The 55268-nt window shown below is 61.1% G+C and carries 61 protein-coding genes (2 of these 61 only partly in view); 38 read left to right on the top strand and 23 right to left on the bottom strand.

What is annotated here, in order from left to right; all coding sequences use genetic code 11:
- Positions 1–245 carry the start of a nicotinate-nucleotide adenylyltransferase gene (gene nadD / locus HX812_RS19310; RefSeq protein ID WP_033896435.1) on the bottom strand. It extends 400 nt beyond the left edge of the window, so 245 of the gene's 645 nt are visible here — the first part of the coding sequence; the start codon lies at positions 243–245; its stop codon lies beyond the left edge, outside the window.
- Complete coding sequence (locus HX812_RS19315; RefSeq protein WP_038847496.1) at positions 245–1510, bottom strand: glutamate-5-semialdehyde dehydrogenase; 1266 nt, start codon at positions 1508–1510, stop codon at positions 245–247. The genes nadD and HX812_RS19315 overlap by 1 nt, the downstream gene beginning before the upstream one ends.
- Positions 1511–1685: 175 nt before the next feature.
- Here HX812_RS19315 and HX812_RS19320 point away from each other — a divergent pair, with 175 nt between their 5' ends.
- Positions 1686–2369 carry a DNA-3-methyladenine glycosylase gene (locus tag HX812_RS19320; protein ID WP_038847494.1) on the top strand — a complete coding sequence of 228 codons (684 nt, stop codon included), beginning with the start codon at positions 1686–1688 and terminating at the stop codon, positions 2367–2369.
- Positions 2370–2385: 16 nt separating this feature from the next.
- Entirely contained in the window at positions 2386–3702 is a 1317-nt protein-coding gene (locus HX812_RS19325) for a bifunctional DedA family/phosphatase PAP2 family protein (protein WP_038847492.1), read from the top strand.
- Here the strand turns inward: HX812_RS19325 and HX812_RS19330 are convergent.
- The 3 genes from HX812_RS19330 to HX812_RS19340 are packed head-to-tail and all read right to left on the bottom strand — an operon-like array spanning position 3696 to position 5377.
- Positions 3696–4289: an LON peptidase substrate-binding domain-containing protein gene (locus tag HX812_RS19330; protein ID WP_038847489.1), complete on the bottom strand. Its 594-nt coding sequence runs from the start codon at positions 4287–4289 to the stop codon at positions 3696–3698. The genes HX812_RS19325 and HX812_RS19330 overlap by 7 nt on opposite strands.
- A gap of 21 nt (positions 4290–4310) precedes the next feature.
- Entirely contained in the window at positions 4311–5027 is a 717-nt protein-coding gene (locus HX812_RS19335) for an LrgB family protein (RefSeq protein WP_038847488.1), read from the bottom strand.
- A complete protein-coding gene (locus HX812_RS19340; RefSeq protein ID WP_016978575.1) occupies positions 5024–5377 on the bottom strand; it encodes a CidA/LrgA family protein in 354 nt (117 codons plus the stop codon). Before HX812_RS19340 ends, HX812_RS19335 begins: the two co-directional genes overlap by 4 nt.
- Positions 5378–5554: 177 nt before the next feature.
- Here HX812_RS19340 and HX812_RS19345 point away from each other — a divergent pair, with 177 nt between their 5' ends.
- From HX812_RS19345 to HX812_RS19355, 3 genes are all read left to right on the top strand, one after another.
- Positions 5555–6010, top strand: coding sequence for a MaoC family dehydratase (locus HX812_RS19345; protein ID WP_010206803.1), 456 nt, complete (start codon positions 5555–5557; stop codon positions 6008–6010).
- Between the two features lie 105 nt (positions 6011–6115).
- Positions 6116–7834, top strand: a complete 1719-nt coding sequence (locus HX812_RS19350; RefSeq protein WP_038847486.1) for a C13 family peptidase — start codon at positions 6116–6118, stop codon at positions 7832–7834.
- Positions 7835–7863: 29 nt separating this feature from the next.
- Positions 7864–8505 (top strand): oxidoreductase, encoded by a 642-nt coding sequence (locus tag HX812_RS19355; protein ID WP_033896428.1) that lies wholly within the window; start codon positions 7864–7866, stop codon positions 8503–8505.
- 137 nt (positions 8506–8642) lie between these two features.
- Here HX812_RS19355 and HX812_RS19360 read toward each other — a convergent pair whose 3' ends face one another.
- Genes HX812_RS19360 through HX812_RS19375 form a run of 4 tightly spaced genes read right to left on the bottom strand, consistent with a single transcriptional unit; the run spans position 8643 to position 12851 of the window.
- Positions 8643–8927 (bottom strand): YceK/YidQ family lipoprotein, encoded by a 285-nt coding sequence (locus tag HX812_RS19360; RefSeq protein ID WP_016978571.1) that lies wholly within the window; start codon positions 8925–8927, stop codon positions 8643–8645.
- A complete protein-coding gene (gene ubiX / locus HX812_RS19365; protein WP_017735613.1) occupies positions 8920–9549 on the bottom strand; it encodes a flavin prenyltransferase UbiX in 630 nt (209 codons plus the stop codon). Before ubiX ends, HX812_RS19360 begins: the two co-directional genes overlap by 8 nt.
- Complete coding sequence (mpl, locus tag HX812_RS19370) at positions 9546–10895, bottom strand: UDP-N-acetylmuramate:L-alanyl-gamma-D-glutamyl-meso-diaminopimelate ligase (protein ID WP_038850137.1); 1350 nt, start codon at positions 10893–10895, stop codon at positions 9546–9548. The genes ubiX and mpl overlap by 4 nt, the downstream gene beginning before the upstream one ends.
- Positions 10896–10952: 57 nt before the next feature.
- The gene (locus tag HX812_RS19375) at positions 10953–12851 is read right to left on the bottom strand and encodes a sigma-54-dependent Fis family transcriptional regulator (RefSeq protein WP_038850139.1); all 1899 of its coding nucleotides are present in this window, start codon (positions 12849–12851) and stop codon (positions 10953–10955) included.
- Between the two features lie 273 nt (positions 12852–13124).
- Between HX812_RS19375 and HX812_RS19380 the strand changes: the two genes are divergently transcribed.
- The 9 genes from HX812_RS19380 to HX812_RS19420 all read left to right on the top strand — a co-directional run bounded on the left by HX812_RS19380 (position 13125) and on the right by HX812_RS19420 (position 22368).
- Positions 13125–14645 carry an aldehyde dehydrogenase family protein gene (locus HX812_RS19380; protein ID WP_016978566.1) on the top strand — a complete coding sequence of 507 codons (1521 nt, stop codon included), beginning with the start codon at positions 13125–13127 and terminating at the stop codon, positions 14643–14645.
- A gap of 101 nt (positions 14646–14746) precedes the next feature.
- Positions 14747–16180, top strand: coding sequence for an ethanolamine permease (gene eat, locus HX812_RS19385; protein ID WP_038846323.1), 1434 nt, complete (start codon positions 14747–14749; stop codon positions 16178–16180).
- A 52-nt stretch (positions 16181–16232) separates the two neighbouring features.
- Positions 16233–17627 carry an ethanolamine ammonia-lyase subunit EutB gene (locus tag HX812_RS19390; RefSeq protein WP_028618091.1) on the top strand — a complete coding sequence of 465 codons (1395 nt, stop codon included), beginning with the start codon at positions 16233–16235 and terminating at the stop codon, positions 17625–17627.
- Complete coding sequence (gene eutC, locus HX812_RS19395; RefSeq protein ID WP_038846326.1) at positions 17624–18457, top strand: ethanolamine ammonia-lyase subunit EutC; 834 nt, start codon at positions 17624–17626, stop codon at positions 18455–18457. Before HX812_RS19390 ends, eutC begins: the two co-directional genes overlap by 4 nt.
- A gap of 92 nt (positions 18458–18549) precedes the next feature.
- Positions 18550–19008: an N-acetyltransferase gene (locus tag HX812_RS19400; protein WP_038846327.1), complete on the top strand. Its 459-nt coding sequence runs from the start codon at positions 18550–18552 to the stop codon at positions 19006–19008.
- A 254-nt stretch (positions 19009–19262) separates the two neighbouring features.
- Entirely contained in the window at positions 19263–19919 is a 657-nt protein-coding gene (locus tag HX812_RS19405; RefSeq protein WP_033898377.1) for a DedA family protein, read from the top strand.
- Between the two features lie 6 nt (positions 19920–19925).
- Positions 19926–20741 (top strand): zinc-dependent peptidase, encoded by an 816-nt coding sequence (locus tag HX812_RS19410; protein WP_038850068.1) that lies wholly within the window; start codon positions 19926–19928, stop codon positions 20739–20741.
- A 109-nt stretch (positions 20742–20850) separates the two neighbouring features.
- Positions 20851–21378, top strand: coding sequence for an inorganic diphosphatase (gene ppa, locus HX812_RS19415; protein ID WP_003219382.1), 528 nt, complete (start codon positions 20851–20853; stop codon positions 21376–21378).
- Between the two features lie 213 nt (positions 21379–21591).
- Positions 21592–22368, top strand: coding sequence for a S24 family peptidase (locus tag HX812_RS19420; RefSeq protein ID WP_038850071.1), 777 nt, complete (start codon positions 21592–21594; stop codon positions 22366–22368).
- Positions 22369–22641: 273 nt separating this feature from the next.
- On the opposite strand, the gene HX812_RS19425 is transcribed toward HX812_RS19420, so the two are convergent.
- Positions 22642–22878 (bottom strand): DUF6124 family protein, encoded by a 237-nt coding sequence (locus tag HX812_RS19425; protein ID WP_038850073.1) that lies wholly within the window; start codon positions 22876–22878, stop codon positions 22642–22644.
- Between the two features lie 493 nt (positions 22879–23371).
- On the opposite strand from HX812_RS19425, the gene HX812_RS19430 reads away from it, so the two are divergent.
- From HX812_RS19430 to HX812_RS19470, 9 genes are all read left to right on the top strand, one after another.
- Entirely contained in the window at positions 23372–24706 is a 1335-nt protein-coding gene (locus HX812_RS19430) for an amino acid permease (RefSeq protein ID WP_235165497.1), read from the top strand.
- Positions 24699–25961: an aspartate aminotransferase family protein gene (locus tag HX812_RS19435; protein ID WP_235165498.1), complete on the top strand. Its 1263-nt coding sequence runs from the start codon at positions 24699–24701 to the stop codon at positions 25959–25961. The genes HX812_RS19430 and HX812_RS19435 overlap by 8 nt, the downstream gene beginning before the upstream one ends.
- Before the next feature lie 74 nt (positions 25962–26035).
- A complete protein-coding gene (locus HX812_RS19440) occupies positions 26036–26764 on the top strand; it encodes a TetR/AcrR family transcriptional regulator C-terminal domain-containing protein (RefSeq protein ID WP_038850075.1) in 729 nt (242 codons plus the stop codon).
- A 118-nt stretch (positions 26765–26882) separates the two neighbouring features.
- Positions 26883–28880 carry an acetoacetate--CoA ligase gene (locus HX812_RS19445; RefSeq protein ID WP_177128141.1) on the top strand — a complete coding sequence of 666 codons (1998 nt, stop codon included), beginning with the start codon at positions 26883–26885 and terminating at the stop codon, positions 28878–28880.
- Positions 28877–30055 (top strand): thiolase domain-containing protein, encoded by a 1179-nt coding sequence (locus HX812_RS19450; RefSeq protein WP_038850078.1) that lies wholly within the window; start codon positions 28877–28879, stop codon positions 30053–30055. Before HX812_RS19445 ends, HX812_RS19450 begins: the two co-directional genes overlap by 4 nt.
- Before the next feature lies 1 nt (position 30056).
- On the top strand, positions 30057–30437 hold the full coding sequence (locus HX812_RS19455; protein ID WP_038850080.1) for a Zn-ribbon domain-containing OB-fold protein: 381 nt from the start codon (positions 30057–30059) through the stop codon (positions 30435–30437).
- Between the two features lie 110 nt (positions 30438–30547).
- The gene (gene ycaC / locus HX812_RS19460; protein WP_016978556.1) at positions 30548–31180 is read left to right on the top strand and encodes an isochorismate family cysteine hydrolase YcaC; all 633 of its coding nucleotides are present in this window, start codon (positions 30548–30550) and stop codon (positions 31178–31180) included.
- Positions 31181–31329: 149 nt separating this feature from the next.
- A complete protein-coding gene (locus tag HX812_RS19465) occupies positions 31330–31896 on the top strand; it encodes a hypothetical protein (protein WP_038850082.1) in 567 nt (188 codons plus the stop codon).
- A gap of 29 nt (positions 31897–31925) precedes the next feature.
- The gene (locus tag HX812_RS19470; RefSeq protein WP_038850084.1) at positions 31926–32360 is read left to right on the top strand and encodes a hypothetical protein; all 435 of its coding nucleotides are present in this window, start codon (positions 31926–31928) and stop codon (positions 32358–32360) included.
- Between the two features lie 15 nt (positions 32361–32375).
- On the opposite strand, the gene HX812_RS19475 is transcribed toward HX812_RS19470, so the two are convergent.
- Positions 32376–33407 (bottom strand): YhcG family protein, encoded by a 1032-nt coding sequence (locus HX812_RS19475; protein ID WP_038850086.1) that lies wholly within the window; start codon positions 33405–33407, stop codon positions 32376–32378.
- A 187-nt stretch (positions 33408–33594) separates the two neighbouring features.
- On the opposite strand from HX812_RS19475, the gene HX812_RS19480 reads away from it, so the two are divergent.
- The 6 genes from HX812_RS19480 (at position 33595) to HX812_RS19505 (ending at position 39790) form a co-directional block, all read left to right on the top strand.
- Positions 33595–34239, top strand: a complete 645-nt coding sequence (locus tag HX812_RS19480; RefSeq protein ID WP_038850088.1) for an NAD(P)H-dependent oxidoreductase — start codon at positions 33595–33597, stop codon at positions 34237–34239.
- On the top strand, positions 34178–34555 hold the full coding sequence (locus HX812_RS19485; RefSeq protein ID WP_038850090.1) for a MerR family transcriptional regulator: 378 nt from the start codon (positions 34178–34180) through the stop codon (positions 34553–34555). Before HX812_RS19480 ends, HX812_RS19485 begins: the two co-directional genes overlap by 62 nt.
- A 158-nt stretch (positions 34556–34713) precedes the next feature.
- Positions 34714–34956: an exodeoxyribonuclease VII small subunit gene (locus tag HX812_RS19490; RefSeq protein WP_003176346.1), complete on the top strand. Its 243-nt coding sequence runs from the start codon at positions 34714–34716 to the stop codon at positions 34954–34956.
- Positions 34953–35840, top strand: coding sequence for a (2E,6E)-farnesyl diphosphate synthase (gene ispA, locus HX812_RS19495; RefSeq protein WP_038850092.1), 888 nt, complete (start codon positions 34953–34955; stop codon positions 35838–35840). The genes HX812_RS19490 and ispA overlap by 4 nt, the downstream gene beginning before the upstream one ends.
- A 110-nt stretch (positions 35841–35950) precedes the next feature.
- A complete protein-coding gene (gene dxs / locus HX812_RS19500; RefSeq protein ID WP_038850094.1) occupies positions 35951–37849 on the top strand; it encodes a 1-deoxy-D-xylulose-5-phosphate synthase in 1899 nt (632 codons plus the stop codon).
- Positions 37850–37894: 45 nt separating this feature from the next.
- Positions 37895–39790 carry a TonB-dependent receptor domain-containing protein gene (locus tag HX812_RS19505; protein ID WP_038850095.1) on the top strand — a complete coding sequence of 632 codons (1896 nt, stop codon included), beginning with the start codon at positions 37895–37897 and terminating at the stop codon, positions 39788–39790.
- Here the strand turns inward: HX812_RS19505 and HX812_RS19510 are convergent.
- From HX812_RS19510 to nrdR, 11 genes are all read right to left on the bottom strand, one after another.
- A complete protein-coding gene (locus HX812_RS19510; RefSeq protein ID WP_038850096.1) occupies positions 39787–40572 on the bottom strand; it encodes a cobalamin-binding protein in 786 nt (261 codons plus the stop codon). The genes HX812_RS19505 and HX812_RS19510 overlap by 4 nt on opposite strands.
- Complete coding sequence (locus HX812_RS19515; protein WP_038850098.1) at positions 40569–40988, bottom strand: nuclear FMR1 interacting 1 family protein; 420 nt, start codon at positions 40986–40988, stop codon at positions 40569–40571. The genes HX812_RS19510 and HX812_RS19515 overlap by 4 nt, the downstream gene beginning before the upstream one ends.
- Positions 40985–41602, bottom strand: a complete 618-nt coding sequence (gene ribA, locus HX812_RS19520) for a GTP cyclohydrolase II (RefSeq protein WP_016978544.1) — start codon at positions 41600–41602, stop codon at positions 40985–40987. Before ribA ends, HX812_RS19515 begins: the two co-directional genes overlap by 4 nt.
- Before the next feature lie 129 nt (positions 41603–41731).
- Positions 41732–42451, bottom strand: coding sequence for an ABC transporter substrate-binding protein (locus HX812_RS19525; protein WP_038850099.1), 720 nt, complete (start codon positions 42449–42451; stop codon positions 41732–41734).
- A gap of 66 nt (positions 42452–42517) precedes the next feature.
- Entirely contained in the window at positions 42518–43483 is a 966-nt protein-coding gene (thiL, locus tag HX812_RS19530) for a thiamine-phosphate kinase (RefSeq protein WP_038850100.1), read from the bottom strand.
- Between the two features lie 18 nt (positions 43484–43501).
- Positions 43502–44002 carry a transcription antitermination factor NusB gene (gene nusB / locus HX812_RS19535; RefSeq protein ID WP_010206836.1) on the bottom strand — a complete coding sequence of 167 codons (501 nt, stop codon included), beginning with the start codon at positions 44000–44002 and terminating at the stop codon, positions 43502–43504.
- Positions 43999–44475 (bottom strand): 6,7-dimethyl-8-ribityllumazine synthase, encoded by a 477-nt coding sequence (ribE, locus tag HX812_RS19540; RefSeq protein WP_003176356.1) that lies wholly within the window; start codon positions 44473–44475, stop codon positions 43999–44001. The genes nusB and ribE overlap by 4 nt, the downstream gene beginning before the upstream one ends.
- A gap of 90 nt (positions 44476–44565) precedes the next feature.
- Complete coding sequence (gene ribBA, locus HX812_RS19545) at positions 44566–45657, bottom strand: bifunctional 3,4-dihydroxy-2-butanone-4-phosphate synthase/GTP cyclohydrolase II (RefSeq protein WP_033897960.1); 1092 nt, start codon at positions 45655–45657, stop codon at positions 44566–44568.
- A 15-nt stretch (positions 45658–45672) separates the two neighbouring features.
- Positions 45673–46335, bottom strand: a complete 663-nt coding sequence (locus HX812_RS19550; protein ID WP_038850102.1) for a riboflavin synthase — start codon at positions 46333–46335, stop codon at positions 45673–45675.
- Between the two features lie 48 nt (positions 46336–46383).
- The gene (gene ribD, locus HX812_RS19555) at positions 46384–47520 is read right to left on the bottom strand and encodes a bifunctional diaminohydroxyphosphoribosylaminopyrimidine deaminase/5-amino-6-(5-phosphoribosylamino)uracil reductase RibD (RefSeq protein ID WP_038850105.1); all 1137 of its coding nucleotides are present in this window, start codon (positions 47518–47520) and stop codon (positions 46384–46386) included.
- Complete coding sequence (gene nrdR / locus HX812_RS19560) at positions 47517–47981, bottom strand: transcriptional regulator NrdR (protein WP_010206843.1); 465 nt, start codon at positions 47979–47981, stop codon at positions 47517–47519. The genes ribD and nrdR overlap by 4 nt, the downstream gene beginning before the upstream one ends.
- Before the next feature lie 140 nt (positions 47982–48121).
- On the opposite strand from nrdR, the gene HX812_RS19565 reads away from it, so the two are divergent.
- The 4 genes from HX812_RS19565 to trxA all read left to right on the top strand — a co-directional run bounded on the left by HX812_RS19565 (position 48122) and on the right by trxA (position 51435).
- Positions 48122–48577 carry a YbaY family lipoprotein gene (locus HX812_RS19565; protein WP_038850107.1) on the top strand — a complete coding sequence of 152 codons (456 nt, stop codon included), beginning with the start codon at positions 48122–48124 and terminating at the stop codon, positions 48575–48577.
- Positions 48574–49227, top strand: a complete 654-nt coding sequence (locus tag HX812_RS19570) for a methyltransferase (protein WP_038850109.1) — start codon at positions 48574–48576, stop codon at positions 49225–49227. Before HX812_RS19565 ends, HX812_RS19570 begins: the two co-directional genes overlap by 4 nt.
- A gap of 261 nt (positions 49228–49488) precedes the next feature.
- Complete coding sequence (locus HX812_RS19575; RefSeq protein WP_038850110.1) at positions 49489–50490, top strand: Abi family protein; 1002 nt, start codon at positions 49489–49491, stop codon at positions 50488–50490.
- Between the two features lie 72 nt (positions 50491–50562).
- Positions 50563–51435, top strand: a complete 873-nt coding sequence (gene trxA / locus HX812_RS19580; RefSeq protein WP_038850111.1) for a thioredoxin — start codon at positions 50563–50565, stop codon at positions 51433–51435.
- On the opposite strand, the gene HX812_RS19585 is transcribed toward trxA, so the two are convergent.
- A complete protein-coding gene (locus tag HX812_RS19585; protein ID WP_038850113.1) occupies positions 51432–51773 on the bottom strand; it encodes a hypothetical protein in 342 nt (113 codons plus the stop codon). The genes trxA and HX812_RS19585 overlap by 4 nt on opposite strands.
- Before the next feature lie 131 nt (positions 51774–51904).
- Here HX812_RS19585 and HX812_RS19590 point away from each other — a divergent pair, with 131 nt between their 5' ends.
- The 5 genes from HX812_RS19590 to HX812_RS19610 all read left to right on the top strand — a co-directional run.
- Positions 51905–52504: a DUF2796 domain-containing protein gene (locus tag HX812_RS19590; RefSeq protein ID WP_033897968.1), complete on the top strand. Its 600-nt coding sequence runs from the start codon at positions 51905–51907 to the stop codon at positions 52502–52504.
- A 6-nt stretch (positions 52505–52510) separates the two neighbouring features.
- Complete coding sequence (locus HX812_RS19595; RefSeq protein WP_038850114.1) at positions 52511–53221, top strand: ABC transporter ATP-binding protein; 711 nt, start codon at positions 52511–52513, stop codon at positions 53219–53221.
- Between the two features lies 1 nt (position 53222).
- A complete protein-coding gene (locus HX812_RS19600; protein WP_016978529.1) occupies positions 53223–54488 on the top strand; it encodes an ABC transporter permease in 1266 nt (421 codons plus the stop codon).
- Positions 54489–54499: 11 nt separating this feature from the next.
- Positions 54500–55012, top strand: a complete 513-nt coding sequence (locus HX812_RS19605; RefSeq protein WP_038850116.1) for a DUF3299 domain-containing protein — start codon at positions 54500–54502, stop codon at positions 55010–55012.
- Positions 55013–55106: 94 nt separating this feature from the next.
- A protein-coding gene (locus HX812_RS19610) for an OmpW family protein (protein ID WP_016978527.1) crosses the window boundary here: on the top strand, positions 55107–55268 show its 5' end (the start). It continues 537 nt past the right edge of the window; 162 of the gene's 699 nt are visible here — the first part of the coding sequence; the start codon lies at positions 55107–55109; its stop codon lies off the right edge, out of view.

The following is a 55268-nucleotide window of genomic DNA, read 5'->3' on the forward strand; positions in this document are numbered from 1 at the left end:
GGTTTGTCACGCTTGAGCTCGTGGTCGTCCACCACCAGCGGCGTTATGCCCTCCACCGCCAGGCGCACCATTTCCAGGCGCTGCTGCGGCGACACTTGCGGCGTATCGCGATGGGGCGGCCGAGCGTTGGGCATCACGCGCAACTCGTCCAGCGCGAGGGCATCCGCGACTTCCAGGGCGCTGCGCAAATGGCCGATGTGCACGGGGTCGAAAGTACCGCCGAGCAACCCGATGCGTTTACCCATCAAGTGCGCACATGACCATCGCCGAACACCACGTACTTCTCGCTGGTCAGGCCTTCCAGGCCAACCGGGCCACGGGCGTGGAGCTTGTCGGTGGAAATACCGATCTCCGCCCCCAGGCCATACTCGAAGCCGTCGGCAAACCGCGTCGAGGCGTTGATCATCACCGAAGCGGAGTCCACTTCGTTGAGGAAACGCCGGGCATCGCTGAAATGCTCGGAGACAATGGCGTCGGTGTGCTTGGAGCCGTAGGTGTTGATGTGTTCGATGGCTTCGTCCAGATCGTCGACCAGCTTGATCGACAGGATCGGCGCCGTGTATTCGGTGTACCAGTCCAGCTCGGTCGCCTCGATCACGTCCGCGCCCAATAGCGCACGGGTACGCTCACAACCGCGCAATTCCACACCTTTGTCCCGGTAGATGGCAGCCAGCGGCGGCAGCACGCGTTCGGCAATGCCTGCGTGCACCAGCAGGGTTTCCATGGTGTTGCACGGGGCGTAACGGTGGGTCTTGGCGTTGTCGGCGATGCGGATCGCCTTGTCGATGTCGGCGGCGATGTCGATATAGACATGGCACACGCCGTCCAGGTGCTTGATCACCGGCACCTTGGCATCACGGCTGACGCGTTCGATCAGGCTCTTGCCACCGCGCGGCACGATCACGTCGACGAACTCCGGCATGGTGATCAGCGCGCCCACGGCGGCACGGTCGGTGGTTTCCACCACTTGCACCACTTCGGCGGGCAACTCGGCCACGGCCAGACCCTGCTGGATGCACGCGGCGATGGCACGGTTGGAATTGATCGCCTCGGAACCGCCACGCAGGATGGTGGCATTGCCGGACTTGAGGCACAGGCTCGCGGCGTCGATGGTCACGTTCGGGCGCGACTCATAAATGATGCCGATCACACCCAGGGGCACGCGCATCTTGCCGACCTGGATGCCAGACGGCAGGTAACGCATATCACGGATTTCACCGATGGGGTCAGGCAGCTTGGCCACCTGACGCAGGCCTTCGATCATGTCGTCGATACGTGCCGGGGTCAGCGCCAGGCGGTCCAGCAGGGCCGGTTCCAGGCCATTGGCGCGGCCGTTGGCCAGGTCTTGCTCGTTGGCGGCGGTGAGCTCGGAGCGCGAAGCATCCAGAGCGTCGGCGGCGGCCAGCAGGGCGCGGTTCTTCTGCGCGGTGCTCGCACGGGCGATCAACCGCGAGGCCTGACGGGCAGCGCGACCCAGGCGGGTCATGTAGTCAAGAACGGACTCAGTCATGGTCAGGGAGTCTTGGCAGGGAGGAAAGCGGCAGATTATAGCTGTGACGCCGCCCGACTGACAGCGGTGAGGGGCGGATGGTCGAAATGAACTGTAAAAACCTGGGGTTCAGCGGTAATTAAGGTGGGAGTTGTTATGATTCCGTCACATTTAGCCGTATTTACCCCTGACTGCCATGCCCAGCCCATCGCCCCAACTCCCCGCCAGCGCCCTGCCCGACAGCTTCTTCGACCGTGACGCGCAAATTCTTGCGCAGGCATTGCTCGGAAAAATCATCCGTCATCGCGTGGGAAAAATCTGGCTTTCGGCGCGAATTATTGAAACCGAAGCCTATTACGTGGCCGAAAAAGGCAGCCACGCCTCATTGGGCTACACAGAAAAGCGTAAGGCTTTGTTTCTAGATGGTGGCCATATCTACATGTACTACGCCCGTGGCGGCGACTCGCTGAACTTCAGCGCCCATGGGCCGGGCAATGCCGTGTTGATCAAATCGGCCTATCCGTGGGTCGATGAATTATCCGGCCCGGCGAGCCTGGCGCAAATGCTGTTGAACAACCCGAATGCCGACGGCAGCCCACGCGCCTCGCAGAAACTCTGCGCCGGCCAGACCCTGTTGTGCAAAGCCTTGGGGCTGAAGGTGCCGTTGTGGGACGCCAAGCGTTTCGATCAGGAACGGCTCTACGTTGAAGACGTGAGCCAGGCCCCGACCCAGATCATCCAGACCACGCGCCTGGGCATTCCCAGCGGGCGTGATGAACACCTGATGTACCGCTTCGTCGATGCGGGCTACGCGCCTTATTGCACGCGGAACCCCTTGCGCCGGGGCCAGGTCGAAGGCCGCGATTATTTTTTGATTTGAGCAGGGAGTGGATTGTATGGGCCAATGGCTCGATAGCATTACCGGTTGGTTGACGCTGAACCCCGAATGGCTGGCAGTGGCGGTGTTTATCGTCGCCTGCGTGGAGTGCCTGGCCATCGCCGGGCTGATCGTGCCAGGCACGGTATTGTTGTTTGCCATTGCCGCCCTCGCCGGCAGCGGTGCGCTGTCACTCAGCGAAACGTTGTTGCTGGGCTTCCTCGGCGGGTTATTGGGTGACGCGGTTTCCTACTTCCTGGGCCGACATTTCCATCAGAACATCCGGCGCTTACCCGGCTTGCGCCACCACCCAGAATGGATGAACAGCGCCGAAACCTACTTCCACAAGTACGGCATCGCCAGCCTGTTGGTCGGCCGCTTCATCGGCCCGCTGCGCCCCATGCTGCCGATGGTGGCCGGGATGTGCGACATGCCCTTCCCACGCTTTGCGATTGTCAGCGTCGTCGCGGCGGCGGGTTGGTCGGTGGCGTATCTGCTGCCAGGCTGGGCAACCGGCGCCGCTTTCCGCCTGCCATTGCCCGAAGGTTTCTGGCCTGAAGCGGCAGTGGTTGCGGGATGCCTTGCGGTCGTGATCGGGCTGAGCTTGAACAGCAGCCTGCGCGGCCATCGTCGCGCCACCTTGTGGATCGGCTGCGCCAGCCTGACGGTATTGATCGCCTTGTTTATCGGCTACCCCCACCTCAATGACTTCGACCAGGGCCTGAGCGCCCTGGTGCAGGAACACCGCAGCCCGTGGCTGGACGAGGTGATGGTGCGCATCACCCAGTTGGGCGAATTCAAGAAGATGTTCTTCGCCAGCGCCGTGTTCACTGGCCTGCTGCTACTGGCGCGGCAATGGCGCCATGCCGTGTTTGTCGGCGCAACGCTGGCCGGGGCTGCGGTGATCAACACCGGGACCAAGTTGTTTTTCGCACGCGGCCGCCCGGAAATCCTGACAGACCCACTGACCAGTTTCAGCATGCCCAGCGGCCATGCGTCCGGTGCGTTCGCGTTTTTCCTGGCGCTGGCGATCCTGGCTGGTCGCGGGCAACCCGTGCGGTTGCGCCTGACCTGGATGCTGCTGGGCTGTATTCCTGCCGCGTTCATTGCGCTATCGCGGGTCTACCTCGGCGCCCATTGGCCCACGGACATCCTGGCCGGCACGCTGCTGGCAATGACAGTGTGCGCGTTCAGCCTGGGCATCACCCAGTACCGCAGCCCGCTACCGGCCATGTCGCAAAAAACCTGGTGGCTGTTGCTGCCGGCACTGGTCGCGGTGCTGAGTTTCATCGCGCTCACCGGCACGCCCCACGCCCTGCTGCGCTATGCCTACTGAGTGAACAGTTCGCCCTGCAACTCGTCGAGCAGCATCTGGATCGCGTCCAGGCGCTGTTGCGGGTCGTCGAGTTGCAGCAGGTCGATCTTGTCGGCCTCGGTAAAGGGCAGCAGATACGCCAACTGATTGCCCAAGGCTTGCTGGCCGTCGGCGTGGGCGTCCATGTCCAGCGAGGCCACCATGGGGTGCTCGGCCAATGCCTGGAGCAGCGCCAGCAGGTCGGCGTCTTCCTCTTCCAAGGGTTGGTCCGGCAGCTCTTCAAGCCACTGCACTTCAGCCACCAACAATTGGTCCTTTTGCACGCCAGCGTCCCGTACGCGGAAGCGGCGCCCGCCCTCGACGCGAATCCCCAGCAGGCCGTTGTCCTGTTGCTTGAAGTCGCGGATCAGCGCTTCACAGCCGATCAATGCGTAGCCATCCGGCGCCGTGCCCACCTCCTGGCCGTCAAGAATGCACACCACGCCGAAGCTTTCGCCTTTTTTCATGCAACGGGCGACCATGTCCAGGTAGCGCGCCTCGAACAGTTGCAGATCGAGGGTGCAGCCAGGGAACAGCACGGTATTGAGCGGGAACAGCGCCAGACTCATAAAGGTTTCCTTAAACCCGGTTTAAACGATCACCGACACGGCCAGCGGCAGGAATACCGCCGTGGCCACGCCCATCAGACTCATCGCCAGCGCTGCAAAGGCGCCGCATTCTTCGCTTTCCTGCAGGGCCACCGACGTGCCGACGGCGTGGGCCGTCATGCCCAGCGCCATGCCACGCGCCTCGGGGCTGTGCACACCCAGGCGCGACAAATAGGCCGGGCCGATCATCGCGCCGACCACCCCGGTGATCAACACAAACACCGCCGCCAGGGCCGCCACGCCACCGATCTGCTCGGCCACCAGCATGGCGATCGGCGAGGTCACCGACTTGGGCGCCATGGTCATCAACATCATGTGTTCGGCACCGAACCACCAACCCAGCAGCACACACAGGCCGGTGGCGAGGACCCCACCTATCACCAGCGTAGTAAAAATCGGCCAGAACAATTGGCGAATGCGCCGCAGGTTCAGGTAAAGCGGCACGGCCAGCGCTACGGTGGCCGGGCCGAGCAGGATGCCCATGATCTCGGTGCTCTTGCGGTACTCGGCGTAGCTCAGGCCGCAGGTGATCAGCACGCCGATCACCAGCAGCATGGACACCAGCACCGGCTGCAGGAAGATCCAGCGGGTTTTCTCGAACCCTGCCAGTACCAGTTGATAAGCGCCAAGGGTGATGCCGATGCCGAACAACGGGTGATGAATGACTGCCGTCCACGCGCCCTGCCAGTCGAAGATCATTGATCCTTCTCCTTGCGCTTGACCATCTGCTGCATCAGCACACCGACGAAGCCCATGGCAATCACCAGCGACAGCACCAGCGCGCCGACAATGGCCCAGAAATCCGCGGCAATGTCCTTGGCATACACCATCACCCCTACCGCTGGCGGCACCAGCAGCAACGGCAAGTAACGCAATAGGCTGCTGGCCGCCAGGCTCAAGGGCTCGCCGACCTCGCCCTTCCAGATCAGGAAACCCAGCATCAGCAGCAGGCCGATGATCGGCCCCGGCAGCACCGGCAACAGCAAATGATTGATCGCCGTGCCGATCAGTTGAAACAGCACCAGCCAGGTCAGGCCACGTAACAGCATCCGTTCTTCCCCCTCAAGACTCGCCCGCATTATAAGCACGCCCGCCCTATGCACCGGCATTCGCCAAAAGCATGGTGGGTTGACCGAGCCGATTGGCCATGATGATCTACATTGGTTCTCTGTAACCCATAAAAAACCAGACGTTGTACACAGCGTGATGAACCAAGGAGAGACGCAATGCCCTATGTACCCGTAGCGCAGCTCAAAGATTATGTCGGCAAGGAACTGGGACGTTCCGAATGGCTCACCATCGACCAGGCGCGTATCAACCTGTTCGCCGAGGCCACTGGCGATCATCAGTTCATCCACGTCGACCCGGTCAAGGCCGCGCAGACGCCGTTCGGCAGCACTATCGCCCACGGTTTCCTGTCGCTGTCGCTGATGCCCAAGCTGATGGAAGACCTGCTGATCGTGCCCGAAGGCCTGAAGATGGCGGTCAACTATGGGCTGGACAGCGTGCGTTTCATCCAGCCGGTCAAGGTCAACTCCAAGGTGCGCCTGAACGTGACGCTCAATGACGTCACCGAGAAAAAACCCGGCCAATGGCTGCTCAAGGCCACTGCCACCCTGGAAATCGAAGGCCAGGAAAAACCGGCTTACATTGCCGAGTCGTTGTCGCTCTACTTCGTGTAAGCCCGCGCCTGTGGTGGGGATATAAACCTCACCACAGTGTATGTAAATTTATGTATGAAACTCGCAGCTGCGGCATACTCGGCGCTCAATTATCCGGATCCCGCTATGCGCCCACTCGCCCCCCTCGCCCTTGCCCTGTTGCTCACCGCTTGCGGAGACGGCGAATCGCTGTTGCCGCCCGATGCGCGCCTGCCCGACGGCGGCCGTTACCGGGGCGACGTGGTCGATGGCTTGCTGCAAGGCCAGGGCCGCGTGGACTACCCCAACGGCAGCTGGTACGCCGGCCAGTTCGACAAAGGCCAGTGGCACGGTCAGGGCGAGTGGCATGGCAGCAACGGCGAAGTCTATAAAGGCCAGTTCCAACAGGGCCTGTTCGACGGCCAAGGCAGCTTGACCACGGCGGGCAGCCACTATGTCGGCGGCTTCAAAAATGGTCGACGCAATGGCGAAGGCACCCTCAAAGAGGGGCAGATGACCTATCGCGGCGAGTTCAAGGACGACCAGTATTCCGGCCTCGGCCGCCTGGAGCTGGCCGACGGCAGCCAATACCAGGGCCAGTTCGCCCACGGCAAGCCGAATGGCGAAGGCCAGCGCAACGACGACAGCGGCAACCAGTTCAGCGGTCATTTCGTTGATGGCCAGCTGGAAGGCAATGGCACGTTCAACAGCGCCGATGGCGACATCTATGTCGGCCAGTTCAAACAGAACCAACTGAACGGCAAGGGCCGCTACGAGAACGCCGACGGCGACGTGTGGATCGGCCAGTTCAAGGAAGGCGCGCTCACCGGCAAGGGCGAATTGATCGGCGTCGACGGCAGCCACTACGTCGGCCAGTTCAGCGATTGGCGTTTCACCGGCGAAGGCCGCCTGAACCTCACCGACGGCAGCTTCTATATCGGCGGTTTCGACAGCGACAGCTATCAAGGCAAAGGCACCCTGGTGCTCACCGACGGTACTGTACAGGCCGGCACCTGGGTCAACGGCATGCGTGTGCGGGACGCCGACGGCAAACTGCTGCCCGACCCGTTGGAAATCGGCGTGTTGGCTCAGGGTCGCCTGCTCGACGCCGCCCTCGCCGCCGTGCCCGCCTCCACCCCTGCCGTGGAGCTGTACACCCTGGCCGTGGCTGGCGATGGCAAGCAGAGCGTGTTCCTGCGCGAAGCCGATTACGTCAGCAACATGCTCGCCACCCGTTTCGGTGCACGCGGGCAGATTCGCCTGGTCAACCACCGCGACCACATTGCCGACCGCCCGCTGGCCACTCGCGAAAGCCTGCGCCGCGCCGTGCAGACCCTGGCCGACCGCACCGGCCCGGAAGACCTGGTGTTTATCTACATGACCAGCCACGGCACCCACGAACACGAACTGGTGCTCGACCAACCGCGCATGGAGCTGGCCGACCTGCCCGCCGATGAGCTGGCCGCCGTGCTGGCACCACTGAAGAACCGCGACAAGATCGTGGTGATCTCGGCCTGCTACTCCGGTGGTTTCATCCCGGCCCTGAAGGACGAGCGCACCCTGATCATGACCGCTTCCCGCGCCGATCGCGTGTCCTTCGGCTGCTCCGAAGAAGCCGACTTCACCTACTTCGGCGACGCCCTCTTCGCCCAAGCCTTCAACCAGACCGACGACTTGCAGCAAGCCTTCAAGCTGGCACAGCTGCATGTGGCCGAACGCGAGCAGGCGGACAACTTCGAAGCCTCCGAACCGCAGATCTGGGCCCCCAAGGGTGTGATCGCCCATTGGCAATTATTACGCAAACAGCAGGCACGAAAGGCGCTCGAAAGCGTCTCAATGAATAGCAAGGAAGCCAAAGGCAACTAAGCTGAACTGTGTAACAAGGGGGAAACACCATGTACCTGACGCCTCAGCATATCTTGCTCGCCGGAGCCACCGGCCTTACCGGCGAACACCTGCTCGATCGCCTGCTCAACGAACCCACCGTGACCCGCGTGCTCGCGCCCAGCCGCAAGCCACTGGCCGAACACCCGCACCTGGAAAACCCGGTGGGCGACCCGGCGGTGTTCCTGCCGCAGCTGAGTGGCCAGGTGGACCTGGCCTTCTGCTGCCTGGGCACCACCATCAAACAGGCGGGGTCCGAAGCGGCGTTTCGCGCCGTCGATCTGGACATGGTCGTGGCCTTCGCCAAGCGTGCGCGGGAAATGGGCGCACGCCACCTGATCGTGATCAGCGCGATTGGCGCCGATCCAAAATCCTCGATATTCTACAACCGCGTCAAAGGGGAAATGGAAGAAGCACTCAAAGCCCAAGGCTGGCCACAACTGACCATCGTGCGGCCGTCGTTGCTATTGGGGGAACGGCTGGAGCCGCGTTTGGCGGAGCAACTGGCCGGGCCGTTGTCGCGGCTGATTCCGGGCAAATACCACGGCATTGAAGTGTGCGAGCTGGCCCGGGCCATGTGGCGCCTGGCGCTGGAAGAGCAGGACGGGGTGCGGGTGGTGGAGTCGGATGAGCTGCGCAAACTCGGTAAATAACCCAATTTAGCGGCCTGACAGAGATCCAAATGTGGGAGCGGGCTTGCTCGCGAAAGCGGTGGATCAGTCAACCTATGCATCGATTGAAATAACGCCTTCGCGAGCAAGCCCGCTCCCACATTGGTTTTGTGTTGCGGTTAAAGACCGCCTGTGGCGTTGAATCCTACGCCCAACACCGTCAACACCGACAGCGGCAACAATAAGGTATCAAGCAAGGCACTCGCCGGCAGGTCTACCCCCGGATAAGCCGGCGCCTCGGCACCAAACCTGTCCTTGGCGCAGCAACCGCCATTCATTGCATACAAATCCAACCGCGTACCGGCATACACCACCGGCGCGCCAGGTTGCGCCGCGTCCAACGTGCGCGCGGTGGCGCAGCCTGTCAGTTGCAGCGCCAGCAGGATCAGCAGCGCCTTATTCATCGCTGCTCAGATGGTGCTCGCCCCAGCGCGGCAGCATGTCTTGGGGAATATTCAGCAGGTTGAGAATGCGCGCCACCACAAAATCCACCAGGTCATCGATGGTCTGCGGCTGGTGATAGAAACCCGGCGAGGCCGGCAAAATCGTCACGCCCATGTTCGACAGCTTGAGCATGTGTTCCAGATGAATGCTCGAATACGGCGCTTCACGGGGCACCAGGATCAACTGGCGACGCTCCTTCAGGGTCACGTCCGCTGCGCGCTCGATCAGGTTGTTGCAGGCTCCCGTAGCAATGGCCGACAGGGTGCCGGTGGAACACGGCACCACCACCATCGCCGCCGGCGCACCCGAACCAGACGCCACGGGCGACATCCAGTCCTCTTTGCCGTAGACCTTGATCTGCCCCGCCGCCGCACCGGTGTATTCGGTGAGGAAGGCCTGCATCATCTGCACCTTGGGCGGCAGCGCCACGTCGGTCTCGGTGGCCATCACCAGCTGCGCCGCCTTGGAGATCAGGAAGTGCACCTCACGGTCTTCGCGCACCAGGCAATCGAGCAGGCGCAAACCATAAGGCGCACCGGAGGCGCCCGTCATCGCCAGCGTGACGCGTTCCGGGCCACTCATTTCAGCGCCTCGGCCAGTTTGCCGTGCAGGCCGCCAAAGCCGCCGTTGCTCATGACCACCACGTGGGTGCCCGGCTTGGCCTGATGCTTGACGTGTTCGATGATGCCTTCGATGGAGTCACACACAGTTGAAGGCACGGTGCACAGCGCTGCGATTCCCGGCAGGTCCCAGCCGAGGTTGGCCGGTGCGTACCAGACCACCTGGTCGGCATCGTTGACGCTTTCCGGCAGGCCATCGCGGTGGGCACCCAGCTTCATGGAGTTGGAACGCGGCTCGACAATCGCAATGATCGGCGCATCGCCGACACGCTTGCGCAGGCCGTCCAACGTAGTCGCAATGGCCGTCGGGTGGTGGGCAAAGTCGTCGTAGATGGTAATCCCATTCACGTCGGCGACTTTTTCCATGCGGCGCTTCACGCTTTTGAAGGCGCTCAACGCGGCAATGCCCATGGACGGCACCACGCCTACATGCCGAGCAGCCGCCAGGGTGACCAAGGCGTTGGCGACGTTGTGCTGGCCGGTCATGTCCCACTCGACGACGCCCTGGGCCTCGCCTTCGAACAGCACTTCAAATCTGGAACCGTCTTCACTGAGCAGCTTGACCTGCCACTGCCCACCCACGCCGGTGGTTTGCACCGGGGTCCAGCAGCCCATCTCGATCACACGCTGCAAGGCGGGTTCGGTGGTCGGGTGGATCACCAGGCCTTCGCTTGGAATAGTGCGAACCAAGTGATGGAACTGACGCTCGATAGCCGGCAGATCAGGGAAGATGTCGGCGTGATCGAACTCCAGGTTGTTCAGGATCGCCGTGCGTGGGCGGTAGTGAACGAACTTGGAGCGTTTGTCGAAGAAGGCGCTGTCGTATTCATCCGCCTCGATCACGAAGAACGGCGTATCGCCGAGGCGCGCCGACACCGAGAAATTCTGCGGCACGCCGCCGATCAGGAAGCCCGGGCTCATGCCCGCATGTTCCAGCACCCAGGCCAGCATGCTGCTGGTGGTGGTCTTGCCATGAGTGCCAGCAACCGCGAGTACCCAACGGCCTTGCAGCACATGGTCGGCCAGCCATTGCGGGCCGGACACATAAGGCAAACCTTTATTGAGTACGTATTCGACCGCCGGGTTGCCACGGGACATGGCATTGCCGATCACCACCAGGTCCGGGACCGGGTCGAATTGCGACGGGTCGTAGCCTTGGGTCAGCTCGATGCCCTGGGCCTCGAGTTGCGTGCTCATGGGCGGATAGACGTTGGCGTCGGAGCCTGTCACGTGATGGCCCAGCTCTTTGGCCAGAACCGCCATCGAGCCCATGAACGTGCCGCAAATACCGAGAATATGAATGTGCATAGTCGACCTCGTAAAACATCGAGGCAGGTTAGCGCAGGGGGGCGAAAATCGCACCCTTTAGCTGAGGGTGTGACGTGCGATGCCGTGCCGGCGCAGCTTTCTATACAGCGTGTTGCGGCTGACGCCCAGTTGCTCTGCCGTGTGCGTCATGTGCCAGCGCTGCTGCTGCAACGCGGCGAGCAAGGCCAGGCGCTCGGCGTCTTCCAGCGGCGATTCCAACGGTTTGGCCTGCGCGACCGGCACGGGCCGGGCCTGACGGATCTGCGCGGGCAAATCCTCCAGGCCGACACGCCCTCCATCACACAGCGCCACCAGGGTGCGCAGTACCGTGCGCAACTGGCGGACGTTACCCGGCCAGGCAAACGCCAACAACGCCCCACGCGCCGATGGGTCGAGAGCCACCGACTCACCATTGGCCTCCTGGGCCAGCAGGAAATCCAATAACTGGGACTTATCGCTACGCTCGCGCAACGGCGGCAAGCCGACTTCCAGGCCATTGAGCCGGTAATACAAATCTTCGCGGAAGCTGCCGTCCTGCACGCGCTCCAGTAGATTGCGGTGGGTTGCGCTGATAATTCGCACATTCACCGCCTGGGGCTCGCCGCCGAGCGGCACCACCAGCCGATCCTCCAGTACCCTTAATAGTCGGGTTTGCAGCGCCAGGGGCATGTCGCCGATTTCATCGAGGAACAGGGTGCCGCCGTCGGCTTGCTGCAACTTGCCTTGCATGCCTTCTTTGCGCGCCCCGGTAAAGCTGCCGCCGCGATAGCCGAACAGCTCGCTCTCGATCAGGCTTTCCGGGATGGCGGCGCAGTTGAGCGCGACGAACGCCTTGTCGGCGCGCTGGCTGGCCAGGTGCACGGCCTTGGCGAAGGCCTCTTTGCCGGAACCGGTTTCGCCATTGATCAACAGCGGCACATCACGCTCGAATACCCGCAGCGCCTTGCGAAAGTCCTGTTGCAACGCGGGATCGCCCAGGCAGATGCCGGGCAACGGAGCCGGCTCGGGCTTGATGAACGGCGCCGGCGCGCTGCGCACTTGCCCACGCAATGCGGCAAACAGTTGTCGACCATCGCGGGTGCGCAGCGGCCAACTGGCCGTGGCATTGGCGCTGGCGCGGCCGAATAATTGATCCAGGGAACAGTCGAAAAACGCTTCCACCGGCTGCCCCAACAAGCCGCCGCGCACCTGGCCCAACAGGTTCAACGCGCTCTGGTTGACCGCACAGATGCGCCCTTCTCCGTCAAAGGCCAGCAACCCTTCGCTGAACAGCCCCACCGACTCGGCCTGCAAGTGAAAACGCAGCAGCCAGTGGTTCTCGAAATGACGCAGGAAGTAGCAACTCTCGATCATCTTCGCCGACAGGTTCACCAGCGCCATCGTGTGAAACTGGCTCTGGCGCGACACCGCTTCCCGCGCGGAGGACACATCCAGCACCGCCAGCAGATCCCCATGGGGATCGAACACCGGGCTCGCCGAGCAGGTCAGCCCGGTATGCCGGCCACGAAAGTGTTCATCACGATGAATGGTCAGGGATTGGCGTTCCACCAGGCAGGTACCGATGCCGTTGGTGCCCTCGCAGGCCTCGCTCCAATCCGCGCCCAGCCACAACCCGGCGCGCTCGAAGATCTTGCGCTCGGACGGCGCGGTGACACAGTTGAGGATCACGCCGCGTGCATCCGTGAGCAACACCGCATGGCCGGCGCCCGAGAGCTGCTGATGCAGGCTGTTCATCTCGTTGCCGGCGATGTGCAGCACTTGTTGCAGGCGCTCGCGGCTTTCCAGCAAGCGACCATGTTCAAGCACAGTCGGTGCAATGGTTTGCGCAGGGTCGAGGTGGTAGTCCTCCAGACAACGCAGCCAGGAGCGGGCGATGGACGGATCGCTGGACGGGTCGCGGCCATGCGCCACGGTGAGGACTTGCTGGGCATGCCGGCTGAAATGATCGTTGTGCATTTCTTATTATTCTCCCTGCGTGAGAACCACCAGCATCCCCCAGCCTTCCAGGCAATGCAATCCCGCTGCGACTCACCGGTCACAGGCTGTACCGTTTGTGGCACAAACTGTCACACCGGGTGTATCGAGCCTGCTACAGCAACGCCTTGCTACAAAGCCTAAGCCCTTGATTTGCCTGGCCAGCAAGGCGGTGGCCCAACCTTTGCTCTACGCTTTATCAAGCGCTTGCTGCGCTGCGCTCCCAATAAACATAAAAGCCAGGAGATACCCGCCATGCGTTACGCACACCCCGGTACTGAAGGCGCCATCGTTTCGTTCAAGGCCAAGTACGGCAACTACATCGGTGGCGAGTTCGTTGCGCCGGTCGATGGCAACTATTTCACCAACACCTCGCCGGTCAACGGCAAGGCAATTGCCGAATTCCCGCGCTCCACCGCCAAAGACATCGACAAGGCCCTGGACGCCGCCCATGCCGCCGCCGACGCCTGGGGCAAGACCTCGGCCCAGGATCGCTCGCTGGTCCTGCTGAAAATCGCCGACCGCATCGAACAGAACCTCGAACTGCTGGCCATCACCGAAACCTGGGACAACGGCAAGGCCGTGCGTGAAACCCTCAACGCCGACATCCCACTGGCCGCCGACCACTTCCGCTACTTCGCTGGCTGCATCCGCGCCCAGGAAGGCACCAGCGCCGAAATCAACGAACACACGGCGTCGTACCACTTCCATGAACCGCTGGGCGTGGTCGGCCAGATCATCCCGTGGAACTTCCCGATCCTGATGGCGGCGTGGAAACTCGCCCCGGCCCTGGCCGCCGGTAACTGCGTGGTACTCAAGCCCGCCGAGCAAACCCCGCTGGGCATCACCGTGTTGCTGGAGGTGATCGGTGACCTGTTGCCACCTGGCGTGTTGAACGTGGTTCAAGGCTTCGGCAAAGAAGCCGGCGAAGCCCTGGCCACCAGCAAGCGCATCGCCAAGATTGCCTTCACAGGCTCGACGCCCGTGGGCTCGCACATCATGCATGCGGCGGCCGAGAACATCATTCCGTCGACCGTGGAATTGGGCGGCAAGTCGCCGAACATCTTCTTCGCCGACATCATGAAAGCCGAGCCGTCCTTTATTGAGAAAGCCGCCGAAGGGTTGGTGCTGGCGTTCTTCAACCAAGGCGAAGTGTGCACCTGCCCTTCCCGTGCGCTGGTGGAAGAGTCGATCTACGACGACTTCATGAAAGTCGTGATGAAGAAAATCGAGTCGATCAAACGCGGCGACCCGCTGGACACCGACACCATGGTCGGCGCCCAGGCGTCCGAGCAGCAATTCGACAAGATCCTGTCCTACCTGGAAATCGCCAAGGGCGAAGGCGCGCAACTGCTGACCGGCGGCAAAGTCGAGAAGCTCACCGGTGACATGGCCGGCGGCTATTACATCCAGCCGACCCTGCTCAAGGGCACCAACGAAATGCGCGTATTCCAGGAAGAAATCTTCGGCCCGGTGGTGAGCATCACCACCTTCAAGGACGAAGCCGAAGCCCTGGCGATCGCTAACGACACCGAGTTCGGCCTGGGCGCCGGCGTGTGGACCCGCGACATCAACCGCGCCTACCGCATGGGCCGCGCGATCAAGGCGGGCCGCGTGTGGACCAACTGCTACCACCTGTACCCGGCGCACGCCGCGTTTGGTGGTTACAAAAAGTCCGGCGTGGGGCGTGAAACGCACAAGATGATGTTGGATCACTACCAGCAGACTAAAAACTTGCTGGTAAGTTACGACATTAATCCATTGGGCTTCTTCTAACTGACACCCCGCTCCCACATTTAGATCTTCATAAGTACTTGCGAATTGCATTCGGCACAAAGAGGCCGAGTTAAAACAATAACAACGGAAGGTACTTTCCCATGTCTAGCGAACCTACAAGTTCATCTGTCGACTTCGAAAAAGTCGACTCCCAATACTTCCAACAACGCGAATTGAAAAAAGGTGCCGCCGGCTGGGTACTGCTGGTCGGCCTTGGCGTTGCCTACGTGATCTCCGGCGACTACGCCGGTTGGAACTTCGGCCTGGCCCAGGGTGGCTGGGGCGGGATGTTCCTTGCCACCTTGTTGATGGCCACCATGTACCTGTGCATGTGTTTTTCCCTGGCCGAACTGTCTTCCATGATTCCTACCGCTGGCGGCGGCTACGGTTTTGCGCGCAGCGCCTTTGGCCCTTGGGGCGGGTTTCTCACGGGCACCGCCATCCTGATCGAATACGCCATCGCCCCTGCCGCCATCGCGGTGTTTATCGGCGCGTATTGCGAGTCGCTGTTCGGCATCGGCGGCTGGATGATTTACCTGGCGTTCTACATCATCTTTATTGGCATCCACATCTTTGGCGTGGGGGAAGCCCTGAAGTTGATGTTCGTTATTACCGCCGTGGCTGCAATCGCGCTGGGTGTGTTTCTGGTGGCGATGGTGCCGCACTTCAATGTCGCCAACCTGCTGGATATTCCGGTGACTGAAGCCATGGGCGCCAGCACCTTCCTGCCGTTCGGCTACGTGGGTGTGTGGGCCGCAATTCCTTATGCCATCTGGTTCTTCCTGGCCGTAGAGGGTGTGCCCCTGGCCGCCGAAGAAACCAAGAACCCGAAACGCGACCTGCCGCGTGGCCTGATCGGCGCCATTGTGGTGCTGACCAGTTTTGCCCTGTTGATCCTGGTGATCGCACCGGGCGGCGCCGGCACTTACGCATTGATCAAATCCGGCAACCCGCTGGTTGAAGCATTGGCGCTGTCCTACGGCGGTTCCACCTGGATGGGCAGCTTCGTAAACCTGGTGGGGCTTGCTGGCCTGATCGCGAGCTTTTTCTCGATCATATACGCCTATTCGCGGCAGATCTTCGCACTGTCCCGTGCTGGCTACCTGCCGCGCAAACTGTCCCAGACCAACAAGAGCAAGGCACCCGTGTTGGCCTTGGTGATCCCCGGCATCATCGGCTTCGGCTTGTCGCTGACCGGCCAGGGTGACCTGCTGATTCTGGTGGCGGTGTTTGGCGCAACCATTTCCTACGTGCTGATGATGGCCGCGCACATCACCCTGCGCATCCGTCGCCCCAAAATGGACCGTCCGTACCGCACGCCGGGCGGTATCTTCACCTCCGGCGTTGCGCTGGTGCTGGCCTGTGTGGCCGTGGTGGCGGGCTTTCTGGTGGATCCGCGGGTGGTGATTGGCGCCGCGATCATCTATGGAGTATTAATTGCTTACTTTGCTTTCTACAGCCGGCATCACTTGGTAGCAGGCACGCCCGAAGAGGAATTCGCGGCGATCCAGGCCGCAGAGGCCGCCCTGCACTAACTGCCGTAAACCTCGACGCGGGCAGTTGCTCGCGTCGCCAAGGAGACACTGTATGGCAAGCTTTTCCCACGCGGTGGGTGCACAAACCTACCGCTTCGACAGCCTCAAGGACGTGATGGCCAAGGCCAGCCCCGCACGCTCCGGGGACTTCCTCGCCGGCGTCGCCGCACAGAACGACGGTGAGCGCGTGGCGGCGCAGATGGCATTGGCAAATATCCCGTTGAAGCATTTCCTGCAAGAAGTGTTGATCCCCTACGAAAGCGACGAAGTCACCCGCCTGATCATCGACACCCACGATAAACAGGCGTTTGCCGCCGTCAGCCACCTGACCGTCGGCGGTCTGCGTGACTGGCTGCTCAGCGATGCGGCCGACGAACATTCCCTACGCGCCTTGGCGCCAGGTCTGACACCAGAGATGGCCGCCGCCGTGTCCAAGATCATGCGCGTGCAGGACCTGGTACTGGTGGCGCAGAAGATCCGCGTGGTTACGCAATTTCGCGGCACTATGGGCCTGCGCGGGCGTTTATCCACACGCCTGCAACCGAACCATCCGACAGACGAGCCGGCGGGTATCGCCGCGAGTATTTTGGATGGGCTGTTGTACGGCAATGGCGACGCGATGATCGGCATCAACCCGGCCACCGACAGCATCGCCTCGATCTGCGCCATGCTGGAGATGCTCGACGCGATCATCCAGCGCTACGAGATTCCGACCCAGGCCTGCGTGCTGACCCACGTCACCACCTCCATCGAGGCCATCAACCGTGGCGTGCCACTGGACCTGGTGTTCCAGTCGATCGCAGGCACCGAGGCGGCCAACGCCAGTTTCGGCATCAGCCTGAGCGTGCTGCAGGAAGGTTATGAAGCAGGGTTGAGCCTCAATCGCGGCACCTTGGGCCAGAATTTGATGTATTTCGAGACCGGCCAAGGCAGCGCCTTGTCGGCCAACGCGCACTTTGGCGTCGACCAACAAACCTGCGAGACCCGCGCCTACGCGGTAGCCCGACATTTCAAGCCGTTTCTGGTGAATACCGTCGTAGGATTTATCGGTCCGGAGTACCTGTACAACGGCAAGCAGATCATCCGCGCCGGCCTCGAAGACCACTTCTGCGGCAAGCTGCTCGGCGTGCCCATGGGTTGCGACATCTGCTACACCAACCACGCCGAAGCCGACCAGGACGACATGGACACCCTGCTGACCCTGCTGGGCGTGGCCGGGATCAACTTCATCATGGGCATCCCCGGTTCCGACGACATCATGCTCAATTACCAGACCACCTCGTTCCACGACGCGCTCTATGCCCGGCAAACATTGGGTTTAAAACCGGCGCCGGAATTCGAACAGTGGCTGGCAAAAATGGGCATCTTCACGCAAGCCGACGGCAAGGTGCACTTCGGCAACAGCCTGCCACCGGCCTTTCGCCAAGCCTTGGCGCAACTGGGATGAAGGAGCCGCCTGTGCAACTCGACCTGCCTGACAACCCCTGGCTGGAACTGCGCCGCCTGACCCCGGCGCGCATTGCCCTGGGCCGAACCGGCACCAGCATTCCCACCAACGCGCAGCTGGACTTTCAATTTGCCCACGCCCAGGCGCGCGACGCGGTGCATTTGCCCTTTGACCACGCGGGCCTCAGCAGCCAGCTGGCCGAACGCGGGCGTGACACACTGTTGCTGCACAGCGCGGCTGCCGACCGCCACAGCTACCTGCAACGCCCGGACCTGGGGCGGCGTCTGAGTGATGAATCCGCCCAAGCGCTGCGCGATCACGCATCGGCCAATCCCGGCGGCGTCGACTTGGCCGTGGTGGTGGCCGATGGCTTATCCGCGCTGGCCGTGCATAAACACACCTTGCCGTTTCTGACGCGCATGGAGGAACAGACCCACGCTGAAGGCTGGTCGTTGTCGCCGGTCATTCTGGTGGAACAAGGCCGCGTCGCTGTGGCGGATGAAATCGGGCAATTGCTCGGCGCCAAGATGGTGGTGATCCTGATCGGCGAACGGCCGGGGCTCAGTTCACCGGACAGCCTGGGGTTGTATTTCACCTACAACCCCAAGGTCGGCCTCACCGACGCCTATCGCAATTGCATCTCCAATGTGCGCCTGGAAGGCCTGAGCTATGGCATGGCGGCCCATCGTTTGCTGTACTTGATGCGAGAGGCGTGTCGTCGGCAGCTGTCGGGGGTCAATCTCAAGGACGAGGCGCAGGTTCAGACCATCGAATCGGATGATCCGGACCTGATGAAAGGCAATTTCCTGCTCAGTTCACCGGATGACTGATTGCTGCACGATTGCGCTTTTTCGCGCCATTAGGCAGCATCGAGTCACGGCCGCTTGTGTGGTCATCCCCCATTTGGAAGTTGAGGCCTGGCATGCGGATTACTCAAGCGACCCTGGAACACCTGGACCTGTTGACCCCGCTGTTCGTCAAATACCGCGAGTTCTACGGGGCCTTACCCTTCCCGGACTCATCGCGGGACTTCCTGGAAAAGCGCCTGCGCCGCAAGGAATCGGTGATTTACCTGGCCCTGGCGGATGATGACGACAAAAAACTGCTGGGCTTTTGCCAGCTGTACCCGAGCTTTTCATCGTTGTCGCTCAAGCGGGTGTGGATCCTCAATGACATCTATGTGGCTGAAGACGCACGTCGGCAACTGGTGGCGGATAACCTGATGCGCACGGCGAAGAAGATGGCCAAGGAGACCCACGCGGTACGGCTGCGGGTATCGACCAGCAGCGACAATGAAGTGGCGCAGAAGACCTACGAGTCGATTGGGTTTCGCGAAGACACGGAGTTCAAGAACTACACACTGCCCATCAGCGAAGACTGAGCCCCGACAACACCAAAAATCCCTTGTGGGAGCGGGCTTGCTCGCGAAGGCGAGCAAGCCCGCTCCCACATTTAGATCGTGTACGCCAGAGAAACCACGACATCCCCCGCTACAAAACCAACACGCTTTTCACCTCTCAATCCGTATAATGCGGACCTTTCAGGGTTGTAAGAAAAGCGGCATACACTTGTAGCCTTATTACCCGAGCTTCCGCACAGGCCTGCTGAGCCGGGCCATTCACACAGGTGCCATCCATGGATTTCAACCCGCTCGACCTTATCCTGCATCTCGACGTCTACCTCGACCTGCTGGTAACCAATTACGGTCCGTGGATCTACGCCATTCTGTTTCTGGTCATCTTTTGCGAAACCGGCCTGGTGGTCATGCCGTTTCTGCCGGGTGACTCGTTGCTGTTCATTGCCGGCGCCGTGGCCGCAGGCGGCGGCATGGACCCGGTGCTGCTCGGCGGCCTGTTGATGCTGGCGGCGATCCTGGGCGACAGCACCAACTACGTCATCGGGCGAACGGTCGGCGAACGCTTGTTCAACAACCCGAACTCGAAGATCTTCCGCCGCGACTACCTGCAAAAAACCCACGATTTCTACGACAAGCACGGCGGCAAAACCGTGACCCTGGCGCGCTTCCTGCCCATCCTGCGTACCTTCGCACCGTTCGTGGCGGGTATCGCCAAGATGCCTTACCCACGCTTCTTCGGCTTCAGCGTATTCGGCACCATCCTCTGGGTCGGCGGCCTGGTGACCCTGGGTTACTTCTTCGGCAACGTGCCCTTTATCAAGAAAAACCTGTCGCTGCTGGTGGTGTTCATCATCCTGCTGTCGCTGGTGCCGATGATCATTGGTGTGTTCCGCAGCCGCTTTGGCCGCGCGTCCTCCGAAGCCAAGCCGCAGTAACCGGATATGTGGTCCCTCAGCGCCTGGCGTCGCCGGCGCTTGCTGGCCAAGCACCCGATTGCCGATGAAACCTGGCAGCGGGTGCGCCATCACCTGACCTTCCTCGACGGCATCAGCGCCGAGCAGGACCAGTGGCTGCGCGAAGCCTGCGTGATGTTCCTCGCCGAAAAGCACCTGACCGCCCTGCCCGGCGTCGAGCTGCACCAGGAACAACGCCTGCTGCTCGCCGCGCAGGCGCAATTGCCGCTGATGAACCTGGGCGACCTCGACTGGTACCAAGGCTTCCATGAAATCGTGCTGTACCCCGACGACTTCGTCAGCCCGCAGCGCCATCGCGACAGCAGCGGCATCGAGCACGAATGGGACGGCGAACACAGCGGCGAAGCCTGGCAACAGGGCCCGGTGATCCTCGCCTGGCCCGGCGTGCTGGCCAGTGGCAATTGGGAGGGCTACAACCTAGTCATCCACGAACTGGCGCACAAGCTCGACATGCTCAACGGCGACGCCAACGGCCTGCCGCCGCTGCACAACGACATGCGCGTGCAGGAATGGGCCAGCGTGATGCAGACCGCCTACGACGACCTCAATCGCCAACTCGACGCCAACCCGGACGCCGAGACCGAGATCGACCCCTACGCCGCCGAAAACCCGGCTGAATTCTTTGCCGTCACCAGCGAATATTTTTTCAGCGCCCCGGATTTGCTGGTCAGCCATTATCCACAGGTGTACGCCCAACTCAGCCGCTTTTATCGCCAGGATCCCTTGGCCCGCCTCACCCAACTGCAAGCCAGCGACCCGCGTTATCAGCCACAAGGCGAATGACCGTACGACGTCTGGCGCATGGCATCGGCGTCAGAATGTGCCTATAATCGCCGCCACTTTTAGGCCAATCCGGCCATGTTTAATGGCCAATTAACGGGGGCAACGCCCAATGAGCTACAGCAAGATTCCGGCTGGCAAAGACCTGCCGAACGACATCTACGTCGCCATCGAGATTCCGGCCAACCACGCGCCGATCAAATACGAAATCGACAAAGACAGCGACTGCCTGTTCGTTGACCGTTTCATGGCCACCCCGATGTTCTACCCGGCCAACTACGGTTTCATCCCTAACACCCTGGCTGACGACGGTGACCCCCTCGACGTGCTGGTCGTAACCCCTTACCCGGTTACCCCAGGCTCGGTAATCCGCGCACGTCCGGTCGGCATCCTGAACATGACCGACGACGGCGGCGGCGATGCCAAAGTCATCGCAGTGCCACACGACAAGCTGTCCCAGCTGTACGTGGACGTGAAGGAATACACCGACCTGCCGCCGCTGTTGCTGGAGCAGATCAAACACTTCTTCGAGAACTACAAAGACCTCGAAAAAGGCAAATGGGTGAAGATCGACGGTTGGGGCAACGCAGACGCCGCCCGCGCCGAGATCCTGAAGTCGGTCGCTGCCTACAAAGGCTGATACTTGCTCCTCATTGCCCAGGCAATTGAAAAAGCCCCGATCATTCGGGGCTTTTTTGTGAGAAAAATTAAACGACAAGTTCAATTGCTTATAGCAAATGTTTAATTTCGATATCAATCCGAAGTATCAGGCTACAACTAAGCAAAGACCTACATGACCAACTCAACGCATGGTTTATTTGATCTGTTTTCCCGGTCAGTAAGCTTTGTGTTTATGAATACATCAGGTGATCGTTTAAAAGCGCTACTGCGGGAAGTCCATCTTTCCGCCTCCGACTTCGCCAAGAACCGCGGCGTCACGCCTCAACACGTGAACAACTGGTTCAAGCGCGGTGTACCCATGGGCCGACTCAACGAGATCGCAGAACTGCTGTGCATCTCCAGCCGTTGGCTGCGCACCGGCGAAGGCCCCAAACACCCACCGGCCAACTTCCTGCTGGAAGGCCCGACCACCCGAAAAGGACTGCCCACCATCCGCGAAGGAAGCGGCAAATACCTCACAGGCCCCGCCTGTCTTCCAGAAAAAATCGACGTGGAGATCGACCTCCACCCCTCATTCACCTCCACCGAACGCATCCGCGTCACCTTGCACACCCTCCAAGCCCTCAACGTCAACCCCGAGCGCGCCCTGGGCGCCTACATGGTCGACAACAGCATGATCGACATCATCCAACAAGGCGCCACCCTCGCCATCGACCGAGGCCGCACCCAAATCATCGACGGCGAAATCTACGCCGTCGAACACGACGGCATGCTGCGCATCAAATACCTCTACAACCGACCCGGCGGCGGATTGCGCATGCGTAGCCACAATGCCAACGAGCATCCGGACGAGTACCTGACGTACGAGCAACGGTTCGAGCAGAACTTCCAGATTGTGGGCTGGGTGTTCTGGTGGTCCACGTTGAATAACCGCAGGCCACCCGTGCCGCTGGATGAGCATTTATTGGGCTGGGAAGGCTCTAAATCGGATCCAGAGGTGGGCAACTGAAGTGAATGTGGGTATCATGCGCCGCACATTTGGCAGGGGGTGGCGAAGGCTATCCACCCTGCTCGGCGATGCGGAGGAGTTCCCGCTGATGCCCCTACTATTCAGCCCGACGCAATGTGGGCTGAGCGATTTGAAGGCTGGTGAGGTTTGTCAAAAACAAGCTGAAGCAGTCCCCGAGAAGCCGGCCACAAGCCGGCTTTTTAATGCCTGAAAATATCCCAAGTCAATTGTCCAACAGGCTGCTGGACAATTGAATGACCCAAAGCGGACCGCTTAGCTAGGCTGCATACACTCCACAGCCCGATCCGCCACCATCTTCGCCATCTCCACCAAATGCATCACCGCCCTCTGCGGCGCACCCAGGGGTTCCCCGAGCACCTGCGACGTCGCCACCGCACATTGCAGCAACTCCGCCACACGCACCCAGGCATCCTCAAAGCTGAGTTCTTCATTAACGGTAAATGGATTAGGCGCAAGCGCAGAGCGAGAGTTCGAAAGGGTATTTTCCATGGCACAACTCCAATTAAAAGTGTGTACCAATCGAATCCGGGCGACTAAACCCGATCACTGAATAAGCAGTGACAATCCGCAGCTTAGTCACCCATGCCCGCTGGCGCAATGCGCTTGAGATTCTCTCGGAAACGTCCTGCAAATGAAAGCGACCCGCCCTGCTGGCCCTTGAAAATCACCTCCAAATCCACCCCGTGTTCCCCCCACCCAACCTGTGTTCCTAGGTGACACCTCACCGCCGCTCCCCACTCAAAGCCCTCCCAAAGAAACGTCCTACACCCATATCTAGACAAACCCTCTACGCCGTAAACCCCCGTCCCTTAGGCCTGATGGCCCAAAACCTGCTTATTGCACGCCGTACAATAAAACCGGCCCAAGCCGGACCACCACCCACATCCACTGCGCAACGCAGTACGGGGGAATGCTGATGTCCACAACACCGCTTCACTCTTCCAACCATGGCTTGGCGCGATCGCTTAAAGAGCGCCATGTGATGTTGATCGCAATCGGCGGAATCATCGGGGCCGGTTTGTTTTTGGGGTCGGGCAAGGCGATTGCCACGGCGGGGCCGGCGTTGTTGCTGGCGTATGCGTTGTGTGGGGGGATGGTTTATCTGATTGCGCGGGCGCTGGGGGAGTTGTCGTTGTATCGGCCCAGCAGTGGGTCGTTTGCGACCTATGCGGAAGAGTTTTTGGGGCCGCGAGTGGCGTTTATCACGGGGTGGTCGTATTGGATGATCTGGATTCTGGTGGGGGTGCTGGAGGTGACCGGGATCGGGGTGTTGATGAAGTATTGGTTTCCGGAGTTGCCGCAGTGGATTCCGGCCTTGGTCACTGTAGGCGTGTTGATGGTGATCAATCTGTTTGCGGTGAAGACCTTCGGCGAGGTGGAGTTCTGGCTGGCGTTGATCAAGGTGTTGACGATTGTCGGGCTGATTGGGGCGGGGTTGGTGATTCTGCTGTTTGGGCTGGAGACGTCGGCGCAGACGACACCCTCGGTAGCCAATCTCTGGCAGCACGGTGGGTTTTTTCCGAATGGCTGGAGTGGGTTTTGGTTTGCGGTGCCTGTCGCCGCTTTTACCTTTGCCGGGATTGAGGTGGTCGGTCTGGTCGCGGCGGAAACGGCGGAGCCGCAGCGCACGTTGCCACGGGCGATCAATAGCATTTTGTGGCGCATGGCGATTTTTTACCTGGGGTCGACGGCGGTGATCATGGCGCTGTATCCGTGGAATCAGATCGACACGTCGCAAAGCCCGTTTGTGATGGTGTTCGACAGTATCGGGCTGGGGATGGCGGCTGGGCTGATCAATTTTGTGGTGATCAGCGCGTTGGCGTCTTCCTGTAATACCGGGCTGTTTGCCACCAGCCGAATGTTATTTGCACTGTCACATATTCAGCAGGCGCCGCGTCAGTTGCGGGTGTTGAGCCCGCGCCAGGTACCGGCTCGGTGCTTGATGGTGTCGACTGCGATTTTGCTGGTGGGGGTGCTACTTAATTACCTGATTCCGGAGCGCATTTTCAGCTTGTTGATCACCGGCATTCTGGGCCTGTTGATTTGGGTATGGGTGGTGATTATCACCGCGCATATGGCTTATCGCCGCAAGGTGCAGCGCAATGGCTTGGCGCAGGTGCATTACCGTTTGCCCTGGCCCAAGGTCAGCAGTGTCTTGGTGCTGGGTTACCTGGGTGTGCTGACGGTGTTGGTGATCCGCGACCCGGAAACGCGGGCGGCGTTTTATGTTGCGGCGGCGTGGTTCGGGTTGTTGATGCTGGTGTATCCGAAACGTGCGGCGCTGAAGAAGGGGGTGGGTGATGCCTGGAATGCTTGAGCTGAAACATTGCATTCAACGGTACATCCAGGCCAATCCCAACAGTGCACGTCAACTGGATTGGGTGGCGCGGGTGATGCCAGGGGGTAACACCCGCTCGGTGCTGTTTTACGAGCCGTTTCCGTTGGTGATGACGGGCGGCAATGGGTGCTTTCTCGACGATCTGGACGGGCACCGTTATGTCGACTTTTTGGCCGAATACACGGCGGCGTTGTATGGGCACTCTCATCCGGTGATCATCCATGCGCTGTCAGAAGCGATGGCGAACGGGTTGAACCTGAGCGCACACACAGAACTGGAAGCGCGGTTGGCGGCACTGATTGTGGAGCGCTTCAGTTGCATCGAGCAGGTGCGCTTTACCAATTCCGGCACCGAGGCGAATCTGCTCGCGCTGGCGGCGGCAAAAGCCTACACCGGACGCAGCGGCGTCATCGCGTTCAACGGCGGTTACCATGGCGGCGTGTTGAGTTTTGCCGGGGCGAACACAGCGATGAATGTGCCGCATCGGGTGTACCTGGCTGACTATAACGACCTGGAGAGCGTCGAGCGTTTGCTGCGTGAGCATGTCGACATCGCGGCCATCCTGGTAGAGCCGATGCTCGGTGCAGGCGGGTGTATTTGCGCAGAGCCGGGTTTTCTCGAAGGCTTAAGAGAAAGGAGCCAGGCCCACGGTTCACTATTGATCTTCGACGAAGTGATGACCTCGCGCCTTGGCCCCGGTGGCCTGCAGGAAAAACTCGGCATCACGCCCGACCTGATCACCCTGGGCAAATACATCGGCGGCGGCATGCCGTGCGGTGTCCTCGGTGGGCGGCGGGACATCATGGGGCAGTTCGACCCGCGTCACGGGAGCCTCTCCCATGCGGGCACGTTCAACAACAATGTGCTGACCATGGCGGCGGGTCTCGCCGGATTGGAGCAGGTGTATACCCGCGAAGCCGCATTGGACCTGAATGCTCGAGGCGACAAGCTACGCGAACAGCTCAATCAAGCACTGGCCCCCATGGCGATGCAATTTACCGGACAAGGTTCGGTGATGAATCTGCATCCCACGGGCTTACTCATCCGTCGGCCCTCGGATATTCCAACGGAACGAAACGACCTACGCGACCTGTTCTTCTTTCACCTGCTCGAATGTGGGATCTATAGCGCACGCCGTGGTTTATTTGCGCTGAGCTTGCCACTGACTGAGCGCGAACTAAGCAGGCTGACATCGGCCACACAGGCATTTGCCGAGCGCTACGGAGGAAGTTGACACCGCCCCGGCAGAGCGACAGCGAATCGGTGAACCGCTATCCTTTCGCCGTCGCTCAACCGGAACCCACAACAATGACCAGCAAAACCGCAAACCCTCGGGGCAGGCGCAAGAAGACCGCTGGCGAAGACGCGAAAAGCCCATTGAACAGGGACACCATCATCGCCGCCGCGCTGGCGCTGATCGATCGCGATGGCCTGGACAAATGCAGCCTGCGCAACCTGGCCAACAGCCTTGGGGTGTACCCGACGGCGATCTATTGGTACGTCTCGTCGCGGGAGTTGTTGTTGAGCGAAGTGCTGGCCAACGTCCTGCAAGATGTCGCCCCGACACCTCAGGAACGTTGGCAGGACTACCTGCGTACGGCGATGTTCAACTGCCATGACGCCGTGCAGCGGCACCCGAACATCGCGCCGTTGTTGGGGTCGCAATTGGTCTCCAATTCCAGCACTGACTTCAAGTTGGTCGAAGGCGTGTTGGCGGCCCTGCAACAGGCGGGTTTCAGCGGCCCTTCCCTGGTCGGTGCCTACAATACGTTCATTGCCGCGCTTGCCGGTTTCACCACGTTGGAGTACGCGCCATTGCCGGAAAACACCGAGGCATGGCAGCACCAGGTGCAGGAAAACCTGCGTGCCGTCGACGCCGAAAAACACCCCACTCTCGCGCAGAATATGGACCAGTTGAGCAATCGCGGTTTCAGCCTGCGCTGGCAAAATGGGGTGGACGCGGCGCTTGATGAGAGCTTCACGTTTTACGTCGATACCCTCCTCTGCGGCCTGGAAACCCAAGCCTTGCGCTGCTGAAAATTCGTACAACAAAACCAGAAACGCCACTAATTGTACGACGTACAACTTATCGCTACAGTCCGCCACGCAAGAGCACCCATGACTCGAATAACAAAAACGTCAGAGGTCTTTTATCGTGGCAACTGCATTCGACAACGTGGTCCAGGGCCAACTGCTCTGGCTGCCCTCCCCTGAACACCTTCAACACGCCCGACTCACGCATTATCTGGATTGGCTGAGGCGCGAGCGCGGGCTCAGGTTTGCCGACTATCAAGGCCTATGGCAGTGGTCGGTCGATAAACCGGAAGCCTTCTGGCAGTCGATCTGGGATCACTTTCAGGTGCAGGCCAGCAGCCCACATCAGGCAGTGCTGGGTGATCGAGCAATGCCCGGTGCGCAGTGGTTTCCCGGCGCACGCTTGAACTTTGCCGAGCATATTCTGCGCAATGAGCAGGACGGTGACGCGCTGCTCTACGTGAATGAAACCACCGGCCTGCAAGGCTTGCCCTGGAGTGAATTCGCCGACCAAGTACGCAGGCTGGCGACCTATCTACGCGAGTCGGGCGTCGTGCCGGGTGACCGGGTGGTGGCTTACCTGCCGAACATCCCCGAGGCGATGATCGCGCTGTGTGCGTGTGCTTGCATCGGTGCTGTCTGGGCCAGTTGCTCACCGGATTTCGGCGCAGAGGGCGTGTTGGACCGGGTGCGACAATTGTCGCCCAAGGTGCTGTTGGCGGTGGATGGGTATCGCTATGGCGGCAGGGTGTTTGACCGGCGTGAGCAGGTGCGAGATATCGCCCGCGAGCTGGAGAGTATCGAGCAAATCATTGTGTTGCCGGCACTGTTTCCCGATGACCCGCTGATGCTCGCGAACGCCATCGGCTGGCCTACGTTGCAGCAACGTCCGACGGTGCCCGCCGCCGATTTCCATTGCGAGCAACTGCCTTTCGATCATCCGCTCTGGGTGCTGTTTTCTTCCGGCACGACCGGACTACCCAAAGCCATCGTGCAGAGCCATGGTGGCATTCTGCTGGAGCAGCTGAAGGCCCTGCATCTGCACCTGGATTTTCGCCCCGGTGATGCCGCCTTCATTTTCACCACCACGGGCTGGATGATGTGGAACACCTTGTTCAGCGCGTTGCTCTGCGGGGTGCGGCCGGTGCTGTACGACGGCCATCCCACTTGGCCGAATATCGATACGCTGTGGCAAATTCTGCAAGACAGTCGCGCCAGTTTTTTCGGCACCAGCCCAACCTATATCGAATTGATGAAGCGTCACGACGTGGTGCCTCGGGAGCGCTTTGACCTGGGCGCGCTACGCACCGTCATGCCCGTGGGCTCGCCGGTTTCGCCACAGTGCAACGCCTGGTTTTATCGCCACCTCAAGGCCGATGTGTGGGTGACCACGGGCAGCGGTGGCACGGATATTTGCACCGGCCTGGTGAGTGGCGTGCCCACGCTGCCGGTGTATGCCGGGGAGATCCAGGCGCAAGCCTTGGGGGTGGATGCCCATGCGTTTGATGAACAGGGCCGGGCGGTGATTGATCAAGTGGGCGAGTTGGTGGTGACGTCACCGATGCCGTCGATGCCGGTGTATTTCTGGAATGATCCGGGGGATGAGCGTTACCGCGACAGCTATTTCCAACCCTGGCCTGGCGTGTGGCGTCATGGGGATTTTTTCCTACTCAATGCCCGCGGAGGCTGCCAGGTGCTCGGGCGTTCGGATGCGACGCTGAATCGCTTTGGGGTGCGGATCGGCACGGCAGAGATCTACCGGGCGCTGGAGCCGATAGAGGAAATCGACGATGCCCTGATCGTGAATCTGGATCTGCCCGAGGGTGGTTTCTTCATGCCGCTATTTATCCAACTGCACCCTGGTGCCGTGCTGGACGAAGCATTGCGCCAACGCGTGTGTGAGTGCTTGCGGCAGGCTTGTACGCCCCGGCATGTGCCGGACCAGATCATCGCAGTGCCGCTGATTCCGCTGACGCTTACCGGTAAAAAAATGGAAGTGCCTGTGCGCCGAATCCTGATGGGCCACGACCCGCAAAGCGTCGCCAACCCCAGCGCCATGCGCGATCCACAGGCGCTGGCGTTTTTTATCGAATACGCCAACCGCAGGTGCCCATCATGAAGGGCAAAGCCTTTGTTGTCGGCGCTTATGAACATCCCACACGTCATGCGGTGGATCGCTCTCTCGCGCAACTGCATGCGGATGTGGCCCGAGGCGCCTTGGCGGATGCGGGGCTTAGCCTCAGCGATGTGGACGGTTACTTCTGTGCAGGTGACGTACCCGGTTGGGACGCACCCGGCGTAGGACCTTTCTCCATGGTCGAATACCTAGGCATACAACCCCGGCACCTGGAGACTACAGAAAGCTGGGGCTCTTCCTACCTTCATCACGTCGCGCAAGCCACCCGCGCCATTGCCGACGGGCGTTGCACCGTGGCCCTGATCACCCAGGCCGGCCGCCCACGCGCCGAGCGCCAGCGACCGGATACCAGTCACCTCGATCAACCGCAAACCACCTGCGAAGCGCCCTTTGAAATGCCCTACGGCGCCGCCGTGACCAACCTCTACGCGATGTGCGCCATGCGCCATCAGTACGAACACGGCACCACCGCCGAGCAACTGGCCTGGATCAAAGTCGCGGCATCGCACCATGCCCAGCACAATCCCCAGGCGATGTTGCGCAAGATTGTGACGGTGGAGGATGTGTTGAGCTCGCCGTTGATCGCAGCGCCCTTGCGACGGCTGGATTGCTGCGTGATCAGCGATGGCGGTGGCGCGCTGGTGGTGGTGCATCCGTCCATCGCGCGCGCCCTCAAGCGGCCGTTGATTACACCGATTGGCGCCGGTTATTCGATCAGCCATTTGAACGGCGGCTATTTCGACCTGCTGTCTTCCGGTGCGGTGAAGTCGGGTGCCGATGCGTTCGCCGAAGCACGGCTCAAACCCGGGGATATCCGCTACGCCTCGCTGTACGACAGCTTCACCATCACTGTCCTGATCCAGCTGGAAAACCTCGGTTTCTGCGCACCTGGTCAGGGCGGCGCCTTTGTTGCCGACGGCAAATTGATCAGCGGCGTGGGTCCGCTGGCAATCAACACCGACGGCGGTGGGCTGTGCAACAACCATCCTGGCAATCGCGGCGGCATGGCCCGGCTGATAGAAGCGGTGCGGCAACTCCGTGGAGAAGCTCACCCGGCGGTGCAACGGCCCGACTGCGCGCTGGCCCTGGCCCACGGCACCGGGGGTTTGCTGGGCTCACGGCACGGCAGCGCGACGCTTATTCTGGAGCGCCTTTGATATGCACCTGACCTCACCGCACATCACCCCCGAAAGCGCACCGTTCTGGGAGGCCGCCAACCGCGAACAGCTACTGCTGCGCCGCTGCCTCGACACCGGCAAGCCGTATTTCTACCCCCGCGACCACAGCCCGTTTACTGGCAGCGCCCACACCGATTGGATCGTCGCCAGCGGCAACGCCACCTTGTACAGCTTCAGCTACAGCGGGCGGAACCATGAGACGTATTGCATCGCCTACGTAACGCTCGACGAAGGGCCAACAATATTATCGGTTGTCCAGTGCGATGAGCCACGACAGTTACGCATCGGCCAACGGCTCAAAGTGGCCTTCGCACCGACGCCGAACGGGCAAAAAACACCTGTGTTCACATTGTCTCCTTAGGGTTGACGGTAAGACACACCGCAGACGATTTATCACCCCATGCTCACCCATTAATCTGTGCCCATGTTGAACGCAACGCCCAACCAACCTAAACAAAAAAGGATTCAACCATGAGCACTGCAACCTACAACCGCCTCAACAAAGACGACGCCATTGTTCTGCTGGTCGACCACCAGACCGGCCTGATTTCCCTGGTGCAGGACTTCTCGCCCAACGAGTTCAAGAACAACGTGCTGGCCCTGGCCGACCTGGCCAAGTTCTTCAACCTGCCGACCATCCTCACCACCAGCTTCGAGCAAGGCCCCAACGGCCCGCTGGTGCCAGAATTGAAAGAGATGTTTCCGGACGCGCCGTACATCGCCCGCCCAGGCCAGATCAACGCATGGGACAACGAAGACTTCGTCAAGGCGATCAAGGCCACCGGCCGCAAGCAGATCATCATTGCCGGTGTGGTGACGGATGTGTGCGTGGCGTTCCCGACTTTGTCGGCGCTGGCGGAAGGGTTTGAGGTGTTTGTGGTGACCGATGCGTCAGGCACGTTCAATACCACGGTGCAGCAGGCGGCGTGGAGCCGGATGACGCAAGCGGGTGCGCAGTTGATGAACTGGTTCTCGGTGGCGTGTGAGTTGCACCGCGACTGGCGCAACGATATCGAAGGCCTGGGGAACCTGTTGTCCCAGCGCATTCCCAACTATCGCAACTTGATGAATGGTTACTCGGCGTTGACGGCGCGTAAGGACTAACTCAACCGCTGCACACACTAAGCCTGCCTTGAAACGCAGGCTTTTTTGGTTAACTAGCAATGCGCCATTAGCACACTCGCCCTAATTGTGACGGCACCGCCTCACCACTAAAGTCCTTCGCTTATTTCGAGCCTCAAGGAAGGACGCTATTGAATACCTTAACCAAAGTCGGGCGCTGCCTGGCACTGTTGCCCGTCTTGCTGACCAGCACACCGTCGGTATTGGCCGATGAAGAAACACCGATCGGCGACTGGTCGATCATCTACGGCAGCGGCCGAGCGCATAAAAATGTGATGTATGTGGCCGACCGTACCTCCGTGGTGCCCTCGAACCACAACAAGGGTGCGAAGCTGGTGGCTGTCACGGTGGTGTATGAAGAACCGGGCAAGCCGATGATCGATGTGTACAACATCGAGGTGCAGTGTTCCACGCGCAAGTTGCGCTTTCTCAACGGCCAGTCGGTCGCACCATTTTCCTACACCCTTACGCACTTGAAAGTCTCCAACACGTGGCAGACGCCGAAGGAATTCTGGCTCGATCGCACGCTCGCGTATGTCTGCGAACCGGGCAAGAGTAAGGACACCATCGCCATGGGCAAGATGACCCACCTGCAGATGATCCAGACCACCAAAGCGATGTTCCAGCAATTGGGGCCGACTCAGGAAAAAAGCCAGATGATCGATGACCTCGACGACATGCTGGGCAACAAGCGCTGAGTCACACTCACCTACAAGAAGGATTCACCATGCCTACATGGACAAGGCTGTTACTGGCTGGGCTTTTGTTGCCTGCCGTACTGTTTATCAGTGGGTGCCACCTGATTGCGCAGTCACGCTGGGAAGGTCGTGACGTGCAAGAGGCGCTGGATTTATTCGGCAAACCCGACTCGATGAAGAAGCAGAATGCACCCAATGGCGACACGCAGGTGGTGATGACTTGGCACAAGTCCTCTTCATGGACGACCACTGAAGCCGCCGGGACTTCAATGAATCACACCGGGAACGGAATGGTGTACACCGAGTATTACCAGCAAGTCGGGCACAGTTCGGATTGCAAGCTGGAAGCCACGGTGGATAAAACGAAGAAGATCGTGCTGTTCAGGATTGAAGATGGCCGGATCCTGCATGGCAAGTGCCTGAATGTGCCATTTGTGCCGGGTTATATTCCGCCGGGGTTTTGAGGCTGCCAGTCGGTTTTAACCCGCCAGCTCCCGCTCGATCTGCTCGATGCTTGGCAGGCTGGTTCGCAGTTCTGCGGGCAACGACTCCACCAGTTGATATTCCGCCACGCCAATCGGTCGGTTGTTATCGCGCAACGCATATTCGGCGACGACTTCGTTCTTGCTCTTGCACAACAGCAGGCCGATGGTGGGCCCATCTTGTGGATGTTTAAGCTGGGCATCGACGGCAGCCAGATAAAAGCTCAGCTTCCCCAGATGCTCGGGTTTGAACTTGCCGGCTTTCAGTTCGATGACCACGTAGCAGCGTAGCTTCACGTGATAGAACAGCAGGTCGACAAAGAACTCATCGCCTCCGACATCCAGCAGCACTTGCTGGCCGACAAAGGCGAAACCGGCGCCCAGCTCCAACAAAAAGTCGGTGACGTGCTTGATCAAGGCGTTTTCTATGTCGCGCTCCTGCGCGTCCAGGGCCAGGCTGAGGAAGTCAAAACGGTAAGGGTCTTTCAGCGACTCACGCGCCAGGTCGGATTGCGGTTTGGGCAGGTGGGTCTCGAAGTTGCTGACGGCCTTGCCACTGCGTTCCAGCAGGCGGTTTTCGATTTGCATCACCAGCGAGTTACGCGACCAGTTGTTTTCAATTGCCTGGGTGATGTACCAGCGGCGGGTTTCGGGGCCGGGGAGTTTGTCGAGCAACACCACATTATGGCCCCAAGGTAATTGTGCAGCAGCCTGTTGCACAAATTCAGCATCCGGCCACGCCTCGGCAAAAGCCCGCATGTACTTGAGATTACGCGGCGAAAAACCCTTCATTCGTGGAAAGGCCGCACGCAGATCCTGGGCAAGTCGATCTATGACTTTGCTGCCCCAGCCCTGCTCCGCCTGGCGGGTCAAAATGTCGTGGCCGATCTGCCAATAGAGCAACACCAATTCCCGATTCACTGCCAGTGTTGCGCGCTGCTGCGCCGCATGAATACGGCCTTTCAGGTCAGTCAGCCAGTCACTGTAGCCCGCGGGTGGCGCGGTCAAGCCGATACAGGGTTCGCTCATGCCATGTCACTCTGGAGTTTTGAGGCAGGCTAGTCAGGCGCACTGACTGTCACAAGGGGCGAAGGTCGTTCCAGGAAGGACCCCTCAATAACTACAGAAACGTCCTGCTGGCCATTGCGGACTACTGACTTGACTCTCCCCTATACAGCAGCCTTTAACCTGAAACGCCCTGTTCAGGACCTCCCCCATGACCCCGCGTACCCTGGTGATCCTAGGCCACCCCTCCCGTTCCAGCTTTTGTTCAGCCCTGGCCGAAACCTACATCCAGGCCGCAAAAAACGCCGGCCATGAAGTACGTGTCCTACGCTTGGGCGACTTGGCATTCGACCCAGTCCTTCATCATGGTTACACCCAGATTCAACCGCTGGAACCTGACCTGCTCAACGCGCAATCCGACATTCTCTGGGCTACTCACCTGACCTTTGTTTTCCCGATCTGGTGGGGTGGCATCCCGGCGTTGATGAAGGGTTTTATCGACCGAATCTTCCTACCCGGTTTTGCCTTTAAATACCGCGCGGGCAAGGCATTCCCTGACAAACTGCTTCGCGGCCGAACGGCACATTTACTGGTGACCCTGGACACGCCGCCATGGTATTACCGCTGGTTCTATCGCATGCCGGGCATTCACCAGATGCGCAAGACCACTTTGGCGTTTTGCGGCATCAAGCCGATCAATACGCTGATGCTCGGCCCTGTGCTGGGTTCTACGCCAACACAACGGGAAAAATGGCTGAAACAAGCCAGCGCTTTAATGGAAAAAGGGAGTTTTCATGTACATCGGCAAAGCCGCGCAGTTGTCGGGCACGACCATCAAGGCGATTCGTCACTATGAGGCGATTGGGCTGTTGCCAGCACCGCAGCGTCAGGGCCAATACCGGGTCTATTCGGCGCAGAACGTTGAGCTGCTGATGTTCATAAAGTGCGCGCAGCAGTTGGGATTCAAGCTCAAGGAGTTGCAGGAAATTCTTTCCGGCCACGTAGGCGATGCATTGCCTTGGGAGCGGGCGGACCAGGCAATCGCAGACAAGAAGCAGGAACTGGCCCTGAAAATTGCCGCGCTACAGGAAATGCACGTGGGATTGCAGACATTTGAAGCACAGTTGAAAACATCACAAGAACAGTGCTCGTCGATGGCGCAAAGATCCTGACCGGCGGTGAGCCGAATAAAATAGCTATTCGGCTCATCTGATGAGCCGAATAGGCCGCTTATTCGGCTCACCGCCTGAACACCCTACCCCACTCATTTGCCCAGAATCCCCATGTCTGCTAGTGTCGCGCCGGTTTACCGTCTACCGGAATAGCCGCCATGGCCCGCAAAAAAGTTGCACTCGATTTCGAACAATCCCTCGCCGACCTGCAAACCCTGGTCGAGCGTCTGGAGAACGGCGAGTTGTCGCTGGAAGACTCGTTGACAGCGTTTGAGCAAGGCATTGGCCTGACCCGCGACTGCCAGAGCGCCTTGGCGCAGGCGGAGCAGAAGGTACAAGTGCTGCTGGAACGCGACGGGGAGTTGGCCGAAGAACCTTTCGATGCGGAACAGCCCGAATGATCGACGCGTATCAGGCCAGTAGCCAAGCCCGGGTCAATGCGGCCTTGGAACCCTTGTTTGTTGCGCCAAGCCCCGAACTCAAGCGTCTTTACGAAGCCATGCGCTACAGCGTGATGAATGGCGGCAAGCGTGTGCGCCCGTTGCTGGCGTATGCAGCGTGTGAAGCCTTGGGCGCAACCGCCGAACAGGCGAATGGCGCGGCCTGTGCGGTGGAGTTGATCCACGCCTATTCCCTGGTGCATGACGACTTGCCGGCGATGGACGACGACGATCTGCGTCGCGGCCAGCCAACCACCCATAGAGCCTTTGATGAAGCCTGTGCGATCCTCGCCGGTGACGGCCTGCAAAGCCTGGCGTTCAGCGCACTGCTGGACCCGACGCTGAGCAGCGTGAATGCCGAGATCCGCTTGCGCATGGTCACGGCGCTGGCCGTGGCGGCAGGCCCGGCCGGCATGGTCGGCGGCCAGGCCATCGACTTGGGTTCGGTCGGCCAGAAGCTCGATCAACAAGCCCTGGAATACATGCACCGCCACAAGACCGGCGCCTTGATTGAAGCCGCCGTGCACTTGGGCGCGCTGGCCAGTGGGCGTGCCGAAGCCGCTCAACTGGCGGCGTTGAAGGCCTACGCGCTGGCCATCGGCCTGGCGTTCCAGGTGCAGGACGACATTCTCGACGTAGAAAGTGACACGGCCACCCTGGGCAAACGCCAAGGCGCCGATATCGCACGGGATAAACCGACTTACCCTGCGTTGCTCGGGCTGGAAGCAGCCAAGGCCTATGCCTTGGAACTGCGTGACCAGGCCCTGGACGCCCTGCGACCTTTCGACGCGGCGGCCGAGCCACTGCGTGACTTGGCGCGCTATATCGTCGAACGCCGGCACTGATAACGGCGGCCATTGCGGCCGCATATCGGCCAAGTTCAGCGCTCTGCGTGGGCAGTTCGCGATGCTTGAGGTAAACTGCCGCCTCTTCTATACCTATAACGATTCGCCTGATGCCCACGACGTTTCAAGAGATTCCCCGCAAGCGCCCGTCCACGCCCCTGCTTGACCGTGCTGTCACGCCGGCCGGCCTGCGTCGACTGGGTGAAGCCGAGCTGGAAACCCTGGCCGATGAGTTGCGCCTGGAATTGCTCTACACGGTCGGCCAGACCGGTGGGCATTTTGGTGCCGGGCTGGGCGTCATCGAGCTGACCATCGCCCTGCATTACGTGTTCGACACCCCGGATGACCGGCTGGTGTGGGACGTGGGCCATCAGGCGTATCCGCACAAGATCCTCACCGGTCGCCGCGAGCAGATGGGCACCCTGCGCCAGAAGGACGGCATTGCCGCCTTCCCGCGCCGCGCCGAGAGCGAGTACGACACCTTTGGCGTCGGCCACTCCAGCACCTCCATCAGCGCCGCGCTGGGCATGGCGATTGCCGCCCGCCTGCAAGGCAGCGATCGCAAGGCGATTGCGGTGATTGGTGATGGCGCGCTGACCGCCGGCATGGCCTTCGAAGCGCTCAACCATGCGCCGGAAGTGGACGCCAACATGTTGGTGATCCTCAACGACAACGACATGTCGATCTCGCGCAATGTCGGTGGTCTGTCGAATTACCTGGCCAAGATCCTCTCCAGCCGCACCTACGCCAGCATGCGCGAAGGCAGCAAGAAGGTACTCTCGCGTCTGCCTGGCGCGTGGGAAATTGCCCGCCGTACCGAAGAATATGCCAAAGGCATGCTGGTGCCTGGCACCCTGTTCGAAGAGCTGGGCTGGAACTACATCGGCCCGATCGACGGCCACGACCTGCCCACCCTGATCGCCACGCTGCGCAACATGCGTGACCTCAAGGGCCCGCAGTTCCTGCATATCGTCACCAAGAAAGGCAAAGGCTTCGCCCCGGCGGAAGTCGACCCGATTGGCTATCACGCCATCACCAAGCTGGAGCCGCTGGACGCTCCCGCCGCCGCGCCGAAAAAGGCCAGCGGGCCGAAGTATTCCGGCGTGTTCGGCGAATGGCTGTGCGACATGGCCGCCGCCGACCCGCGCCTGGTGGGCATTACCCCGGCGATGAAGGAAGGCTCGGACCTGGTCGCGTTCAGCGAGCGTTTCCCGCTGCGCTACTTTGACGTGGCAATTGCCGAACAGCACGCGGTGACCTTCGCGGCCGGCATGGCCTGTGAAGGCGCCAAGCCGGTGGTGGCGATCTACTCCACCTTCCTGCAGCGCGGTTACGATCAGTTGGTGCATGACGTCGCAGTGCAGAACCTCGACGTGCTGTTCGCCATCGACCGTGCTGGTTTGGTGGGCGAAGACGGCCCGACTCACGCTGGCAGCTTCGACTTGTCCTACCTGCGCTGCATCCCCGGCATGCTGGTGATGACGCCGAGCGACGAGAACGAACTGCGCAAGATGCTCAGCACAGGCCACCTGTACAACGGGCCGGCCGCCGTGCGTTACCCGCGCGGTAATGGCCCGAATGCAGTGATCGAGAAGGACCTTGAGCCTATCGAGATCGGCAAGGGCATCGTGCGTCGCCAAGGCAGCAAGACTGCGTTCCTGGTGTTCGGCGTGCAGTTGGCCGAAGCGCTGAAGGTCGCTGAGAAGATCGACGCCACCGTGGTCGACATGCGCTTCGTCAAACCCCTGGATGAAGCGTTGGTGCGTGAGATTGCCGGCAGCCATGAGCTGCTGGTGACCGTCGAAGAAAACGCCATCATGGGCGGTGCCGGCGCGGCCGTCAGCGAGTTCCTGGCGCGGGAGAACATCCTCAAGTCGGTGCTGCACCTGGGCTTGCCGGATGTGTACGTCGAACACGCCAAGCCGGCGCAGATGCTGGCCGAATGCGGGCTGGATGAAGCCGGTATCGAGGCATCGGTTCGCGAGCGCATGGCGTTGCTCGGCCTGTAACCCACGAAAGGTGGGAGCCTGCTCCCACCTTTGCTATGGATAGCCATGAAAAGCCTGCGCTTCGCCCTGCCCCTGCTGCTTTTGCCCACCACTGATTTGCTCGCCGAGACGTTCGAGCGCGACGACGCCCTGAAACTCCCCAACGTAGTCATCAGCGCCAACCGCCAGGTCCAGGCCCGCAATGACAGCAGCGCCGCCAACACCGTCTTCACCCGCGACGATATCGACCGCCTGCAACCTACCAGCGTGACGGACCTGCTTAGCCGCGTGCCGGGTGTGCAGGTCGCGCCGACTGGCGGGCGTGGCAGCCTGCCGGGGATTTATATCCGTGGCACCAAATCCGCACAAAGCCTGGTGTTGGTGGACGGCCAGCGCATCGCCAACACCACCTCAGGCGATAGCGGCCTGCAGTACCTGAACGTCGACCAGATTGAACGGGTGGAAGTGCTGCGCGGTTCACGTTCGGTGATCTATGGCAGCGATGCGATAGGCGGGGTGATACAGGTATTTACCCGGCGTAATGCCGAGCAGGGCCTACAGCCGCGCCTGAAAGTGGGCTTTGGCAGCCACCAAACGTGGGAGCGCAGCCTCGGCCTGTCCGGTGGCGATGAGCACACGCGCTTCAACCTCGGCGCGAGCCTGGATGAGACCGCCGGCATCGATTCGACACACACGTCATTCCCCAGCGATGGCGACCATGATGCCTACCGCAACCAGTCCGTCAGCCTGAACCTCAGCCACGCCTTCAGCGATGAGTTGGAAGCGGGTTTCAATCTGTTGGATAACCGCGGCAAGTCGGAGTACGACAACAGCTTCGGCCGCTACGACGACGTCACCGGGCAAACGCTGGGGCAAAAGCCCTACACCGACTACACCGTGAGCAGCGCCAGCGGCTACGTGGATGCCCAACTCAACGAGCGCTGGCAGTCGCGCCTGGAACTGGGCCACAGCGAGAACCGCGATACCAAGCGCGACACCCTCAGTGACGATTTCAGCGTGTTCAACACCTACCGCGACTCGGTCAACTGGCAGAACGACCTGACACTCAATGACCAGAACAGCCTGATACTCGGCGGCGACTGGTATGAAGACCGCCTCCATGGCTCTACCACCTTTACCGAGAGCAGTCGCTGGAACCGCGCCGCCTTTGTGCAGCATCGCTTCCATAGTGAATGGTTTTCCACCGAGCTGGGCCTGCGGCGTGACCAGAACCAACAGTTCGGTGGGCAGAACAGCTGGAGCGGCACTCTGACCCTGCCGGTCAACCCGGACAATGAACTGCTGCTGAGCTACAGCGAGGGCTTCCGCGCCCCGACCTTCAATGATCTGTATTACCCGGACGAATACGGCTTCAAGAACAGTAACCCTGACCTGAAGCCCGAAACCTCGAAAAGCTACGAGATGCAATGGCGCAGCCAACTCAGCGACACCCGCCGCCTGGAAGCTTCGCTGTACCGCACCGATATCCAGGATGCGGTCGTGTTCGGCAGCGACGGCCCGCAAAACGTCAGTTCGGCGCGCATCAACGGTTTCGAGGCCGCACTCAAGCAGGAGCTGTTCGGCTGGCAAAGCAGCCTGGGACTGGCGATGATTGATCCACGAGACCGCGATTCCGGGCGTACGTTGGCACGGCGCGCCAGGCGCACGGTGAGCCTGGACCTGGATCGCCAGTTCGACCAATTCGGCGTCGGCGCCAGCTGGCAGGCGGTCAGCAGCAGCTACGACGACCCGAAGAACCAGCAACCGTTGGGAGGCTATGGGTTGCTCGGGTTGCGCGCCAGTTGGGCGGTGAACCGTGAAATCACGCTGAACATGAAGGTCGATAATCTGCTGGACAAAGCCTACAGCCGCGCGCTGTATCAGTATCAAGGCCAGCAATATGGCTACCGGGAAGCTGGCCGGGCGCTGATGGTGGGTATGACCTGGACGCCGGACCTCTAACGGGGCGCAATCACCTGACACAACCGCCCCACCGCCTCCAGCATCTGCCCGCTGGGCCGCTCCAGGCCTTTATCCGGCACCACACGCACCCGTTCGGCCATCGCTGGCCAGACCTTCCACGCATCCTTCTGAGCCTGGTCCCCCACCAGAATCATCTCGGGATCACGCTGCAACACCGACTCGATGCTCACCTGCGGCGCGGGCAACTTGAGGTCATCGAACACATTGCGCGCGCCGCACACACTCAACGCATCGCTGATGATCTGCCCGCCGCCCACGGTATACAGCGGCTGGTTCCACACTTGGTAAAACACGCGCAATGGCTCGGCACGCTGATAGCGCTGACGCAGCTCGGCCAGGCGTTGGCGTAGCTGCGCGGCCAATTGCCGGCCGGCTTCAGCACGGCCCAATTGCTCGGCGATGGCCTGGACCTGGGTGGTGAGTTGTTCAAGGCTATGGGGTTCAGCGACGTAGACCGGGATGTTCAGCCGTTGCAACTGCTCACGCTGGGCTGGGCCGACGCTGCCGGGCCACAGCAGGATCAAGTCGGGCTTGAGGCTGAGCAGGCGTTCCATATCCAATTGGCCGTAATGCCCCACCGAGGCCACGTGCGCCAGGGCAGCCGGGCGCTCGCCACCATCGAGCACACCCACCAGCACGTCAGCGGCGCCCAGCTCAGCAACGATTTCAGACAGGGACGGCGCCAGGCTGACCACCCGCTCGGCCGCCAATGCCTGGGCACTCAACGCCAGCAGCAGGACCGCCAGCCAAGCACGCTTCATCCCAGTTGACGGGGGATGCGGTAGAGGTAGAACAGCACCAGCGTCGACAGTGCCAGCAGAAACAGCGGCACCGCTTCCAGGCCGACGAACACCGCCAGCGCGCCGATCCAGGCCGGAACCGCCGCCACCAGCAACGCCGTACGCCGACGGGCCGCCAGGGTGATCCAGGCAGCCGGTTCTTCCGGGGTATCAAGGGCTTTGGAGGTGGCGATCAACGCGTGTTTATAGCCGTTGAAGTAACGCAGGCTGAGAAACATCGAGGCCACGCCGGCAATGAAGAACGGCATGGCCAGCACTGGCAGCAAGGATTCGGCTTGGCCGAACACCAGGTTGATCACAAACAGGGGCACCAGCGCCAGGGCCAGGTACTGCCACCAGTTGAAGGACAGTCGCCGTTTCACCTGGCCACGGGTCACGCGCGGTCGACCTCGCCCTGATGCTCGTTGCCCATCATGTGGTCGAGCTTGCTGGCCTTGGTGGCCAGGTAGAGTTTGTTGTGCGGGTTGTGCCCGGTGTGCAGCGGCACGCGCTCGGCCACGGTGATGCCCATCTCGGTCAAGGCTTTGACCTTGCGTGGGTTGTTGGTCATCAGGCGCAGGGATTTGACGCCCAAGTGCTCCAGCATCGGCAGGCAGATCGCGTAGTCACGCTGGTCGGCGGCGAAACCCAGGCGCTCGTTGGCCTCGACGGTATCGGCGCCGCCGTCTTGCAGCTCGTAGGCGCGGATCTTGTTCATCAGGCCAATGCCACGGCCTTCCTGACGCAGGTACAGCAATACGCCACGGCCTTCGCGGGCGATGGCCCGCATGGCAGCTTCCAGTTGCGAACCGCAGTCGCAACGCTGACTGAACAGCGCATCGCCGGTCAGGCATTCGGAATGCACACGCCCCAGCACTGGCGCGCCATCCGCGATATCGCCCAGGCTCAGCACAACGTGCTCGCGCCCGGTGGCTTCTTCGAGGAAGCCGTTCATGGTGAACGTGGCAAAAGGGGTAGGCAGCTTGGAAGCGGCGACGAAAACGACGGGCACCGTGTGCTCCTGATTTCAGTTTTTACGATGGCGGCCATTGTAACAGCAGGTTCCTACAGACGCTTAAGCTGAATTATCGCTGATAAAGATCAATAGGTTCGATTGGCCTTCGCCTTGGTTCTATGCAGGTCAGAACGGATACGGCTGTTTCCAGTGCTCGAAAATCGCCTTTAACTCGCCGCTTTTCACCAGCGCCGCCATGCGCTGGTCGAACACGACCATCAAGGCACGACCTCGCTCGTTATCGGCAAACCCGATATAGAGCGGCAGTTCGGCGATGTGGGTCAGTGTGAACTTGGACGGGTCATCCGCCTGGTTCAGCACGTACTTGGCCTCAGTCAGCGCATCGATGTAGAAGTCGGCCCGCGCGTGTTGCAGCATCGGCAAAATACCGTCGCGGCGCTCGATCTGGTTGAAGCGGTGCACATTGGGCAAGTACTCCTCGTACTTGTAGCCGCGCACCCAGGCCAGGCGGTAATTGCCCAGCGTGGCTGCCGTCGGCGCTGGCGTGCTGGCCAGGCCGAGGGCGTAGATATGATCGGAATCGAAGTTCCAGTGGGGGTACAACACACCCGTGGCTTCATCGCGATAGGAGCCGACCCAGCCATCCACTTCGCCGCGCTGAGCCAGGCCGACCGAGCGGGTATAGGGCACCGAGCGGGTCTGCAGCGTGATTCCAGCGGGTTCGAACACCTGGCGCAGCACGTCCCAGGCCAGGCCGCTGCCGTCTTTGTTGGTGTAGTCGTTCCACTCTTCACTGGCGAGCATGACCTTGCCGGGCACGTCCTGCGCCTGGACCAACGACGTAAAGGCACACAGCACTATCAGCAGCCAGCGGCGCACATCCATGGTGGCGACCTCCTACAGGGCCTTGCATCCGTGATTACGCTATAGAGGGTAGCGCAGCTCGCCGATTCAGGGCGCCCCGCGAAAATGTTGATAGCCACGAATGGCCGGCGTGATGTCCTGCCCGTTGGCGTCGAGCAGCGTCACGCCCTGCCCCGCCTCAACCCGGCCGATCACATGGACCGGCCAGCCGTCGGCCAGCAACGGCGCCAGCTCGGCGGGTGGCAGGGTGAACGCCAGCACATAATCGTCGCCCCCGCTCAGGGCCGCCACGCGCGCGGCGTCATCGCCGACAAACGCCAACAGCGCCTGGGACAAAGGCAACCGCTGACGCTCGATCAACAGGCTGACAGCCGAGGCCGTGGCGATATGCCCGCAATCGGCCAGGAGCCCATCGGAAATATCCATGGCAGACGAGGCCTTGCCGCGCAACGCCAGCCCCAGGGCCAACTGCGGTTGCGGCGACCAGTAATGGGCCAGCAGCGGGTCGGCGATGGCTGCGTCGGCACTGCGCTGGCCCAATACCAACGGCAGCGCGCCAGCCGCATTGCCCAATTCGCCGCCGACACACAGCAAGTCACCCGGCTGCGCCCCGCTGCGGGTCAAGGCTTGCCCGGCGGGTACGCGACCAAATACGGTGAGGGTCAGGCTTAACGGCCCACGGGTGGTATCGCCGCCCACCAGGCCCACGCCACAGCTCTGCGCCATCAGGTTCAACCCCTGGGCATAGCGTTGCAGCCAATCGGCGTCGACCGTCGGTGTGGTGAGAGCAAGGGTAAAGGCGAGGGGGTTGGCGCCCATGGCGGCCAAGTCGCTCACCGCCACGGCCAACGAGCGCTGGCCCAGCAGGAACGGGTCGCAGGGGTCGGCAAAATGCACCCCGGCCACCAGTGTATCGGTGGAGATCGCCAGCTGCTCCCCGGCAGGGAGCGCCAGCAAGGCGCAGTCGTCGCCGATCCCAAGTGCAATGCCTTCGCCGCCTTGCGCACAGGGCGCGGCGGCGAAGTAATTGCGGATCAGCTCAAACTCGCCCATTCAGGACTCAAGCGCCAATTAGCGCTTGTACGCCTTCACTTCGGCTTCACGCAGGCGCGGCGCCAGCTTGTCGAGCACGCCGTTGACGAACTTGTGGCCGTCGGTCGAACCGTAGACTTTCGCCAGTTCGATACCTTCGTTGATCACCACGCGGTACGGCACGTCGACGCGATACAGCAGTTCCCAGGCAGACAGACGCATCACGCACAGTTCAACCGGGTCCAACTCTTCGATGGTCAGGTCCAGGCAAGGTGCCAGGGCCGTGTCGATCTCGGTCAGGTGCGCATGCACACCGTGCAGGATGTCGTGGAAGTACGGCAGGTCGGCAAAGGTGAAATCGTTGTCGACGCGAAACTGTGCTTCGATCTCGTTCAACGAAGCGCCCGCCAGGTGACGCTGGTACAGCGCCTGGGTCGCCAATTGACGAGCAGCACGACGCTTCTCGTTCTTGGACGGCTTGCCAGCATCGGCTGGACGTGGCTCACGCGGGTTGAAGTTGTCGCTCTCGTCGGAAATCACTTGGCCTCCAACTGCGACAGCAGGCTGACCATTTCCAGGGCGGACAGGGCAGCTTCAGCGCCTTTGTTACCGGCCTTGGTGCCGGAACGCTCGATGGCTTGCTCGATGGAATCCACGGTCAGCACGCCGAAAGCGACTGGCACGCCGAACTCCATGGACACCTGGGCCAGGCCCTTGGTGCATTCGCCAGCCACGTATTCGAAGTGCGGAGTACCGCCACGAATGACCGCGCCCAGGGCGATGATCGCCGCGTATTCACCCTGTTGAGCAACTTTTTGCGCAACCAGTGGAATTTCGAAGGCGCCAGGCGCGCGGATGATCGTGATGTCACTCTCGCTCACACCGTGGCGAACCAGGGCGTCAACGGCACCGCTTACCAGGCTTTCAACCACGAAGCTGTTGAAGCGGCCAACCACCAGGGCGTAGCGGCCTTTGGGGGCGATGAAGGTACCTTCGATGGTCTTCAGGGTCATTCGACAAATCTCTTAAAGAGCCGGGACGCGTGTATGACGCGTCCCTTAGTGATATTTGAACCGCGAACAAGGGGCGAAAATCGCCAGCCTTTATTCGGAGGGCACGTATTCTACTACTTCCAGGTCGAAACCGGATATCGCATTAAATTTCATTGGCGCACTCATCAAGCGCATTTTGCGCACGCCCAGGTCACGCAGGATCTGCGAACCGGCACCGACGATGCTGTAGGTGGTCGGTTTTTTCACCGGTGCGTGGTCAGCTGTTTCGCGAATATGCGCCAGCAACACATCACCATCCAGCGGGTGACCGAGCAACAGCACCACACCACTGCCAGCCTCGGAAACCGCAGCCATGGCGGCGCGCAGGCTCCAGCGGCCCGGCTGCTTGACCATCAGCAGGTCACGCAATGGGTCCATGTTGTGCACACGCACCAGGGTCGGTTCTTCGGCGCAAATGGTGCCCAGGGTCAGGGCCATGTGCACGTCGCCTTCCACTGAATCACGGTAGGTCACCAAATTGAATTGGCCCAGTTCGCTGTCCAGTGGCTGCTCGGCAATCCGCTGAACGGTACGTTCGTGGATCATGCGGTAGTGAATCAGGTCGGCAATGGTGCCGATCTTGAGGTTGTGTTCAGCGGCAAAGGCTTCGAGTTCGGTGCGACGGGCCATGGTGCCGTCGTCGTTCATCACTTCGCAGATCACCCCGCTCGGCTCGAAACCGGCCATGCGCGCCAGGTCGCAGGCGGCTTCGGTGTGGCCGGCACGGGCCAGGGTGCCGCCCGGTTGGGCCATCAACGGGAAGATGTGGCCAGGGCTGACGATGTCTTCGGCCTTGGCGTCTTTGGCGGCGGCGGCCTGCACGGTGCGTGCGCGGTCGGCGGCAGAGATGCCGGTGGTGACGCCGGTGGTGGCTTCAATCGAGACGGTGAACTTGGTGCCAAAACCCGAGCCATTGCGCGGTGCCATCAACGGCAGCTTGAGCAGTTCACAGCGTTCACGGCTCATGGGCATGCAGATCAGCCCGCGGGCATGCTTGGCCATGAAGTTGATGTGCTCAGGCAGGCAGGCCTCGGCGGCCATGATGATGTCGCCTTCGTTTTCGCGGTCTTCGTCATCCATCAGGATGACCATCTTGCCTTGGCGGATGTCTTCAACCAGTTCTTCGATGCTATTGAGCGCCACGCGGCACCCCCTTGGTCAGGATTTCAGGTAGCCGTTAGCGGCCAGAAAACTTTCAGTGATGTTCCCGGATGCAGGCTCTGCGGCCTTATCGCCCAACAACAGGCGCTCCAGGTAACGGGCAAGCAAGTCCACTTCCAGGTTCACCCGGCGACCTGGCTGGTAAGACGCCATGATGGTTTCGCTGAGGGTGTGGGGAATGATGGTCAGTTCAAATTCGGCGCCGTTCACGGCGTTCACGGTCAGGCTGGTGCCGTCGACGGTGATCGAGCCTTTGTGGGCGATGTACTTAGCCAGTTCCTTCGGCGCACGGATGCGGAATTCGACTGCACGCGCGTTTTCGCTGCGCGAAACCACTTCGCCGACGCCGTCCACATGACCGCTGACCAGATGGCCGCCCAGGCGAGTGGTCGGCGTCAGGGCTTTTTCCAGGTTCACCGGGCTGCCGGCCTTGAGGTCGTTCATCGCGGTACAGTCCAGGGTTTCCCGGCTGACATCGGCGGCAAAACCGTTGCCTGGCAACTCGATGACGGTGAGGCACACACCATTGATGGCAATGCTGTCGCCCAGTTTTACGTCGCCCAGGTCGAGCTTGCCGGTTTCAACCGACAAGCGAACATCGCCGCCTTTTGGGGTCATTGCACGAATGCTGCCGATGGATTCGATGATGCCGGTGAACATGGCCTTCTCCTGGAAAACGGTACGGGACACTTGAGCGTCCGGTCAGAATTATACGCTCGCTGCTGGCACAGGGATGGCAGTGACTCGCCAGTCGTCGCCTACAGCGCGCATTTCAGTGATCTTGAGTTGGGGGGCATCGGCCAGTTTCTCAAGCGGCCAGTCCAACAAAGGCCGGGCGGCGGAGCCGAGGAATTTGCCGGCGATGAAAATCACGTATTCATCCACCAGGCCTTGCTGGGCAAATGCACCGGCCAGGCTTGGGCCGGCTTCCACCAGCACTTCGTTGACGCCACGGGCCGCCAGCGCGACCAGCGCCGAGCGCAGGTCAACCTGGCCGTCGACGCCCGGCACCACCAAGCACTCGGGGCCACGGGGGAACTGGTTTTCCGGGGTCACGCAGGTGATGACCAACGCCGGGCCGGCCTTGAAGAATGGCGCATTGAGCGGCACGCGCAGGCGGCCGTCGATCAGCACACGCAACGGCGGGCGCGACATGGCCAGGGCGGTAGTGGCTTCATCCAGGCCGAGTTCGGCGGCGCGCACGGTCAGGCGTGCGCCGTCGGCCAGCACCGTGTCGGCGCCAGTCAGCACTACGCTGGCCTCGGCACGCAGGCGTTGCACGGCGGCGCGAGCGGCTGGGCCGGTGATCCACTGGCTTTCACCACTGGCCATCGCGGTGCGGCCGTCCAGGCTCATCGCCAGCTTGACCCGCACGAAGGGCAGGCCGTGCTCCATGCGTTTGAGGAACCCCGGATTCAACGCGCGAGCTTGCGCTTCCAACACACCGCTACGGACTTCGATACCGGCTTGAGCCAGGCGCTGCATGCCGCGCCCCGCCACTTCCGGGTTCGGGTCCTGCATGCCGGCCACGACACAGGCCACACCCGCCGTAACCAACGCATCGGCACAAGGCGGCGTACGCCCATGGTGGCTGCACGGTTCGAGGGTCACGTACACCGTGGCGCCACGGGCTTTGGCTCCGGCGGCGCGCAGGGCGTTGGGTTCGGCGTGGGGTTCGCCGGTACGCTCATGCCAGCCTTCGCCGACAATCTGCCCGTCCCGCACAATCACGCAACCCACGCGCGGGTTGGGATGGGTGGTGTACAGGCCCTTGCGTGCCAGTTCCAGGGCACGGGCCATGTAATGGGCATCGAGCACAGCTTGTTCGGCAGACGGTGGGTTCATTCTTTGGCAGGCTCACGGGCCAGGCGGTCGATCTCTTCGCGGAACTCATTGAGGTCCTGGAAGCGTCGATACACCGAGGCGAAACGGATGTAGGCAACTTCGTCGAGCTTTTGCAGCTCGCCCATCACCAGTTCTCCCACCACCAGGCTCTTGACCTCGCGCTCGCCGGTTGCACGCAGCTTGTGCTTGATGTGCACCAGCGCCGCTTCCAGCCGCTCGACACTCACCGGGCGTTTTTCCAGGGCGCGCTGCATACCGGCGCGCAGTTTTTCTTCGTCGAAAGGCTGGCGGCTGCCGTCGGATTTGATCAGACGTGGCAATACCAGTTCGGCGGTTTCGAAGGTGGTGAAACGTTCACCGCAGGCCAGGCATTCGCGCCGGCGACGCACTTGATCGCCCTCGGCGACCAGACGCGAGTCAATGACCTTGGTGTCGTTGGCACCGCAGAAGGGACAGTGCATGGTAGGCAGGCAACAAATAAAGGGAGGGCCATGGTAGCGCATCCCCGTGGCAAGACAAGCCATAGCCTTTACGGTATATAGGCTGACTATTATGTTTCATATTTTTCAAGCCACGGATTTTGTCCTTTCTGGAGCCGTACATGCAGTTACGACCACTTGTTTTGCTCACCCTGTTCAGTTTCCTGGTCGCCTGCAGCAGCGAAACCCCCAAGCCGGCCGCACCTCAGCCCACACCGGCCCAAGAGAAAAAAGTCCCCGGCCTTGAAGACATGGGCCCCCTGCCCGCCTACCAGCGGGAAATCAGCGGCAGCCTGACCAACATTCCAGCCGGTGCCGAAGTCGAGATGGCGTTGCTGGTGATCGATGACCGTTCGCGCCCGCAACAACTGCTCGCCAGCAGCGTGTTGAGCGGCAACGGCAAGCCCCTGGCCTTCCGCCTGCGCTTCAACCCCGAGGCGTTCCCGGCCGGTGCGCGGGTTGAACTGCGTGGCCGCGCCAGCCAGTCCGGCCAACTGATCCTGCACCTGCCCGCCGTGCGCATCACCCAGGCGATCACCCAGACCACCGGCCCCCTGCAACTCGTCAAGGCACCATGACGCCACCGCTGGACCTGCAAGCCGCACTGAGCGACTTGATCGGCGACGCGCACCTGGTGCCCTGCCCGCTGCCGGGCACCGCGTTGTCGTTGTGGCTGCTGGATGCAGACAACATGGACCGCGCCTTCAGCCCCGAAGAAACCCGGCGCATCCTGCATGAACCGCCCTACTGGAGCTTTTGCTGGGCCAGCGGCCTGGCGCTGGCGCGCTACCTGGCGGCGAACCCGCAGTGGGTCGCGGGCAAGCGCGTGCTGGATTTTGGCGCGGGCTCCGGCGTGGCCGGGATTGCGGCGGTCAAAGCCGGCGCGCTGGAAGTGGTGGCCTGCGACCTCGACCCGTTGGCGCTGGCATCCTGCCGGGCGAATGCCGAACTCAACGGCGTAGAGCTGGGTTATTCGCAAGACTTCTTCGCCGAGGCCGACCGCTTCGACCTGATTCTGGTGGCGGATGTGCTCTACGACCGGGCGAACCTGCCGCTGCTGGATCAGTTCCTCACGCGAGGCCGCGAAGCGTTGGTGGCGGATTCGCGCGTACGGGATTTTCAGCACCCGGATTATCGGCGGCTGGAGATTCTTGATGCGCTGACGTTGCCGGATCTGGCGGAGCCTTGGGAGTTTCGCAAGGTGAGTCTGTACCACTCGAAAAGGTAAGCCGTGCGTTACAAATTTCCAGCAATACGTTGGTCAGGACAAAAAAACGAAGGCTGTGGAAAATGCCCCCTTTCGCACGCGGCATGGACCATTGACCAGCATGCATTCGCAAACAATTTCGCTTATCGAAGGCCGCGTAAAGGCCTTGCAAAAACGAGGGCAGCTGCCTAACCTCAGCGGCAATACACCCGCCATGCCTCTGGTTGCGTCAGTAGCCAAGCACAAATTGTGCGGGTTTTTTATGCCCGGTGCTTTTTCGGCATGAGGTCATTCAGCAAGCCTGCCATCGACGTTCCTGCTCAGCTGGAACTGCTCAAGCGCCGCGGCTTGCTTATTCAAAATGAGGTTCGGGCCGGGTCTTTTTTACAATCCGTCAGCTTCTTTCGATTAACCCCCTACATGCGCCCCTTTCAACAGCCAGAAGATATCGACCATCGCTTTCGTGACGGTTGCCAGTTTCGTCAACTGACCCGCCTATACGATTTTGACCGACGGCTCCGTTTACTGACGATGGATGCCATCGAAAGCGTCGAAATTGCATCACGCTCAGTTATCAGTAACCACATGGGAACTACACATGGCAGTCACTGGTATACCCGTCCACAGATGTTCAACCCTGCATTTGATCATCAACGCCTGCTGACCACTCTGTCGATCAAACAATCCAACGCAACCCGTGACTATTTGCGCGAATGCGAGCGCATCGACAGACTGCACACAGATGACCAAAGTAAAGCCAAGCTTAAACGCCACAGAGCGAAAGAAAGCTATGCCCGTCATTACTCGACAACCTACGCTCAACCTCCTTTGATGCCTGGCTGGGCCATGCTGGAAGAATTGACGCTGGGTGACTTGTCACATTTGTACAAAGGTCTGGCCAAGGACCTGGATAAAAAGGCCATTGCCAAGCGCCTGGGACTTGCAGCGCCCCTGTTGCAGTCATGGCTGCACACTCTGACCACCATTCGAAACATGTGCGCTCATCATTCGCGAATGTGGAACCGGGAGTTGGGCATTCGTCCCGAATTGCCGAGGAAAGCCAACTTCCCATGGCCGGAACACCTTTTTCAGCCAGGGCCACACACGCGTATTTTCGCAGCGCTCTGCATTCTTAATCACTTGATGCATCGAGTGAGCCCCCACACCCGTTGGGACCAACGCCTGTATCAACTCATCCGCGAGTTCCCCGAAGTCAGCCTGAAAGCAATGGGGTTCCCTGACGACTGGTACCAAGACCCTTTTTGGCACGCACCTCGAACCTGAACGCCATGCTGCTTCCGATAGCCAGCGCCAGCCCTTATAGTTGCCCCATTCCCGCTTTATTCGAGACGCCCCATGAGTGAGCCCACGCCGTACATCTTCGATGTCACCACCGCCAATTTTGACCAGGCAGTGATCCAGAATTCCTTCGAAAAACCCGTACTGGTGGATTTCTGGGCCGAGTGGTGCGCGCCGTGCAAGGCGTTGATGCCGTTGCTGGCGCAGATTGCCGAGAGTTATCAGGGCGAGTTGCTGTTGGCCAAGGTCGATTGCGAGGCCGAGCAGGATATCGTGGCGCGTTTTGGCATTCGCAGCCTGCCGACGGTGGTGTTGTTCAAGGACGGCCAGCCGGTGGACGGGTTTGCCGGGGCGCAGCCGGAGTCGGCGGTGCGCGCGATGCTGGAGCCCCATGTACAGATGCCGCCGCCAGCTGCGGCGGATCCGCTGGAGCAGGCCCAGGCGTTGTTTGCCGAGGGGCGCATCAGCGATGCCGAGGCCGTGCTGGTGGCATTGCTGGGCGAGGACAACACCAACGCTGCGGCGTTAATCCTGTACGCGCGCTGCCTGGCTGAGCGTGGTGAACTGGGCGAAGCCCAGACCGTGCTGGACGCGGTGAAAAGCGACGACCACAGAGCCGCCCTCGCCGGCGCCAAGGCGCAAATCACCTTCCTGCGCCAGGCTGCCGACCTGCCAGACGCCGCCGACCTGAAAAGCCGCCTGGCGCAAAACCCGCAGGACGACGAAGCGGCCTATCAGCTGGCGATCCAGCAACTGGCGCGCCAGCAGTACGACGCGGCGCTGGAAGGTCTGCTCAAGCTGTTCATCCGCAACCGCAGCTACAGTGAAGGCCTGCCACACAAGACCTTGCTGCAGGTGTTCGAACTGCTGGGCAATGATCACCCGCTGGTGACCGTGTACCGCCGCAAGTTGTTTGCCGCGCTGTACTAATCGCCGACCCAGCTGTACAGCGGCGTATCGGCGCCGCTGGCCACTTTAACGTTCGAACTGTGGCGCAGGCGCACCAGCAGACGCTTGCCGGAGGCGGCATCGCCGGCCAAACCTTCCAACTGATCGAGCAACTCCAGGCCGCTGAGCTGCCCGGCTTTGCGCAACAGGTCCTGGGCGTTCTGCCACAGGTCGTCATTCTGCTTCACCGGTGTCGCTGTTGCTGCGGCGGGTACAGGCGCCGCCTGCAACTGTGCGCCGAGCCGAGCCCAATCGCCGTCGTCCAGTTCCAGGGTCAAGTCCACCGGCAAGTCGCCGACGGTTCCACGAATTCGCAACATCGTCCTTCCTCCTGCAGTTTTTCTGACAGGCATGCTCCCATGCGGCTTGCGCAACGCCAAGCGGGCGGTCAAACTCAGTGGCAATTGTTATAAGATCACATAACAAAACTTTCATGTTCTGGAGCCTTCTCATGCGCCGTCTGTTGCTTGCTTTGCCGTTTGCCCTGCTGCCATTGGCGGTTGCCCACGCTCATGATGATCACGACCATGAGCACGGCAGCCTTGGCGCCCACGAACATGGCGTCGGTCGCCTCAACGCGGTACTCGACGGCCAGGCGCTGGAGCTGGAGCTGGACAGCCCGGCGATGAACCTGGTGGGTTTCGAACACCTGGCCACCACCCCGTCGGACAAAGCCAAGGTCGCCGCCGTGCGCAAACAGCTGGAAAACCCAGCCGCCCTGTTCAACCTGCCTAAGGGTGCCGGTTGCGTGGTCAGCAGCCAGGAGCTCAATAGCCCGCTGTTTGGCGACAAGCCTGAAGCGGACCACGACGACGATGATGACCACGATCACGACGCCAAAGACGGCGCCCACGAACACCATCACGACCACAGCGAAATCCACGCCCACTACCAGTTCACCTGTGCCACGCCGACGGCTTTGAGCAACCTCGACCTGACCCAGGTATTCAAGACCTTCCCCGCCACCCAGAAAATTCAGGTACAACTGATCGGCCCGAGCGGCCAGCAAGGTGTTGAAGCGACGGCCACAGCAGCCACCCTGAAGTTCTGAGTTCACATGACCCACGCATTGATCGAACTGTCTGACCTGGGCTTCAACTGGCCCGGTCACCCGCAGTTGCTGGACATCCCCGCGTTCCGCCTGGAAGCGGGGGAAACCCTTTTTCTCAAGGGCCCGAGCGGCAGCGGCAAAACCACGTTGCTGGGCCTGCTGGGCGGCGTGCAGACACCCAACCAGGGCAGCATCCGCCTGCTCGGCCAGGAGCTGACCGAGCTTTCAGCCGGCGCCCGCGACCGTTTTCGCGTCGACCACACCGGCTACATCTTCCAGCAGTTCAACCTGCTGCCGTTCCTGTCGGTGCGCGAGAACGTCGAGTTGCCCTGCCACTTTTCCAAGTTGCGTGCACAACGGGCGAAACAGCGCCACGGCAGTGTCGACCAGGCCGCCGCCGCTTTACTCGCACACCTTGGGTTGAAAGACAAAGCCCTGCTGGAGCGCCGCGCCGACTCGCTGTCCATCGGCCAACAACAACGGGTGGCCGCCGCCCGTGCATTGATCGGCCAACCGGAGCTGGTGATCGCCGACGAGCCCACTTCGGCCCTGGACTACGACGCCCGCGAAGCCTTCCTTCAGCTGTTGTTCGCCGAATGCCGTGAAGCCGGCGCCAGCCTGTTGTTTGTCAGCCATGACCAGAGCCTGGCTTCGCTGTTCGACCGCAACCTGTCGCTGGCCGAACTCAATCGCGCCGCCACGCCCGCAGAGGTTTGAGATGTATCTGTTCCGTCTAGCCATGGCCAGCCTGGCTAACCGCCGCTTTACCGCGATCCTCACCGCCTTCGCCATCGCCTTGTCGGTATGCCTGTTGCTGGCGGTGGAACGCGTGCGCGTCGAGGCGCGCAATAGTTTCGCCAGCACCATCAGCGGCACCGACCTGATTGTCGGCGCGCGTTCCGGTTCGGTAAACCTGCTGCTGTACTCGGTGTTCCGCATCGGCAACGCCACCAACAACATCCGTTGGGACAGCTTCGAGCATTTCGCCGCCAGCCCCCAGGTAAAATGGGCGATCCCGATTTCCCTCGGTGACTCCCATCGCGGCTACCGCGTGATGGGCACCAACGAATCCTACTTCGAGCACTACCAATACGGCCGCAAGCAAAACCTCGAACTGGCCAGCGGCCGCGCCTTCGCCACCGACCCGTTTGAAGTGGTGCTCGGTGCCGAAGTGGCTGACGCCCTGCATTACAAACTCGGCGACAAACTGGTGCTGGCCCATGGCGTGGCAGTGGTCAGCCTGGTGAAACACGATGACAAACCCTTCACCGTGGTCGGCATTCTCAAGCGCACCGGCACGCCAGTGGACCGCACATTACACATCAGCCTTGGCGGCATGGAGGCGATCCACATCGACTGGCACAACGGCGTGCCGGCCCAGGGCAAAGGCCGCATCAGTGCCGACCAGGCGCGCAACATGGACCTCACGCCGCAGGCCATCACCGCGTTCATGCTCGGCCTGAACAACAAGATTTCCACCTTCGCCCTGCAACGGGAGATCAACGAATTCCGTGGCGAGCCGATGCTGGCGATCCTGCCCGGCGTGGCGTTGCAAGAGCTGTGGAGCATGATGGGCACCGCCGAAAAAGCACTGTTCGTGATCTCACTGTTCGTGGTGCTCACCGGCCTGATCGGCATGCTCACGGCGATCCTAACCAGCCTCAACGAACGGCGCCGCGAAATGGCGATCTTGCGTTCGGTGGGTGCGCGCCCGTGGCATATCGCGACACTGCTGATCTTCGAAGCCTTCGCCCTGGCGTTGTCTGGCGTGGTGGCCGGCGTTGGCTTGCTCTATGTGTGCATCGCCGCCTCGCGCGGGTATCTGCAGGCCAACTACGGCCTGGACCTGCCGATGTCGTGGCCCAGCGAATATGAATGGACGCTGCTCGCCGGTATCCTGGGCGCCGCGCTGTTGATGGGCAGCGTGCCCGCGTGGCGCGCCTATCGGCAATCCCTGGCCGATGGCCTGTCCATACGTTTATGAGGAAGGCCTTGATGCGTCGCATCCTGTTTGCATTGTTTCTGCTGATCGCCCTGCCCGCCTGGGCCGCCGAGCCCAAAGAGCTGACGTGGTCGGAGCTGATTCCACCGGATGCCGAACCGGAAGTGCCGAACATGCAGCCTCTGCACAACCTTTCCAGCATGGCGGATGCGTTGGAGTCGGCGCCGGCGGCCAAGCAGGAAATGCCCAACGCGCCAGTGGTGCCTGCGCTCAACGGCCAGCATATTCGCTTGCCCGGTTACATCGTGCCTCTGGAAGTCAGCGAAAACGGGCGCACCACCGAATTCTTGCTGGTGCCGTATTTCGGCGCGTGCATCCATGTGCCGCCGCCGCCGTCGAACCAGATCGTGCATGTCAAAAGCGAAATCGGCGTGAAGCTCGATGAGCTCTACCAGCCGTATTGGATCGAAGGCGCGATGCAGGTCAAACCGTCCACCAGCGAGCTGGCCGATGCCGGTTACCAGATGGAAGCCGAGAAAATTTACATGTACGAACTGCCTGAATAAGGCTGATCGCCCTTTCATTGAGCTGAGTCAAAAGACCGGACGGAACGATCTTTACCATTGGACGTACAACTTTTAAACGTCCTTTGGAGCTCCCATGAACAAGTCTCTGCTCGGCGCGTCCCTCTTCGCGCTCGCCCTCGTCGCCCCCGTTGCACACGCTCACGAAGCGGGCGACATTCTGGTGCGCGCCGGTGCAATCACCGTGAACCCGAAGGCGGACAGCGGCCACGTCAAGGTTGACCAGGGCCCGCTGGCC

The sequence above is a fragment of the Pseudomonas sp. IPO3749 genome (genome assembly GCF_013386605.1).
Taxonomy (GTDB): domain Bacteria; phylum Pseudomonadota; class Gammaproteobacteria; order Pseudomonadales; family Pseudomonadaceae; genus Aquipseudomonas; species Aquipseudomonas azotoformans_A.

Bases quoted from the DNA above. Each gene is read 5' to 3' on its own strand.
- HX812_RS19345 (WP_010206803.1), top strand. From the start codon at position 5,555: ATGCCCTATGTACCCGTAGCGCAGCTCAAAGATTATGTCGGCAAGGAA.
- ispA (WP_038850092.1), top strand. From the start codon at position 34,953: ATGATCGACGCGTATCAGGCCAGTAGCCAAGCCCGGGTCAATGCGGCC.
- HX812_RS19525 (WP_038850099.1), bottom strand. From the start codon at position 42,451: ATGGATGTGCGCCGCTGGCTGCTGATAGTGCTGTGTGCCTTTACGTCG.
- HX812_RS19315 (WP_038847496.1), bottom strand. From the start codon at position 1,510: ATGACTGAGTCCGTTCTTGACTACATGACCCGCCTGGGTCGCGCTGCC.
- HX812_RS19405 (WP_033898377.1), top strand. From the start codon at position 19,263: ATGGATTTCAACCCGCTCGACCTTATCCTGCATCTCGACGTCTACCTC.
- HX812_RS19380 (WP_016978566.1), top strand. From the start codon at position 13,125: ATGCGTTACGCACACCCCGGTACTGAAGGCGCCATCGTTTCGTTCAAG.
- ubiX (WP_017735613.1), bottom strand. From the start codon at position 9,549: ATGAGTGGCCCGGAACGCGTCACGCTGGCGATGACGGGCGCCTCCGGT.
- nrdR (WP_010206843.1), bottom strand. From the start codon at position 47,981: ATGCACTGTCCCTTCTGCGGTGCCAACGACACCAAGGTCATTGACTCG.
- HX812_RS19505 (WP_038850095.1), top strand. From the start codon at position 37,895: ATGAAAAGCCTGCGCTTCGCCCTGCCCCTGCTGCTTTTGCCCACCACT.
- HX812_RS19325 (WP_038847492.1), top strand. From the start codon at position 2,386: ATGGGCCAATGGCTCGATAGCATTACCGGTTGGTTGACGCTGAACCCC.
- HX812_RS19575 (WP_038850110.1), top strand. From the start codon at position 49,489: ATGAGGTCATTCAGCAAGCCTGCCATCGACGTTCCTGCTCAGCTGGAA.
- HX812_RS19375 (WP_038850139.1), bottom strand. From the start codon at position 12,851: ATGCACAACGATCATTTCAGCCGGCATGCCCAGCAAGTCCTCACCGTG.
- HX812_RS19335 (WP_038847488.1), bottom strand. From the start codon at position 5,027: ATGATCTTCGACTGGCAGGGCGCGTGGACGGCAGTCATTCATCACCCG.
- HX812_RS19410 (WP_038850068.1), top strand. From the start codon at position 19,926: ATGTGGTCCCTCAGCGCCTGGCGTCGCCGGCGCTTGCTGGCCAAGCAC.
- HX812_RS19510 (WP_038850096.1), bottom strand. From the start codon at position 40,572: ATGAAGCGTGCTTGGCTGGCGGTCCTGCTGCTGGCGTTGAGTGCCCAG.
- HX812_RS19600 (WP_016978529.1), top strand. From the start codon at position 53,223: ATGTATCTGTTCCGTCTAGCCATGGCCAGCCTGGCTAACCGCCGCTTT.
- HX812_RS19475 (WP_038850086.1), bottom strand. From the start codon at position 33,407: ATGAGCGAACCCTGTATCGGCTTGACCGCGCCACCCGCGGGCTACAGT.
- HX812_RS19470 (WP_038850084.1), top strand. From the start codon at position 31,926: ATGCCTACATGGACAAGGCTGTTACTGGCTGGGCTTTTGTTGCCTGCC.
- HX812_RS19485 (WP_038850090.1), top strand. From the start codon at position 34,178: ATGTACATCGGCAAAGCCGCGCAGTTGTCGGGCACGACCATCAAGGCG.
- eutC (WP_038846326.1), top strand. From the start codon at position 17,624: ATGAAGGAGCCGCCTGTGCAACTCGACCTGCCTGACAACCCCTGGCTG.
- HX812_RS19430 (WP_235165497.1), top strand. From the start codon at position 23,372: ATGTTGATCGCAATCGGCGGAATCATCGGGGCCGGTTTGTTTTTGGGG.
- HX812_RS19425 (WP_038850073.1), bottom strand. From the start codon at position 22,878: ATGGAAAATACCCTTTCGAACTCTCGCTCTGCGCTTGCGCCTAATCCA.
- HX812_RS19570 (WP_038850109.1), top strand. From the start codon at position 48,574: ATGACGCCACCGCTGGACCTGCAAGCCGCACTGAGCGACTTGATCGGC.
- HX812_RS19490 (WP_003176346.1), top strand. From the start codon at position 34,714: ATGGCCCGCAAAAAAGTTGCACTCGATTTCGAACAATCCCTCGCCGAC.
- HX812_RS19330 (WP_038847489.1), bottom strand. From the start codon at position 4,289: ATGAGTCTGGCGCTGTTCCCGCTCAATACCGTGCTGTTCCCTGGCTGC.
- HX812_RS19480 (WP_038850088.1), top strand. From the start codon at position 33,595: ATGACCCCGCGTACCCTGGTGATCCTAGGCCACCCCTCCCGTTCCAGC.
- HX812_RS19450 (WP_038850078.1), top strand. From the start codon at position 28,877: ATGAAGGGCAAAGCCTTTGTTGTCGGCGCTTATGAACATCCCACACGT.
- ribE (WP_003176356.1), bottom strand. From the start codon at position 44,475: ATGACCCTGAAGACCATCGAAGGTACCTTCATCGCCCCCAAAGGCCGC.
- HX812_RS19420 (WP_038850071.1), top strand. From the start codon at position 21,592: ATGAATACATCAGGTGATCGTTTAAAAGCGCTACTGCGGGAAGTCCAT.
- HX812_RS19355 (WP_033896428.1), top strand. From the start codon at position 7,864: ATGTACCTGACGCCTCAGCATATCTTGCTCGCCGGAGCCACCGGCCTT.
- HX812_RS19360 (WP_016978571.1), bottom strand. From the start codon at position 8,927: ATGAATAAGGCGCTGCTGATCCTGCTGGCGCTGCAACTGACAGGCTGC.
- HX812_RS19595 (WP_038850114.1), top strand. From the start codon at position 52,511: ATGACCCACGCATTGATCGAACTGTCTGACCTGGGCTTCAACTGGCCC.
- HX812_RS19565 (WP_038850107.1), top strand. From the start codon at position 48,122: ATGCAGTTACGACCACTTGTTTTGCTCACCCTGTTCAGTTTCCTGGTC.
- HX812_RS19320 (WP_038847494.1), top strand. From the start codon at position 1,686: ATGCCCAGCCCATCGCCCCAACTCCCCGCCAGCGCCCTGCCCGACAGC.
- HX812_RS19350 (WP_038847486.1), top strand. From the start codon at position 6,116: ATGCGCCCACTCGCCCCCCTCGCCCTTGCCCTGTTGCTCACCGCTTGC.
- thiL (WP_038850100.1), bottom strand. From the start codon at position 43,483: ATGGGCGAGTTTGAGCTGATCCGCAATTACTTCGCCGCCGCGCCCTGT.
- HX812_RS19400 (WP_038846327.1), top strand. From the start codon at position 18,550: ATGCGGATTACTCAAGCGACCCTGGAACACCTGGACCTGTTGACCCCG.
- HX812_RS19390 (WP_028618091.1), top strand. From the start codon at position 16,233: ATGGCAAGCTTTTCCCACGCGGTGGGTGCACAAACCTACCGCTTCGAC.
- HX812_RS19605 (WP_038850116.1), top strand. From the start codon at position 54,500: ATGCGTCGCATCCTGTTTGCATTGTTTCTGCTGATCGCCCTGCCCGCC.
- ribD (WP_038850105.1), bottom strand. From the start codon at position 47,520: ATGAACCCACCGTCTGCCGAACAAGCTGTGCTCGATGCCCATTACATG.
- HX812_RS19340 (WP_016978575.1), bottom strand. From the start codon at position 5,377: ATGCTGTTACGTGGCCTGACCTGGCTGGTGCTGTTTCAACTGATCGGC.
- HX812_RS19440 (WP_038850075.1), top strand. From the start codon at position 26,036: ATGACCAGCAAAACCGCAAACCCTCGGGGCAGGCGCAAGAAGACCGCT.
- eat (WP_038846323.1), top strand. From the start codon at position 14,747: ATGTCTAGCGAACCTACAAGTTCATCTGTCGACTTCGAAAAAGTCGAC.
- dxs (WP_038850094.1), top strand. From the start codon at position 35,951: ATGCCCACGACGTTTCAAGAGATTCCCCGCAAGCGCCCGTCCACGCCC.
- HX812_RS19550 (WP_038850102.1), bottom strand. From the start codon at position 46,335: ATGTTCACCGGCATCATCGAATCCATCGGCAGCATTCGTGCAATGACC.
- mpl (WP_038850137.1), bottom strand. From the start codon at position 10,895: ATGCACATTCATATTCTCGGTATTTGCGGCACGTTCATGGGCTCGATG.
- ppa (WP_003219382.1), top strand. From the start codon at position 20,851: ATGAGCTACAGCAAGATTCCGGCTGGCAAAGACCTGCCGAACGACATC.
- HX812_RS19585 (WP_038850113.1), bottom strand. From the start codon at position 51,773: ATGTTGCGAATTCGTGGAACCGTCGGCGACTTGCCGGTGGACTTGACC.
- HX812_RS19435 (WP_235165498.1), top strand. From the start codon at position 24,699: ATGCTTGAGCTGAAACATTGCATTCAACGGTACATCCAGGCCAATCCC.
- trxA (WP_038850111.1), top strand. From the start codon at position 50,563: ATGAGTGAGCCCACGCCGTACATCTTCGATGTCACCACCGCCAATTTT.
- ycaC (WP_016978556.1), top strand. From the start codon at position 30,548: ATGAGCACTGCAACCTACAACCGCCTCAACAAAGACGACGCCATTGTT.
- HX812_RS19590 (WP_033897968.1), top strand. From the start codon at position 51,905: ATGCGCCGTCTGTTGCTTGCTTTGCCGTTTGCCCTGCTGCCATTGGCG.
- HX812_RS19455 (WP_038850080.1), top strand. From the start codon at position 30,057: ATGCACCTGACCTCACCGCACATCACCCCCGAAAGCGCACCGTTCTGG.